This window comes from Streptomyces sp. NPDC088350 (assembly GCF_044753545.1).
Taxonomy (GTDB): domain Bacteria; phylum Actinomycetota; class Actinomycetes; order Streptomycetales; family Streptomycetaceae; genus Streptomyces.
The window spans coordinates 536,624-593,415 of record NZ_JBIVNL010000002.1 but is presented as its reverse complement, the minus strand read 5'-3'; the positions used below and the strand labels follow the sequence as shown (position 1 = coordinate 593,415).

At 70.6% G+C, this 56,792-nt stretch carries 49 protein-coding genes and 2 pseudogenes (2 of these 51 running past the window's edge); 38 read left to right on the top strand and 13 right to left on the bottom strand.

The features are described from left to right. Both ACIQBL_RS07815 and ACIQBL_RS07810 read right to left on the bottom strand, forming a co-directional pair. Positions 1–800, bottom strand: partial view of an MFS transporter gene (locus tag ACIQBL_RS07815; RefSeq protein ID WP_401938051.1) — the 5' portion only. Its footprint begins 481 nt before the window's first position; the window shows 800 of its 1,281 coding nt (coding positions 1–800); it begins with the start codon at positions 798–800; the stop codon falls past the left edge of the window. Between the two features lie 114 nt (positions 801–914). Continuing rightward, positions 915–2,195, bottom strand: coding sequence for a YhgE/Pip domain-containing protein (locus ACIQBL_RS07810; protein ID WP_401938048.1), 1,281 nt, complete (start codon positions 2,193–2,195; stop codon positions 915–917). A 124-nt stretch (positions 2,196–2,319) separates the two neighbouring features. On the opposite strand from ACIQBL_RS07810, the gene ACIQBL_RS07805 reads away from it, so the two are divergent. The 3 genes from ACIQBL_RS07805 to ACIQBL_RS07795 all read left to right on the top strand — a co-directional run bounded on the left by ACIQBL_RS07805 (position 2,320) and on the right by ACIQBL_RS07795 (position 5,177). Next, positions 2,320–2,901 (top strand): TetR-like C-terminal domain-containing protein, encoded by a 582-nt coding sequence (locus tag ACIQBL_RS07805; RefSeq protein ID WP_401938045.1) that lies wholly within the window; start codon positions 2,320–2,322, stop codon positions 2,899–2,901. 130 nt (positions 2,902–3,031) lie between these two features. Further along, positions 3,032–4,429 carry a hypothetical protein gene (locus tag ACIQBL_RS07800; RefSeq protein ID WP_401938043.1) on the top strand — a complete coding sequence of 466 codons (1,398 nt, stop codon included), beginning with the start codon at positions 3,032–3,034 and terminating at the stop codon, positions 4,427–4,429. 22 nt (positions 4,430–4,451) lie between these two features. Continuing rightward, complete coding sequence (locus ACIQBL_RS07795; protein ID WP_401938040.1) at positions 4,452–5,177, top strand: hypothetical protein; 726 nt, start codon at positions 4,452–4,454, stop codon at positions 5,175–5,177. Here the strand turns inward: ACIQBL_RS07795 and ACIQBL_RS07790 are convergent. Continuing rightward, the gene (locus tag ACIQBL_RS07790; protein WP_401938924.1) at positions 5,164–5,586 is read right to left on the bottom strand and encodes an NUDIX hydrolase; all 423 of its coding nucleotides are present in this window, start codon (positions 5,584–5,586) and stop codon (positions 5,164–5,166) included. The two genes, ACIQBL_RS07795 and ACIQBL_RS07790, sit on opposite strands and share 14 nt — an antisense overlap. Before the next feature lie 235 nt (positions 5,587–5,821). Here ACIQBL_RS07790 and ACIQBL_RS07785 point away from each other — a divergent pair, with 235 nt between their 5' ends. Next, positions 5,822–7,393 (top strand): hypothetical protein, encoded by a 1,572-nt coding sequence (locus ACIQBL_RS07785; protein WP_401938037.1) that lies wholly within the window; start codon positions 5,822–5,824, stop codon positions 7,391–7,393. On the opposite strand, the gene ACIQBL_RS07780 is transcribed toward ACIQBL_RS07785, so the two are convergent. Both ACIQBL_RS07780 and ACIQBL_RS07775 read right to left on the bottom strand, forming a co-directional pair. Continuing rightward, complete coding sequence (locus ACIQBL_RS07780; protein WP_401938035.1) at positions 7,338–9,044, bottom strand: DUF2264 domain-containing protein; 1,707 nt, start codon at positions 9,042–9,044, stop codon at positions 7,338–7,340. The genes ACIQBL_RS07785 and ACIQBL_RS07780 overlap by 56 nt on opposite strands. 78 nt (positions 9,045–9,122) lie before the next feature. Beyond that, on the bottom strand, positions 9,123–10,166 hold the full coding sequence (locus tag ACIQBL_RS07775; RefSeq protein WP_401938034.1) for a rhamnogalacturonan acetylesterase: 1,044 nt from the start codon (positions 10,164–10,166) through the stop codon (positions 9,123–9,125). A 187-nt stretch (positions 10,167–10,353) separates the two neighbouring features. Here ACIQBL_RS07775 and ACIQBL_RS07770 point away from each other — a divergent pair, with 187 nt between their 5' ends. Beyond that, entirely contained in the window at positions 10,354–12,021 is a 1,668-nt protein-coding gene (locus ACIQBL_RS07770) for a rhamnogalacturonan lyase B N-terminal domain-containing protein (protein WP_401938031.1), read from the top strand. 2 nt (positions 12,022–12,023) lie between these two features. Here the strand turns inward: ACIQBL_RS07770 and ACIQBL_RS07765 are convergent, their stop codons facing one another. Beyond that, the gene (locus tag ACIQBL_RS07765) at positions 12,024–13,436 is read right to left on the bottom strand and encodes an RICIN domain-containing protein (protein WP_401938029.1); all 1,413 of its coding nucleotides are present in this window, start codon (positions 13,434–13,436) and stop codon (positions 12,024–12,026) included. Positions 13,437–13,617: 181 nt separating this feature from the next. On the opposite strand from ACIQBL_RS07765, the gene ACIQBL_RS07760 reads away from it, so the two are divergent. Next, positions 13,618–15,720 carry an autotransporter gene (locus ACIQBL_RS07760; protein ID WP_401938026.1) on the top strand — a complete coding sequence of 701 codons (2,103 nt, stop codon included), beginning with the start codon at positions 13,618–13,620 and terminating at the stop codon, positions 15,718–15,720. A gap of 27 nt (positions 15,721–15,747) precedes the next feature. Further along, positions 15,748–16,668, top strand: a complete 921-nt coding sequence (mmuM, locus tag ACIQBL_RS07755; protein WP_401938025.1) for a homocysteine S-methyltransferase — start codon at positions 15,748–15,750, stop codon at positions 16,666–16,668. 38 nt (positions 16,669–16,706) lie between these two features. Here mmuM and ACIQBL_RS07750 read toward each other — a convergent pair whose 3' ends face one another. Both ACIQBL_RS07750 and ACIQBL_RS07745 read right to left on the bottom strand, forming a co-directional pair. Then, entirely contained in the window at positions 16,707–17,765 is a 1,059-nt protein-coding gene (locus ACIQBL_RS07750) for a LacI family DNA-binding transcriptional regulator (protein WP_401938022.1), read from the bottom strand. A gap of 178 nt (positions 17,766–17,943) precedes the next feature. Further along, entirely contained in the window at positions 17,944–19,533 is a 1,590-nt protein-coding gene (locus tag ACIQBL_RS07745; protein WP_401938019.1) for a carboxylesterase/lipase family protein, read from the bottom strand. Positions 19,534–19,766: 233 nt separating this feature from the next. On the opposite strand from ACIQBL_RS07745, the gene ACIQBL_RS07740 reads away from it, so the two are divergent. The 8 genes from ACIQBL_RS07740 (at position 19,767) to ACIQBL_RS07705 (ending at position 27,363) form a co-directional block, all read left to right on the top strand. Further along, positions 19,767–20,780: a hydroxyacid dehydrogenase gene (locus ACIQBL_RS07740; RefSeq protein WP_401938018.1), complete on the top strand. Its 1,014-nt coding sequence runs from the start codon at positions 19,767–19,769 to the stop codon at positions 20,778–20,780. 120 nt (positions 20,781–20,900) lie between these two features. Next, positions 20,901–21,992, top strand: coding sequence for a LacI family DNA-binding transcriptional regulator (locus tag ACIQBL_RS07735; protein ID WP_401938015.1), 1,092 nt, complete (start codon positions 20,901–20,903; stop codon positions 21,990–21,992). A gap of 201 nt (positions 21,993–22,193) precedes the next feature. Continuing rightward, positions 22,194–23,534, top strand: coding sequence for an ABC transporter substrate-binding protein (locus ACIQBL_RS07730; RefSeq protein WP_401938012.1), 1,341 nt, complete (start codon positions 22,194–22,196; stop codon positions 23,532–23,534). 10 nt (positions 23,535–23,544) lie between these two features. Continuing rightward, positions 23,545–24,429 carry a carbohydrate ABC transporter permease gene (locus ACIQBL_RS07725; protein ID WP_401938011.1) on the top strand — a complete coding sequence of 295 codons (885 nt, stop codon included), beginning with the start codon at positions 23,545–23,547 and terminating at the stop codon, positions 24,427–24,429. Further along, on the top strand, positions 24,429–25,334 hold the full coding sequence (locus tag ACIQBL_RS07720; protein WP_401938009.1) for a carbohydrate ABC transporter permease: 906 nt from the start codon (positions 24,429–24,431) through the stop codon (positions 25,332–25,334). The genes ACIQBL_RS07725 and ACIQBL_RS07720 overlap by 1 nt, the downstream gene beginning before the upstream one ends. Before the next feature lie 118 nt (positions 25,335–25,452). Beyond that, the gene (locus ACIQBL_RS07715) at positions 25,453–25,773 is read left to right on the top strand and encodes a hypothetical protein (RefSeq protein ID WP_401938007.1); all 321 of its coding nucleotides are present in this window, start codon (positions 25,453–25,455) and stop codon (positions 25,771–25,773) included. A gap of 62 nt (positions 25,774–25,835) precedes the next feature. Beyond that, positions 25,836–26,126 (top strand): hypothetical protein, encoded by a 291-nt coding sequence (locus tag ACIQBL_RS07710; RefSeq protein ID WP_401938005.1) that lies wholly within the window; start codon positions 25,836–25,838, stop codon positions 26,124–26,126. Between the two features lie 178 nt (positions 26,127–26,304). After that, positions 26,305–27,363 (top strand): LacI family DNA-binding transcriptional regulator, encoded by a 1,059-nt coding sequence (locus ACIQBL_RS07705; RefSeq protein ID WP_401938004.1) that lies wholly within the window; start codon positions 26,305–26,307, stop codon positions 27,361–27,363. A 259-nt stretch (positions 27,364–27,622) separates the two neighbouring features. Here the strand turns inward: ACIQBL_RS07705 and ACIQBL_RS07700 are convergent. Then, positions 27,623–28,264, bottom strand: a pseudogene (locus ACIQBL_RS07700) (ThuA domain-containing protein); the annotation flags it as partial. A gap of 221 nt (positions 28,265–28,485) precedes the next feature. Then, positions 28,486–29,121 (bottom strand): hypothetical protein, encoded by a 636-nt coding sequence (locus tag ACIQBL_RS07695; protein ID WP_401938002.1) that lies wholly within the window; start codon positions 29,119–29,121, stop codon positions 28,486–28,488. Positions 29,122–29,207: 86 nt separating this feature from the next. Between ACIQBL_RS07695 and ACIQBL_RS07690 the strand changes: the two genes are divergently transcribed. Then, positions 29,208–29,840 carry a VOC family protein gene (locus tag ACIQBL_RS07690; RefSeq protein WP_401938001.1) on the top strand — a complete coding sequence of 211 codons (633 nt, stop codon included), beginning with the start codon at positions 29,208–29,210 and terminating at the stop codon, positions 29,838–29,840. Between the two features lie 67 nt (positions 29,841–29,907). Then, positions 29,908–30,312 carry a VOC family protein gene (locus ACIQBL_RS07685; protein WP_401937998.1) on the top strand — a complete coding sequence of 135 codons (405 nt, stop codon included), beginning with the start codon at positions 29,908–29,910 and terminating at the stop codon, positions 30,310–30,312. Here ACIQBL_RS07685 and ACIQBL_RS07680 read toward each other — a convergent pair. The 3 genes and pseudogenes from ACIQBL_RS07680 to ACIQBL_RS07670 form a co-directional block, all read right to left on the bottom strand. Next, entirely contained in the window at positions 30,292–30,990 is a 699-nt protein-coding gene (locus ACIQBL_RS07680) for a helix-turn-helix domain-containing protein (RefSeq protein WP_401937996.1), read from the bottom strand. The two genes, ACIQBL_RS07685 and ACIQBL_RS07680, sit on opposite strands and share 21 nt — an antisense overlap. A 10-nt stretch (positions 30,991–31,000) precedes the next feature. After that, positions 31,001–31,818, bottom strand: a pseudogene (locus ACIQBL_RS07675) (AraC family transcriptional regulator). 98 nt (positions 31,819–31,916) lie between these two features. Further along, positions 31,917–33,089 carry a YihY/virulence factor BrkB family protein gene (locus ACIQBL_RS07670; RefSeq protein ID WP_401937994.1) on the bottom strand — a complete coding sequence of 391 codons (1,173 nt, stop codon included), beginning with the start codon at positions 33,087–33,089 and terminating at the stop codon, positions 31,917–31,919. Positions 33,090–33,627: 538 nt separating this feature from the next. On the opposite strand from ACIQBL_RS07670, the gene ACIQBL_RS07665 reads away from it, so the two are divergent. The 21 genes from ACIQBL_RS07665 to ACIQBL_RS07565 all read left to right on the top strand — a co-directional run. Next, positions 33,628–36,078 (top strand): Pls/PosA family non-ribosomal peptide synthetase, encoded by a 2,451-nt coding sequence (locus tag ACIQBL_RS07665; RefSeq protein WP_401937991.1) that lies wholly within the window; start codon positions 33,628–33,630, stop codon positions 36,076–36,078. Between the two features lie 40 nt (positions 36,079–36,118). Next, the gene (locus tag ACIQBL_RS07660) at positions 36,119–38,206 is read left to right on the top strand and encodes an amino acid adenylation domain-containing protein (protein ID WP_401937990.1); all 2,088 of its coding nucleotides are present in this window, start codon (positions 36,119–36,121) and stop codon (positions 38,204–38,206) included. 55 nt (positions 38,207–38,261) lie between these two features. Continuing rightward, positions 38,262–39,266, top strand: coding sequence for a TauD/TfdA family dioxygenase (locus ACIQBL_RS07655; protein WP_401937988.1), 1,005 nt, complete (start codon positions 38,262–38,264; stop codon positions 39,264–39,266). Beyond that, positions 39,263–40,291 (top strand): 2,3-diaminopropionate biosynthesis protein SbnB, encoded by a 1,029-nt coding sequence (sbnB, locus tag ACIQBL_RS07650; RefSeq protein ID WP_401937985.1) that lies wholly within the window; start codon positions 39,263–39,265, stop codon positions 40,289–40,291. The genes ACIQBL_RS07655 and sbnB overlap by 4 nt, the downstream gene beginning before the upstream one ends. A 33-nt stretch (positions 40,292–40,324) precedes the next feature. Next, positions 40,325–41,299: a 2,3-diaminopropionate biosynthesis protein SbnA gene (gene sbnA, locus ACIQBL_RS07645; RefSeq protein ID WP_401937982.1), complete on the top strand. Its 975-nt coding sequence runs from the start codon at positions 40,325–40,327 to the stop codon at positions 41,297–41,299. A gap of 92 nt (positions 41,300–41,391) precedes the next feature. After that, positions 41,392–43,026 carry an acyl-CoA dehydrogenase family protein gene (locus tag ACIQBL_RS07640; protein WP_401937980.1) on the top strand — a complete coding sequence of 545 codons (1,635 nt, stop codon included), beginning with the start codon at positions 41,392–41,394 and terminating at the stop codon, positions 43,024–43,026. Between the two features lie 206 nt (positions 43,027–43,232). After that, positions 43,233–44,522: a GAF domain-containing protein gene (locus ACIQBL_RS07635; RefSeq protein ID WP_401937978.1), complete on the top strand. Its 1,290-nt coding sequence runs from the start codon at positions 43,233–43,235 to the stop codon at positions 44,520–44,522. A 201-nt stretch (positions 44,523–44,723) separates the two neighbouring features. Then, a complete protein-coding gene (locus ACIQBL_RS07630) occupies positions 44,724–45,983 on the top strand; it encodes a hypothetical protein (protein WP_401937976.1) in 1,260 nt (419 codons plus the stop codon). Between the two features lie 37 nt (positions 45,984–46,020). Beyond that, positions 46,021–46,593 carry a GNAT family N-acetyltransferase gene (locus ACIQBL_RS07625; RefSeq protein ID WP_401937975.1) on the top strand — a complete coding sequence of 191 codons (573 nt, stop codon included), beginning with the start codon at positions 46,021–46,023 and terminating at the stop codon, positions 46,591–46,593. A 127-nt stretch (positions 46,594–46,720) separates the two neighbouring features. Continuing rightward, a complete protein-coding gene (locus ACIQBL_RS07620) occupies positions 46,721–46,804 on the top strand; it encodes a putative leader peptide (protein ID WP_309500612.1) in 84 nt (27 codons plus the stop codon). A gap of 128 nt (positions 46,805–46,932) precedes the next feature. Next, positions 46,933–48,630, top strand: coding sequence for a nitrite/sulfite reductase (locus tag ACIQBL_RS07615; RefSeq protein WP_401937972.1), 1,698 nt, complete (start codon positions 46,933–46,935; stop codon positions 48,628–48,630). 31 nt (positions 48,631–48,661) lie between these two features. Further along, positions 48,662–48,841, top strand: a complete 180-nt coding sequence (locus ACIQBL_RS07610; RefSeq protein ID WP_262056327.1) for a hypothetical protein — start codon at positions 48,662–48,664, stop codon at positions 48,839–48,841. Then, complete coding sequence (locus ACIQBL_RS07605) at positions 48,838–49,548, top strand: phosphoadenylyl-sulfate reductase (protein ID WP_401937971.1); 711 nt, start codon at positions 48,838–48,840, stop codon at positions 49,546–49,548. The genes ACIQBL_RS07610 and ACIQBL_RS07605 overlap by 4 nt, the downstream gene beginning before the upstream one ends. Before the next feature lie 23 nt (positions 49,549–49,571). Beyond that, entirely contained in the window at positions 49,572–50,108 is a 537-nt protein-coding gene (gene cysC, locus ACIQBL_RS07600) for an adenylyl-sulfate kinase (protein WP_043685608.1), read from the top strand. After that, positions 50,105–51,043 carry a sulfate adenylyltransferase subunit CysD gene (gene cysD / locus ACIQBL_RS07595; RefSeq protein WP_401937968.1) on the top strand — a complete coding sequence of 313 codons (939 nt, stop codon included), beginning with the start codon at positions 50,105–50,107 and terminating at the stop codon, positions 51,041–51,043. Before cysC ends, cysD begins: the two co-directional genes overlap by 4 nt. A gap of 2 nt (positions 51,044–51,045) precedes the next feature. Beyond that, a complete protein-coding gene (locus ACIQBL_RS07590; RefSeq protein WP_401937967.1) occupies positions 51,046–52,380 on the top strand; it encodes a sulfate adenylyltransferase subunit 1 in 1,335 nt (444 codons plus the stop codon). A 235-nt stretch (positions 52,381–52,615) separates the two neighbouring features. Beyond that, positions 52,616–53,725, top strand: coding sequence for an ABC transporter substrate-binding protein (locus ACIQBL_RS07585; protein WP_401937964.1), 1,110 nt, complete (start codon positions 52,616–52,618; stop codon positions 53,723–53,725). 36 nt (positions 53,726–53,761) lie between these two features. Continuing rightward, positions 53,762–54,541, top strand: coding sequence for an ABC transporter ATP-binding protein (locus ACIQBL_RS07580; protein WP_401937962.1), 780 nt, complete (start codon positions 53,762–53,764; stop codon positions 54,539–54,541). Next, positions 54,528–55,412, top strand: a complete 885-nt coding sequence (locus tag ACIQBL_RS07575; protein WP_401937959.1) for an ABC transporter permease — start codon at positions 54,528–54,530, stop codon at positions 55,410–55,412. Before ACIQBL_RS07580 ends, ACIQBL_RS07575 begins: the two co-directional genes overlap by 14 nt. Positions 55,413–55,418: 6 nt before the next feature. Continuing rightward, positions 55,419–56,162, top strand: a complete 744-nt coding sequence (locus ACIQBL_RS07570) for a sirohydrochlorin chelatase (protein ID WP_401937956.1) — start codon at positions 55,419–55,421, stop codon at positions 56,160–56,162. 104 nt (positions 56,163–56,266) lie between these two features. Further along, on the top strand, positions 56,267–56,792 hold the 5' end (the start) of the coding sequence (locus ACIQBL_RS07565) for a GTPase-associated protein 1-related protein (RefSeq protein ID WP_401937953.1). The gene runs 1,979 nt beyond the window's last position; the window shows 526 of its 2,505 coding nt (coding positions 1–526); its start codon is at positions 56,267–56,269; the stop codon falls past the right edge of the window.

Here is a 56,792-nt window from a genome sequence, read left to right as displayed (position 1 = left end):
ATCACCAGGTCGTTCAGGCCGAGGGTGAGGAAGCTGAAGCAGAAGAGGAGCGCGGTGAGGGCACGCAGTACCGGGTGCCCGCGCAGGAACGCCACCCCGGTGCGCAGGTCCTGCCACAACCCGCCCCGCTCCGCCCGTTGTTCGGCTCCGGGCCGCCCCCGGAACCGTACGAGCACCAGGCAGCCCGCCGACACCCCGAAGCTGGCCGCGTCCACGCCGACAGCGGCGGCCGGCCCGCTCCAGGCGGCCACAACTCCCGCGCCGAGCGGCCCGAGCACCCCCGCCGCGGCGGCACTGGCGTTCAACTGACCGTTGGCCTCGGTGAGTTGCCCGGTTCCGACCAGCCCGCGGACGACGGTCACATAACCGACGGAGAACAGCATCCCGACGGCCTCGCACAGCGGCAGCACCACATACAGCAGCCAGATCCGCGGCCCGAACAGCCACACCAGCGGGATCACCCCGTACAGCACCATCCGCACGAGATCGCACCGGATGAGCAGCCTGCGCCGGTCGACCCGGTCCACCACGACCCCCGCGAACACCCCCGCGACGACCGAGGCCGCCCCGCCCACGGCGGTCAGCAACCCCATCCGCGCGACCGAGCCGGTGGCTTGCAGCACCAGCAGCGGAAGAGCGATCAGGGCGAAGGAGTCACCGAGGACGGAGAGGGTCTGCGCCGTCCAGAAGACGGCGAAGTCCCGCTGCCGCCACAGAGGTCGAGTGCCGATCGCCGTCCCGCCGGAGGAACCCCGCGTCCGGCTTCCCTCGTCTTCCTCGCGCTTCGCCCCGTAGGTCATCCCGGCAACACTAGGGATTCCGGGTGCGGCCGAGAAACGAATTACCGGACCCGGTCGGCGAACAAGAGGAGCCGACCGGGTGTTGACTCTCAAGCCCTGTAGGCGAGTTGCACCTCACGTCGTCGGCTGCGGCGTCAGGCGCTTGTGGCCCTTCCGGTCGTAGTACCTGACCATCGCGAAGCCGAAGAGCAGACCGATGGCGGTACCGACCGCGATCATCGTCCACGCGCGGGTGAGGCCCGCGTCGCCGCGGGCGTCGAAGTAGAGGATCGCCCGTACGCCGTCGCTGAGTTGGCGCATGGGCTCGAAGTGGGAGAGGAAGCGGTAGAAGCCGGGGACGGCCTGGAGGGGGACGGTGGCGCCGGAGGACGGCAGGCCCAGGACGATGAACACGAACATGGAGACCAGCTGGCCGATTCCGCCGAACGCGGCGTTGATGGCCTGGACGCCGAGGCCGACGGCGAGGGCGGCGCAGTAGGAGTAGATCCACAGGAGAGGGATGTGGGTGGCGTCCATGCCGAGGATGCTGACGCTGGCGAGCAGGATCAGGGAGACGCTGAGGAGGGTGATGCCGGCCGTCATGACCATCTTCAGGAGGAGCGTCTGGGTGCGGTCGATGGGGACGGTGGGGCGGCGGGTGTGCCAGGGGCCGATCTCGTTGTCGGCGTAGCCGAGGGCCGTGTCGACGCCGTTGCTGATGACGTTGCCGCCCATGAAGCCGGCCAGGACCAGCAGCAGGGTGTAGTAGAAGGCGGTCAGACTGAGACCGCTGTTGTTGCCGATGGGGTGGCCTACCTGCGTGGCGATCCGTACCGGGTCCGCGAGGAGCAGTTTCTGGGTGGAGTCGGCCTTCGCGGATGCCGCCGTGAGCTGCTTGCCGATGGCGAGCGAAGCCTGCTGGGCCGCCGTCGTGGAGATCTTGCTCGCGAGGGAGGAGCCGAGGCTGCCCTTGCCGGGGTTGGTCAGCACGGTGATCGTGGGGCGAGCGGTGGCGTTGGTGGTCGTCAGCGCGGCGACGGAGTCCGTGAAGTCGGCGGGGATGACCAGGGCGCCGTAGACCTTGCCGTCGTCGAGTTCGTTCTGGGCCTGGGCTCTGGTGAGCTGTCGCCACCCGGCCGCGCGGCTGCTGGTGTTCGTCACGATGGCGTGGGCGATCTGGGTGCCGATGTTCTGCTGCCGGCCGGTGAGCGGTTTGCCGGTGTCGCTGTTGACGAGGGCGATGGGCAGGTCGCGCAGTTCGCGGTTGGGGTTGACGATGCCGCCCATGTAGAGGAGGGACAGCAGCAGTGCGAGCAGGCCGGTGAGAACGGTGGGAATCAGCCACAGTTTGGGGCGGCCGAGAAGTGCGGTGGCGCGGAGGCCGGTGGGGGCGGGGGTGCCGGAGTCGTCGTCCATGGTGGTCAAGTCTGGTGCCGGAGGCCGGTGGCGGCGGTACGGAAACACGCCGGACGCCCCTCTTGTTACTGGCTATTGTCCTAGGGTTTCCAGTTACCGCAGGTCAGAGGAGAGGTGGCGCACTGTGGCCCGTGCGGGACTCACCGCCGACCGTGTCGTGGCGGCAGCCGCCGACCTCGCCGACGAGGTCGGCTTCGAGAACGTCAGCCTGTCCGCCCTGGCGCGCGGCTTCGGCGTGAAGGACGCGAGCCTGTACTCGCACGTCAAGAACCTCCAGGACCTGCGCACCCGCGTCGCGTTCCTCGCGGGCGGCGAGCTGGTCGACCGGATCGCCGTCGCGGTCGCCGACCGCACGGGCCGGCAAGCGCTGGGCGCCTTCGCCGACGCGTACCGTGCCTACGCCCTGGAGCACCCGGGCCGGTACGCGGCCACCCAGATCCGCGTCGACCAGACCCTCGTCGCCGGCTCCCCCGCCCTGCGGCGCACCGCCGAGATCACCTATGGCCTGCTGCGCGGCTACGGCCTGGAGGAACCCGATCTCACCGACGCCGTACGCCTGTTGCGCAGTACGTTCCACGGCTACTGCGCCCTGGAGTCCACCGGCGGCTTCGGCGCGCCGCGTGACGTGCGGCGGTCCTGGGAGCGGGCCGTCGACGCGCTCCATGTGGCGCTGACGCACTGGCCGCGTGCGGGGGAACCGGTGTGACGGAGACGGCGGTTCCGGTCCGCGCCCCAGGCGCACCGCTGACCACTTAGACTGGAAGCTTCGCGAACGTCACGTGCCACCCCGGGGGAGGGAGCGCGCCTTGTCTCAACAGCAGCTGGGACGTGGTCCCTTGAGAGCACCGGGATCGCCCGGTCCGACGCCGCCCGACGGGGGTCCGCCGACCCGGTTCGTGGGCTGGCTGGGCCGGTTCGGGTGTGTGGCCGCCGGATACGCGGTGTTCCAGTTCCTGTTCGAGGTACTGCCCGACTCGCTCGACGGCGCGCCCGCCAAGTATCTGATCTCCGGACTGAGCGGCCTCGCCACGGCCGGCGTGACCTGGCTGGCGGCGGCCCTGCTCCGCGCCCGGACGGCCGCACCCGCACCGCTCACCGCACCCGCTCCCCCGCCACCGGGCGTCCCCGGCCCGCTGCCTCAGGTGTTCACCTCGGCCTACGACACGCTCGCCGCCCAGGTCGCCGTGGTCGACGACCCGGTGCGCGGCCGTCTCGTCGGCTGGCCGCACTCCCTCCAGGAGCTGGACGGCCCGGTCCGGCCGACCTCGCTGGCCACGGCGTACGGGCTGCACATCGTGCTGGACCTGGGCGTCCCGGACGGCCGGCTGCACACCGGCGACCTCATCGACACACTGTGGCGGCTACGGCTGCAGGGCGGCGGCTGGTCGGCCCGTTCGCAGGGGTCGGTGGCCCGTCCGGAGGTCACCGCCGTGATCCTGGGCGCGCTGGCGCGGGCGGGTGCGTCACGGGAGCGGCTGGCGGACGAGGTGGCGCGCTGCGAGGCCGGCTTCGCCCCCGAACTCGACGGTACGGGGCGGGCGTTGACGCATGTCGTCACCACCGTGATGCGGGGGCTGCTGCGCGCGGCACCGGACGCGCCGACGCTTCCCGTGCTGCGGGAGGCCCTGGTCGACGGGGCGCTCTCCGACCCGCAGCGCCAGCACCGCCGCTGCTGGAGCCACCGGCTCTCCCCGCTGCCCTGGGCCGCGCACCCCGCCCAGCCCTCCGCGCTGCACACCGCGCAGGCGGTGGTCGCCCTGGACCGGGCGGCCCGTGTCCTGGGCGAGGGGCCCGTGGAGCGGTCGACGCGCGAGGACGGGGTGCGCTGGCTGCTGGCCTGCCCGGCGTCGGCGCACGAGAGCTGCGTCGACCTGGCGAACCTGCGGGAGGAGGTGCGCCGCCGCCACCCGGACGACTCCTCGCACCACGAGGTGCTCAACGTCCGGCACTTCACCGCGAGTTGGATCGTGCGCGCGCTGCTCACCCCGGGCGCCCAGGAGATCGCCCGCCAGGACGGCCTGGAGGAGGCCTGGCGGGAGCGGCTGAACGGGGCGGCTGCCGCGGTGTGGGCGGCGCAGACCGACGGCATCTGGTCCTGGAACCGGGACGGGTCCGCGTTCACGACGACCGAGGAAATGCGCCAGCCGATCTGGATGACCTATCAAGGGCTTTCGGCGCTGCGCGCACATGCCGTATGGATGTATCAGCCGGATACGCGAACGCGGCTGCTGTGAGCCGTGGTTGGGGAGTGAGCGCATGGGTGGTCGGCAGGTCCTGGCGGCGCGGCGGCTGCTGACCGAGGCGCTGGACGGTGAACTGTCCGACCACGAGACGGTGACCGCGGCCCGTGCCGTCGTCGCCGAACTCGGCTCTCCCGAGCGCCTGTTGGAGCTGGTGGCCGAACTCGCGTCCGGCGAGGGCGATCCCGAGGGCTGCGCCCGGCTGTCGTACCGTCATGTCCTGGGTTTCGACAAGCTGTTGCTGATCGACGGCGGCCCGCGTCACATGCTGCGCGCCCATGTGTGGCATCCGGGCGCGAAGTCGGTCGGCGAGGAGGACATCCACAACCACCGTTCCCCGCTCGCCTCTTATGTGGTCCGGGGCCGGCTCGCCATGGAGTTGTACGAGGCAGGGGGCGACGGCGGGATCACGGCGGACCGGTACCAGGAGTCCCTGGCCGAGCGCAGCGCCGACTGGCGGTTGCGGCCGACGGGGCCCGCGCGGCTGCGGCTGACGCACGTGGGGCAGTACGCGGCGGGCAGCGCCTACGCCCTGCCCGCGCACACCCTGCACCGGGCCTGGTGCGACACGGACGTACCGACGGTGACGCTGTTCCTGGAGACGGGTGCCGGCCGGCGGCGCCACACCGATGTGTTCACGGCGGCGGGCCCGCATCCGGGAGCGGTGGCGAAGGTGCCGCTCGACGTACGGGACTATCTGGGCGCGCTGAACGGCCTGGCGGAGACGCTCAGAAGTTCGTGAGGGCCTGGCGTACGACGTCCAGGTTGTACGCGTCGATGTCGATGCCCGCGTCGGCCAGCTCGGACGGTGGCAGCCAGCGGTACGCCTGGTCGGGCTCGGGCAGGGTGACGTCCCGGGTCAGCGGCCTGACCAGGAAGTTGTCCTGCCAGTTCTTGATCTCGCGGCCCCGGTACTCACTCACGAAGGACGACTCGCCGATCTTGCGGACGATCTCGCCGAGGAGCCCGGTCTCTTCCTTCAGCTCCCGCAGCGCACCGTCCTCGGGCGACTCGTCCGGCTCCAGCTTCCCGCACGGAACGCCCCACACGCGCGGCAGGAACCTCTCGGTCGCGCTGCGCCGCACCAGGAGCACACGCCCGTCGTCGTCCATCACGACGGCAGCCGCCAGTCGCTTCTCGCCGGGGTCCATGGTCATGGTTCCTCGGTCCCTCGCCGGTGATGAGTCCAAAGGGTCTGATACCCAGGAAAGCATCCAACGTACCAAAGCATCCAACGTACCAAGGATCGGCCGCCCCGGCTGTGGAACCGGTCTCACCTCCGAACGCTCCGAGCCCTCCGAACCCTCCGGACGCCTCCGGAACGCGTCGGAAACATTGCGGCCGACACCACGGCAACCTCCCGCGCCCGAGTGGCGACTTGGGGACATGACCAACGCAAGACGCACCACGACGCACCGCCGCCGCTCCCGCCGCCGCATCGCCCGCAAGCCGCTCGCGGGCTCGCTCGCCGCCGCGGCCCTGCTGGGCGGCGCGTGGTACGCGACCGCGGCGACGAGCAGCGGCGGCGACTCGACCGCGGCGAAGACATCCACGTCCGCCTCGGCGTCCGCCGGCGCCTCCGCCTCCTCGGAGGCCGCCGCCGACGGCTCCACGTCCGCCTCCGGTACGGCGACCGCGTCCGCCTCGGCGAAGACCGCGCCCCAGGCCGTCGCGAAGACCTCGACGGCCGCCAAGGCCGCGACCGGCACGCTCTCCCCGACCAGCACCACGGTGACGCTCGCCGCCAAGTTCCCCTATCTGACGGCCGGTTACAACAACACCCGCGAGTGGACCCGGACGTCCACGGCCGTGGCCCCCAACGGCACCCTGCGCGTGGCCTGGCCCGCGGCCGACGGCGTCCATGTCACCCCGCTCACCGCCGCCGGAACCCGCTCGGGCGCCGACACGGTCGTCAAGGGTGCCAAGGAGGTCGGCGGTCTGGTCGCGCACAACGACGGGTTCGCGCTGCTCACCCGGGTGGCCGACACCAACAAGTGGAAGGAGACGGCCGCCGCGATCATCCGCTACACCAACGGCCATCAGACCTTCCGCACCAAGCTCACCGGCACCGCCTCGAACGACACCTCCCCCGGTCTCGACGGCCAACTCACCTGGAACGGCGCCAAGTACGGCGCGTACTTCGTCGTGCACGGCGCGGGCGGCTTCGCGGACGGCCACTTCGGCGACAAGTTGACGTACATCAGCGCCAAGGGCGCCAAGCTGAGCGGTGGTTGGAGCTGGGGCTGCAGCCACAACGAGGGCATCGCGCTGCACGCGGAGACGACCGGCGCGTTCACCTCGCTGTGCTTCGACGACTGGCGCTCGGGCCTGTTCGTCTCCACCGGGATCGGCGCCCCGGACGTCGCACCGGTCGTGCAGCGCGAGCAGTGCTGGGCGGGGTACTGCGGTGGTACCTTCCCCGGCCGCACCGGTGACCTGGTGAAGTCGGCGGGCGGACGGTACGCCACCGCCTTCGCCTCCCGCGGCGCCGCCTCGGCCAAGAAGAACCCCGCCGACTCCAGCGGACGCGGCTGGACGGTCACCCCGAGGACGAGCACGCACCAGGTCGCCGTCGCCTTCATGGCCAACCGCAACTCCGGCCCCGGCAAGGCGGTTTACCTCACGAGCGCGGCCGGCACCGAGAACGTCGACGTGCACATCGCGCCCTACGGCAAGGACCGCCTCCTGGTCTCCTGGGAGTCCCTGAAGGGTGCCAAGTGCGACGCCGGCACCTGCACCGGCACCTTCACGGGCACCCACCTGAGGCTCATCGACTGGAACGGCAAGTTCCAGAGTGCGGACAAGATCGTGAGCGCCCGGATCAGCGGCGACATGGCGGTCTCGAAGAACGGCACGCTGACCTGGGCGTACGCGCCGGTCACGCCGACTTACGCGAGCCCGCTCAACGGGGCGTCGCCGACCGCCACGAGCCTCCGGATCGCCCGGCTGACTCCGTGAACCGGTAGTCCATCCGCTTGCCGCCGGCCCAGCGAACGGAGACGCCGTGATCCCCGTCGACCTCCACGGACACCAGTTCCGCGAGGGGACGGGGGTCCGGCTCCGCCGTGAGCCGGGCGAGTACGACGAACAGGGTGGGCCCGTCCCCGACGACACCCTCACCGTCCAACAGACCGTGCAGGGAGAGGAGTTCGGCGGTGGTCGACTCCCCTGCCCGCCACCCCGTGACCCGAACCGGCGTACCGGCAGCCGCGCCCACCACCAGATGGGCCCGCACCTCCACCGCCCCCTGGGCCATCACCACACTGGTCACCCGGGCGCCGGAAGCCGCCGTGTGCCGGGAGGCCACCCAGCCGTCCCCGATCCCCACCGGCACGATGTCCGTACGGCTCGGATCGCCGCCGACGCTCACGCTGTTGTCGTACGACGCCGAGGGCACCGTAGCCGTGGAGTAGGCGAGGCGCGTGTAGTACGGGTCGTAGCGGACGTCCTCGCTGCCGTGGTTGTGGAGGCGGACCAGGCCGTCCGAACTGGTCGACTGCAGAAGCCAGTTGGCCGGGGTGACCGGCGTGACCGCGTCCGCTCGTTCCGCCGGGCCCGGTTCCTCCTGCGCCGTCCACACCTCGTGGTCCGGCGGGAGCAGCAGGCCCAGGAAACCCTTGGCGGCCCAGTACGGGGACGCGGGGCCCGAATAGCCTTGCAGGACAGCCTCGTCGGGGCCGTGCCAGCCGAGGGTCAGCAGGCCGTGGTCGTCGACCGCGCCCCGGTCGAGGAAATAGCGGAGCGCCCCGGAGGCCAGCCGTCGTGTCTCCCCCGGCGACAGCGGCGTACGGCCCGTCAGCGCGCCGAGCCACAGCGGGGCCGTCGTCGCGAACCGGTAGGTGAGGGAGCGGCCCTGGTGCATCGGGGCGCCGTCCGCGCCGAACAGGCGGGCGTAGTCGGCGAGATGGCGTTCCAGGCGGGCGCCGTAGCGGGCGAGGAGCCGGGGGTCGTCGGCGAGCCAGGCGTGCAGGACCGGGTAGAGGTGCATCGCCCAGCCGTTGTAGTAGTCGAACTTGCGGCCGTCGCCGTCGGTGTACCAGCCGTCGCCGACGTACCAGTCCTCGATGCGCGACAGGCCCCGGTCGACGGCCTTGCGGGAGGCGTCGGGCTCGTGGCCGATCTCCTGGAGGAAGCCGCCCACGGTGACCGGGAACAACTCCCAGTTGCAGGGCCAGGGTTCGGCGGTGAGGGCGTCGGCGAGCCAGGCCGCCGCGCGTTGCCGTACGGGCTCGTCGAGGCGGTCCCAGAGCAGGGGGCGGGTCAGGCGCAGGGCGAGGGCGATCGAGGCCGCCTCGACGAGGGGCTGACCGCGGTCCTCGATGCGGGGCCAGGCGCCCGCGACGCCCGCGGCGAGTCCGTCGGCGTAGCGCTCCAGCGCGGTCTCGTCGCGGCGGAAGGCGGCCAGCAGCAGGGTGCGGGCGTAGCCCTCCAGGCCGTCGGAGAGCCTGCCGGACCAGCTGGTGTGCGTGCCGGGGAGGTGGTAGAGCGCGCGGTCCCCGGTCGCGTACGGCTCGACCGCCGCGAGGAGGGTGTCGGCGGCCGTCTCCCAGTGGGCGCGGGTGTAACCGGTGCGGGGGCTCAACGCGCGGTCGTCGGCGGGCAGTTGCATCGGCTCACTCTCACGGGCGGCGGGTGGAGCCTGGGGCGCCCCGGTTCCGGTCGGGACGCCCCAGGGGTCTTTCGGGTCTCATTCCACCCGTACCCGGTCCTCCGGCACCAGATGCCGGGCGACGAGTGCGTCGCGGACCAGGCCCGCGTACACCGTGGCACCGTGCGCGGAAGTGTGCGTGTTGTCCTTCTTCTCGTTGTACAGATAGATCGCCTTGGAGCCTTCCACCCCGAGCGACTCCACCAGCGCCTTGGTCTGCGCCGTGAGATCGATCAGCGTTACCCCCTCGGCGGCGGCGACCGAGCGGACGACTCCTGGCAGATCCACGCCGAGTCCGTTCACCAGCAGCGCGGTGTTGTTGTTCAGTGTGCCGTCGGCATTGAACCAGCGTCGGACGATCGGTGTCACGAGGACGGGACGACCGCCCTTCTCACGGATACCCGCCACGAGGGTTTCCAGGTTCGCGCGATAGGTCGCCTCGTCGGTCGTCTTGTCGTTGTGGGCGAGTTGGACGAGGACGAGGTCGCCGGGGTGGATCAGTGGCTGAACGGTCCCCCAGAGCAGGGGATTCTGCAGGTAGGTGACCGTACTCTCCCCGGAATCGGCGTAGTTGGCGACGGACACGCCCTTGCGCAGGAACTGCGGGAGCTGTTGGCCCCAGCCGGAGTACGGGTCGCCCGGTTGGTCGCAGACCGTGGAGTCGCCGATCAGGATGATCTGGTGGGGATGCCGGGCCGGCGTGACCCTGATGCCGGCGAGCGCGGGGGCCGTGCCGCCGAGGGTGAGGTCGAGGCCGGGGGTGCCGTCGGGGCCGGTGGGTTCGCCCTCGGGGGTGCGGACGTTGACGGTGAAGCTGCGGATCACGGTCTGCCCGGCGGCGGTGGCCGTCTCGGGGAGCAGGGAGCGCCGGGTCTCGCCGGTGACGGCGGTGCTCGCGGCCGACTCGCCGCCGAGGCGGACGGTCACGTCGTAGGTGCCGGGCGGGACGTCGAAGTGGCAGGCGGTCGCGGTGCAGTTCTCGATGCCGAGCGGGGGTGTGCGGTCGTGGGCCTGTGCGGGTGCGGCCGACAGGGCGGTGCTCAGTGTCACCGCGGCCAGCAGGGCGATGTTGAAACGTCTCATTCGCGGCTCCTCCGTCCGACGACAAGGCCTGGCGGTGGACCGTACCGCTATGGACAAGCGCTTTCTAGACCTGCGTCAGATTTCACGTCATCGCCAACTCCGTGGCTGCGAAAGCCCTTTCGCGAAATCGATTCAACTGTCACCCTCCAAAGCACCCGCACCCCCACCTCCCGAAGGAGGCACCCCCATGTCCGGTTCCATGAACAGACCGGTCCGCCGCCGCACCTTCGTCCTCGGCACGGCGGCCGTAGCCGGTACGGCGGCGCTCGCGGAGACAGCCTCGGCCGCGAGTTTCGGTTACACCGACGACGGCTCGAACTACGTCGTCGACACCGGCGCGAGCCTCGTCTTCAAGGTCAGCAAGACGAACGGCGACCTGACCTCGCTGGCCTACAAGGGCACCGAGTACCAGGGCTACGGCGGCAAGAACTCGCACGTCGAGTCAGGACTCGGCACCTCCACCGTGACGATCGCGCAGTCCGGTACGACGATCCTGGTCTCCGTCGCGTACGGCACCCTGAAGCACTACTACGCGGCCCGCAGCGGCGAGAACAACGTCTACCTGTGGACCAACAAGGCCGACGACTCCGTCAGCGCGACCCGCTACATCGTGCGCGTCAAGGCCGGTCTGTTCCTCAACGACGAGCCGGATTCCTACACTTACGCGCCGACGACCATCGAGTCCGCCGACGTCTTCGAGAAGTCGGACGGCCAGACCCGCTCCAAGCACTACTCGAAGAACCGGGTCGTCGACTACGACTACGTCGGCTGGACCACCGGCAGCGTCGGCCTGTGGGTCGTGCGCAGCAACCACGAGAAGGCGTCCGGCGGCCCGTTCTACCGCTCCCTGCTGCGCCACCAGAGCGCGGACGGCGGCGGGTTGTACGAGATCCTGTACTACGGCGAGAACCAGACGGAGGCCCAACGCTTCGGTCTCCAGGGCCCGTACGTCCTCGCGCTCACCGACGGCGGCGCGCCCTCCTCCTCGCTCTACCACGCCAACCTCACCACCGCGTGGGCCGATTCGCTCGGTATCTCGGGCTATACGGCGGCGAGTTCGCGGGGCCGGGTCGCCGGCGTCGGGATCACTGGGCGCGACACGGCCTACGCGTACACGGTCGGGCTCGCCAACTCGGCCGCGCAGTACTGGGGTTCGGCGCGGGCCTCGGACGGGTACTTCTCTATCACCGGGATCCTGCCGGGGACGTACACACTGACCGTCTTCAAGGGCGAACTCGCCGTCTACACCGGGTCGGTGGCGGTCGCCGCGGGCGGCACGACGACGCTGAACAGCATCGCGATCCCCTCCTCGAACGACCCGTCCAACGCGAGCGCGATCTGGCGGATCGGCGACTGGGACGGCACACCGGGCGGGTTCAAGAACGCGGACCTGATGACGTACGCGCATCCGTCGGACGTACGGGCCGCGTCCTGGACCGGCAACGTCGTCGTCGGCAGCGGGACGGAGACCTCGGCGTTCCCCTGCTATCTGTGGAAGGACGTCAACAGCGGCATCATCGTGTACTTCAAGCTGACGGCGGCTCAGCTCGCCGCCGCGCACACCCTGCGCATCGGGGTGACGACGGCCTACGCGAACGGCCGGCCGCAGGTCGTCGTCAACGACACCTGGACCTCGGCCGTTCCCTCGCCGCCCACCCAGCCGAGCACCCGGTCGCTGACCGTGGGCTCGTACCGGGGCAACAACAACACGTTCACCTACAGCGTGCCCGCGTCCGCCTGGCTGACGGACGCGAGCGCGTACAACACGCTGAAGATCTATGTGGCGAGCGGCTCGGGGACGACGTCCTTCCTGAGCGCGGGCACGGCGATCGACGCGATCGATCTCCTGACGTGACGTCAGGTCCCGCGCGTCCACTGCTGGTTGGTGCCTCCGTTGCAGGTGTACGTGATGATCGCGGCGGAGTTGGCGGTGGACGCGCCGGACACGTCGAGGCACTCGCCGCTCGTCCTGGCCTTGACGAGGACGTAACTGCCGGACGTGGTCAGGCTCCACTGCTGGGCGGTGGCGCCGGTGCAGTCCTCCTGGGTGACGTTGGTGGAGTTCTCCTGGAGGCACAACGAGCTGCCCCGGCCCATGAGTTCGTAGTAGCCGGTGCCGAGGTCCTTGAACCACCACTTCTGGTTGGTGCCGCTGTTGCAGGTGTACTGGCTGATCGCGATGCCCTGCCACAGCGACTGGTTGGGTACGTCCGCGCACTTGGCGCTGTTCCTGGCGACGAGCGTGTTGTACGTCGCGCTCGTCCCGGTGATGGTGCCGGCGGCCGTGTCGATCGACACCTCCGGGTACCAGGACGCCATGGACATCGAGGTGGTGGTCGGGAAGGTCAACGGCAGCCAGACGTAACGGGAGTCGTTGACGGTGCCGCCGAAGGAGTTGCCCCAGCGGTCGCCCATGTAGAGGTACGAGGTGCCCGAAGTCCCCGTGACCGGGAGGACGTACGCGGTCTGCGAGTTGTACGTGGTCGAGTCGCCGACGTTGGTGAAGGCCGTCCACGGGCCGGTGACGCTGGTGGCGGTGGCGTACTGCTGCTGGTTGGCGCTCCAGCCGGTGGCGCCCGAAGTCAGCATGAAGTAGACGCCGTTGCGCTTGAACAGGGCCGGCGCCTCGCGGTGTCCGCCCACCCACGGGTTGGCGACCAGGCTGTCGATGCCGGTGTAGTCGGCGGTGAGCTTGTAGATGTGCAGGTCGTAGTTCTCGTTGGCGGCGGACACCATGTAGGCGGTGCCGTCGGTGTCGACGAAGGTGGTGATGTCCCGGGACATGTTGTCGCCGAGCGGCTGGAAACTGCCCTGGTAGGTGTAACTGCCGTCCACGGTCGAGGAGACGGCGACGGCGGCCTTGGCCTCGCTGTAGTCGACGCCGTTCTCCTTGTGCATCCACATCACGAACTGCCCGGTGGACGCGTTGTAGATGACCTTCGGCCGCTCGATGTAGGCGGTGCCCAGCTCGGAGGCGCTGGACTGGGTCAGGACGTGGTTGCGGAACTCCCAGTTCTTCAGGTCGGTGGAGCGGTAGGCGTCCACGTACTTGAAGGTGTTGTCGGAGTTGCGGTCCTCGCCGAACCAGTAGTAGTAGCTGCCGACCTTGATCACCCCGCCGCCGTGCGCGTGCACGGCGTTGCCCGAAGTGTCCGTGAACTGCGTGCCGTTGGTGATGGTCTGCGCCGCCGCCTGGGCCGGTCCCGCGGTCACCAGTGCCGCGGCGAGCACACAGCACAGGGTGACGAGGATTGCGTACACACGTCTCATCTGACGCCTCTCGGAGGGGGGAGAGCGAGAAACAGTGGGTCGTTCGGGATTTCGTACGGCATCTGTCATCACGAACGCCGAAAAGGTAAGGGTGTGTTACGGGAAGGTCAACGGGTCGCGCGCGACAAAGATGGACGCGAGATTTCTGTTATCGCCGCCGACGACGCGCGTCTCCAGTGACGTGCGCAGCCATACCCACAAGACAGCAGCCGCCGTAGGCGCCCTCGCGACCGTCGCCTTCCTGGTCACGGCGCCTCCCGCCTCCGCCGCCGGTACCCGTGACGCGACCGCCGACGTCCTCGCGAACCGGGACGTCACGCTCACCGGCGACACGGTGGTCACCGTGCCGTCCGGGACGACGACGTACGACGGGGTGTTCCGCGGCGAGGGCACGCTGACCGTGCGCGGCGGCGGCACGCTGATCCTCACCAAGGACAGCGACTTCACGCTCCCGGCGGCCCGGCAGCGGCAGAAGGTGACCACTCAGGGCGGCAACCACCCGTACACCACCGTCAGCGACCCGGACCCGCCCGCGATCACGGTCGACCGCGGCGCGACTCTCCAGTACGGCACGGGTGGTGGCACCGGCCTCATCGGCCACTTTCCCTACGCCACACCCGGCTACCAGCTCAACGAGTTGAACGTCCGCGTCGACGGCACCCTGCGCCTCTCCCTGACCCGCACCTTCAACATCGGCACCATCAGCGGCTCGGGCCTGGTCACCCAGCCCCGGAACATGTGGGGCACCCTCGACCTGGCCGGAACCCACCCTTTTTCAGGGGTCATCGACAACGGCACCGGCATGGCAGTCGGCCGCCCCGAATACCCGGTGGCGCTGCCCAACGCCCGCGCGATCCTCAACCAGGGCTCCTGGATCATCGACACCCCGCTGTACCAGACGATCACCCTGCGCCAGGACTTCTACCAGCGCGCGTACGGCAGCGACGTCAACGTCCACTCCCGGCCGGGCAGCAAGGTCGTCCTCACGGGCCAGTACAGCTACAGCGACCAGGGCGGGGACACCGACCCGTCGCTCAGCGACCCCGGCCTCAACTGGCGTGCGATCCCCCACCAGTTGAACAAGCGCGGCACCAACATCGAGGGCGCGGACGTCCAGTGGGGCGACGGCACCACCCACCGCATCTTCATGCCGGGCACCAAGGACACCGTCTACATCAACCTCCATGTGGCGAGCGGTGTCCGGTCCAGGCTGACCTTCGACTACGACGGTCCGGTCACCCTGGGCGCGCCGATCGGCGGCGGCCGGTACCACGACACGCTGGCCGCGCCCGGTGCCGGGGACATCGTCGTCGCGGGGACGCGCGGCAACGACGTGACCTTCGCGGCGCCGCAGTACTACGACGGGTCGACGACCGTGGAGAAGGGGGCGGTGCTGCGACTGGGGTCCGGGCAGCCGGGCGGCGACGGCGGGCTGCTGACCGGCACGGAGGGGCGGCGGATCGTCGACGACGGGACCCTTGTGCTGCGAAATGTGACACTCGGCGTCCAACTGTCACATCTCGGGGGCCAGGGGTCCCTCGTCCAGTCCGGCGCCGCGACGACGACACTGACGGGCACCGCGGTCACGTACACGGGGACGACGACGGTCTCGAAGGGCACGCTGGCGCTCCGGTCGGGGGCGACTCTCGTCCACAGCAGGGCGATCCGGCTCACTTCGGCGGGTGCGCGGCTGGACGCGGGGACGACGGGCCTGCGTGTGGCGACCGACCTAACCGGTGTGGGCACGGTGAAGGGTTCGGTGACGAACGACAGCGTGGTGACGACCGGTCTCACCGTGACCGGGAACTACACGCAGAGCGCGAAGGGCGGGCTGGTCCTGGGCGCCAAGCCGTTGAAGGTGGCGGGCAAGGTCGGCCTGGCGGGCGACCTTGACCTCTCGGCCGCCGGGGCGCACCCGGCGCGGACCGTCACGATCCTCGACCACACGGGGCAGGACTCAACGACGGGCGCGTTCAAGGGACTTCGCGAGGGCGCCAAGCTCAGGCTCTCCGACACGACGTACCGCATCAGCTACCGGGGCGGCGACGGCAACGACGTCGTCCTGACCGCCGTCACCGCGAGCGGCCACTCCCCCACCGCCCACCCGAAGTCGCCGGCGGGCACGACGGTCACCGAGGCCCGCACGGCGAACACCGCCCGCAGCGACGGTTTCGGCTGGTGGCCCTACGCGCTCGGACTCGGCCTCCTGGGCGGCCTGCTGGTCCCGGCGAGCAAGCGCACGCGGGGCGGCGGCAGGCGCGGGGGCGGGAGGCACGCGGCGTAATGCGGCCACATCGACTAGCGTCATCGCATGACCAGCACCAACCTCGCCGACGCCCTCGCCACCGGCACACTCGTCCTCGACGGCGGCCTGTCCAACCAGCTCGGGGCGGCCGGGCACGACCTGAGCGACGAGCTGTGGTCGGCACGGCTGCTCGCGGACCGGCCCGAGGCGATCACCGAGGCGCACCTCGCGTACTTCGAGGCGGGCGCCAATATCGCGATCACCTCCAGCTACCAGGCCACCTTCGAGGGCTTCGCGAAGCGCGGCATCAGCCGTGAGCGGGGGGCCGAACTGCTCACCCTGAGCGTCGAGTTGGCGCGTGAGGCGGCCCGGCAGGCCCTCGCCGAGGGGGTCACGGGCCCGCTGTGGGTGGCCGCGTCGGTCGGACCGTACGGGGCGATGCTCGCGGACGGTTCCGAGTACCGGGGGCGGTACGGCCTGACGGTCGGGGAACTGGAACGCTTCCACCGGCCCCGCGTCGAGGTGCTGGCCGCCGCCCGGCCCGACGTCCTGGCCCTGGAGACGGTTCCCGACTCCGACGAGGCGGACGCGCTGCTGCGGGCGGTGCGCGGTCTCGGCGTGCCCGCCTGGCTGTCGTACTCGATCGCCGGCGACCGCACCCGCGCCGGGCAGCCGCTGGAGGAGGCGTTCGCCCTGGCCGCCGACGCGGACGAGATCATCGCGGTCGGCGTCAACTGCTGCGCGCCCGAGGACGTCGACGCCGCCGTCGGGACCGCGGCCCGCGTCACCGGCAAGCCGGTCGTCGTCTACCCCAACAGCGGCGAGACCTGGGACGCCGGAGCCCGCGCCTGGACGGGCCGTTCCACCTTCACCGCCGAGCAGGTCGAGGGCTGGCGGGCCTCCGGCGCACGGCTGATCGGCGGCTGCTGCCGGGTGGGGCCGGAGGCGATCGCGTCGATCACGCGGACGCTGACGGCGACCTCCTGACCCGGCCCTGCCCCCGGCCACCGCTCACGGCACCGGCGTCAGGATGGAGCCACAGCCGCGATCGAGTCCCGCACCACCACGTGCGTACCCAGCAGCAGATGCTCGTCCGGGGACTCCGGTGTGCGGCCCAGCGCGGTGCGTACGGCGAGGCGGCCCAGCTCCTCGTAGGGGACGTGGACCGTGGTCAGGGCGGGGTACAGGTCGCGGGCGAACGGGATGTCGTCGTAACCGCCGAGCGAGACGTCGCCGGGGACGTCCAGACCCGCCTCGTGCAGCGCGGTGAGCGCGCCCGCCGCGACCATGTCGGTGGCGGCGACCACGGCCGTGAACTCCAGTCTCCGGCTCAGGGCGAGGCGCATCAGCCGGTGGCCGGAGTCGCGGGTGAAGTCGCCGTGGAGCAGGAGTTCCGGGTCGGGTTCGAGACCCCGGGCGCGGTGCGCGGCGAGGTAACCGCGTTCACGGCCCTGCGCGGTCCCGTGGTCCGGCCTGCCGCCGAGGAACAGGACGCGCCGGTGACCCTGGGCCAGGACGTGCGCGACGAGGGCGTAGGCGCCGCCCTCGTTGTCGTACTCGATGACCGTGACCGGTGCGCCCGGGCCGAGCGGCGGGCGCCCGCAGAGCACGAGCCGCGAGCCGGCCGCCGCCAGTGAGTCGGCGATACGGCGGGTGCGGTCGCGGTATTCGGGGGTGTCGGCGGTGCCGCCGACCAGGATCACGGCGGCGGTGCGCTGGGCGCGCATGGTCTCGATGAAGTCGAGTTCGCGCTGGACGTCGCCCTCCGTGCTGCACACCAGGCAGAGATGGCCGAGCCGGGTCGCCTCGCGCTCCACGCCGTGCGCCATCAGCGCGAACGACGGTCCCGTGATGTCCTCCAGGACGAAGGCGAGGGTCGGCGTCCCGACGCCCGCCACGGCCTTGGCGCGCGCGTCGGCCACGTAGTCCAGTTCGCGTACGGCCCGCAGCACGCGCGTGCGGGTCGCCGTGCTCACCGGGTACTCCCCGCCGAGCACCCGCGACACCGTGGACGCGGACACCCCGGCACGGGCCGCCACGTCCCGGATGGTGCTCCCGTTCGCGTCCTGGCTCTTCCTGGTCATGTACCGCCCCGCCCCTCCCCGGCCTGTGGCAACACTCCAGCAACCGGTTCCCTGCGCGGAGACTAGCAGCGGGTGAGGGCGGGGAGGAGGGGCACGCATCGGCCAATTCGCCTACGTCAGCGGGGAGATGGGCGATCTCCGCCGTCGGGCAACCGGTTTCTGTCCCGTACCCGTACTCTCACGACGACCGCCGCGCATCCCCCGTCCGCCGCAACCGCCGTACGACCGACCGCAGTTCGGTGGTGTTCCGCGCGGGCGGGCCCTCGGTCGGCGCCGTCGCCGCTTCCCTGGCTTCCCTGGCCTCGGTGTCCGCCGCCCACAGGGCGAACTCGGGGTCGCGCGGCCCGTTCGCGACGTAGGGCGCGCCCTCTCCGAAGATCCGCACCGGGTGCGAGTCGTCCCAGGCCCGCCAGCCCGGGTCGCCGTCCACGGCGAACCGCACCCAGGCCCCGTGCATGGCGTCGGCGAGTTCCTGGGGTGCGCCCTCGCCCGCGAGCTTGGCGGCCTCGGGGACGTCGCCCGTGTCGAAGACGAAGCCGAGTTCCAGGGCGTGGCAGGAGCCGAGACCGGGGAGGTTGGAGGGCCAGGCGAACTCGTAGAGGTAGGAGCTGCCGGGGCGGGCGTCGGCGAGGCGATGCAGCGGGTAGCGCAGCAGGTGGTCGGTGACCAGCTGGCCGACGGTCTCGGCGGTGCCTGCGCCGGGGTGCAGGGCGCGGTAGCCGCGCGGGACCTCGACTCCGCAGTGGCAGCGGGCCATCGCGCCGGCCAGGGCGACCGCGCCGAGCCGGTCGACACGCTCGTGCAGGCCGCCGGGGACCAGCCACAGCCGGTACTCGTCGCGGGTCCAGCCCAGCAACAGGTCTACGTCCCGGGCCACTTGACCGTCGACGAGTGCCTCCAGCGGGTCGCGGGGCACCAGTTCGCCGTCGATGACGATCCCGAACGAGGGGCCGCCGAGCACGGGGCTGCTGAGTCGGCCCACGTCGGCCTGGGTGCGCAGCAGCAGTTCGCGGTCGACGGCGGCGAAGGCCTCGGCGGTGGCGGGGATCTTCAGCCGGGTCGCCATCCGGCGCACCATCCGCCGTACCTTGTCCCGGTCGAACGCCTCCGGTGGTCCGCTCTGCAGTACGGCCCGGCGCACCAGCCCCTGGGCCTGCGGGGCGGCGAGCAGCGCGCCGCTGCTGATCGCGCCGGCGGACTGGCCGAAGAGGGTGATCCGATCGGGGTCGCCGCCGAACTCCGCGATCGACTCGTGCACCCAGCGCAGCGCGGCGAGCTGGTCGCGCAGGCCGGGGTTGGCGGGGGCGTCCGGGAAGAGGCCGTAACCCTCCACGCCCAGGCGGTAGTTGACCGAGACGAAGACGACGCCGTCACGGGCGAAGGCGTGTCCGTCGTAGACGGGGACGGCCGACGAGCCCCGGGTGAGCGCGCCGCCGTGCAGCCAGACCAGCACAGGGAGCCGGGCGCCCGGACCGGGCTCGGGGGTCCACACGTTGAGGTTGAGGCAGTCGTCGCCGGGCACGACGGGGTCGGAGAGCAGTCTGGCGAAGGCCTCGGAGTACGGCGGTTTCGGCGCGGTCGGGCCGAAGGCGAGCGCGTCGCGCACTCCGGTCCAGGGCTCGGGCGGGACGGGCGGGCGGAACCGGTGGGCGCCGAACGGGGGCGCCGCGTAGGGGATGCCCCGGAAGACGGCGATCCCGTCCTCGTACCGGCCGCGTACCGCCCCGTACGGGGTGCCCACCACCGGGTTCGTCTGCTCTGCCGTCATCTGCCCACCAGCTCCTCACCGCGCTCGTGAACCATGCTCATCAGAGCATCACATCGCGGCCGGCTATTCCGGCGGACTAACGCGGCTGGACGGGTCACGCGAGCTTTCCGATCGCCGTGCCCGCTCTCACCGATTGACCCCCGCTCCCGAGCAGATCTACGGTAGAAGACGTTTTCAGAAAACGTTTCCCACCTCATGCCCATGTCGTCCTCACGCCGCACTACTGGAGGGTCATGCCCAGCGCCCAGCCGCCGAGGGCCGTGTTCGCCATGGATCCGGTGCACCTGCCCCTGCTCTTCCCCCCGCCCCTGATGGCACGGCTCCGGCAGACCGCCGAGATCGACCCGGGGCTCGTCGTACGGGACTTCGCCGACCCCGGGGCCGCCGGGGCGCTGGCCGGGGCCGAGGTCCTGATCACCGGCTGGGGCTGCCCGCACCTGGACGCCGGCGCCCTGGCGGCGGCACCCCGGCTGCGCACCGTGCTGCACGCGGCGGGCTCGGTCCGTTCGCTGGTCGGCGCCGCTCTGTGGGAACGCGGGGTAACCGTCTCCAGCGCGGTCACCGGCAACGCGCTGCCGGTCGCCGAGTACACCCTCGCGATGATCCTGCTCGCCGGGAAGGACACCTTCGCCCAGCGGGAACGCTTCCGGCACGCGCACGCGTACCCGACGCCCGCCGAGACCGCGCCGATCGGCAACCTCGGCCGCCGCGTCGGCGTCATCGGCGCCTCCCGGGTGGGCCGCCGCCTGCTGGAACTCCTGCGGCCGTTCGACTTCGAGGTCCTGCTGCACGACCCCTACGTCAGCGTCACCGAGGCCGTCACGCTGGGTGCCGAACTCCTGCCGCTGGACGACCTGTTGAGCCGCAGCGACATCGTGAGTCTGCACGCCCCCGACATCCCCGGGACGCAGCGCATGCTGGACCGCGGGCGGCTCGCCCTCGTCCGGGACGGCGGGGTGCTGATCAACACCTCGCGCGGTGCGCTGATCGACCACGACGCCCTCACCGACGAGCTGCTGTCCGGCCGGCTGACCGCGATCCTGGACGTCACCGAACCCGAGCCGCTGCCTCCCTCGTCCCCCCTGTACAAGCTGCCGAACGTCTTCCTCACCCCGCACATCGCGGGCTCCCTCGGCAACGAGCTGGCGCGGCTCGGCGGCATCGTCGTCGACGAGCTGGAGCGCCTGGCCGCGGGCCTACCGCCGGCCCACGAGGTACGGCACGCGGACCTGGCCCGTGTCGCCTGACCGGCGCCGTCCACAGGCCGTCCTGCCCGGGACGACCATGGGATACGGTTTCCGGACCGGCGCCGGAGCAGGCGCTCGCGCGCCCGGCAGGAACGCGGTCACGGTGAAGGAGTCGCTACGGTGAGTCAGCGCAGGGCGTCGGGCGACGCCGGCCGGGCGACGATCCGGGACGTGGCGGAGCGCGCCGGGGTCTCCGTGGCGAGCGTCTCGCGCGTGCTGTCCGGCAACTACCCGGTGTCGGAGGAGCTGCGCCGCCGGGTGATGAAGGTGGTCGGCGACCTGGACTACGTCACCAACGCGCACGCCCGCTCCCTGGCCGGCGGCGGCACCCCGACCGTGGCCATCCTCATCAACAACATCACCGGCGCGGCGTTCGCCCACGTGGCCAAGGGAGTTGAGGGCGCGGCCACCCTGCGCGGCTGGCTCTCCCTGGTCGGCACCACCGGCGACGACCCGGAGCGCGAGCTGGCGCTGGTCAACCTCATGCGCCAACAGGGCGTCGCCGCCGTGGTGTTGCTCGGCGGCGCGTACGACGTCGACGAGTACCAGCTGCGCATGGCCCGTTTCGCCCGCTCCCTGAACGCGGCCGGCTCGCACCTCGTCCTCGTCGGCCGCCCGCCGCTGGAGGGCGACGTCCCGGCGACGACGGTCGACTACGACAACGAGGGCGGCGCCTACGCCATGGCCAGCCACCTCCTCTCGGCCGGCCACCGCCGCGTCCTGGTCCTGCCCGGACACGCCGAACTCACCACGGCCCAGGGCAGGTTGAGGGGTGGGCAACGGGCCTTCGAGGCGTACGGCGTGCCGTTCGACCCGGGGATGGTGCGGCACGGTCCGTACGACTACGAGCACGGCTACGAGGCGGTCGAGGGCACCCTGAAGGAGGGCGTGGACTTCACCGCGGTACTCGCGGGGACCGACGTGGTCGCCGCGGGCGCCATGCAGGCACTGCGCGCGGCGGGCCTACGGGTGCCCGAGGACGTGTCGATCGTCGGCTACGACGACATCCCGCTGGCCTCCCAGCTCACCCCCCAACTGACCACCGTGCACGTCCCGTACGAGGAGATGGGCCGGGTCGCGCTGCGCGCGGTCGCGGACCGGCGCGAGGGCGGCGGCGCGGGCCGGCGCCGGGGAAGCGACGGCGACCACCTGGTCCTGGGCACGCATGTCGTCGTACGGAACTCGGTACGGCCGCCTGCCCGGCGGGACTAGCGCAGCACTCCTGCGGCGCTGGCACGGCACACGGAACCAGGGCGTTACGTAACCGGTTTCTCCACTAATCCCCTGGCCGGAACAGGTCTGTCCAGGGCGATCGAAACAACTTGCTGCACACCTCTTGCTCCGAACGGACCGTCCTGCCTACCTTCCCAGCAACCGGTTTCTACCTCTTCTCTTGCGAAGGAACACGGTCTGATGAACTCCACCAGCCCCCGGAGAAGGTTCGCCCGTGCAGCCGTCGCGGGCCTCGCACTGACTGGTCTGCTCTCCGCCTGCGGCGGATCCGGTTCGGGAGACAAGGCGTCTTCCGGGCCTTCCGGTCCGGTCACCCTCCCCTTCTGGGGCTGGGCCAACGGTCAGGACGCGGTCGTGAAGGCGTTCAACGCCGCTCACAAGGACATCAAGCTCAAGTACACCAAGGTCACCGACCAGTTGACGATGCAGAAGCAGCTGACCAACGCGGTCAAGGCCGGCAACGCGCCCTGCCTGGTGCAGAACACGGCGGAGTACGTGACCACCTGGGTCTCGCAGGGCGCGCTCGCCGACATCTCGCGGTACGTCTCGGCCGACAGGGACAGGTTCAACGCGGGCGTGTGGGCCAGTGCGCAGGTGCAGGGCAAGTCCTATGGTGTGCCGACGAGTTCGGCCCCGGCGTTCACGATCTACCGCACGGACGTCTTCCAGAAGTACCACCTCAAGGCGCCCACCACCTGGGACGAGTTCATCGCCGCGGGCAAGGTCCTGAAGAAGCACGGCGTCAAGATCACCAACTACGCCGGTGAGGACCCGAGCACCCTGGAGGTCCTGTCCATGCAGGCCGGGGCGCACTGGTACGCCATCGACGGCAACTCCTGGAAGGTGGACTTCCAGGACGCGGGCAGCCTCAAGGCGGCCCAGGTGATCCAGGAGATCATCGACAACGACCTCGACTCCAAGCTCTCCTTCGCCGATTACGCGGCCGTGCAGCGCAACTACGACAGCGGCGGCACCGCGACCCGGCAGATCTCCACCTGGCAGATGGCGGGCATGGTGCAGAACTTCACCAAGTCCGACGGCAAGTGGGCGCTGTCGCCCTGGCCGACCTATCCGGGCGAGGCCGCCAAGACGCCCGCCGGGACCAACCAGAGCGGTGGCGTCACCCTGGTGACTCAGCAGTGCACGCATCAACAGCAGGCGGCCGAGGCCGCGTTGTGGATGTCGACCGACACCGGTGCGGTGAAGACGATGGCGAGCCCGACCACCGGAAACGGTGTGATGCCGGCGCTGGCCGACAGCGACGCGTATGTCGCCGAGGCGATCTCCGACAAGCTGCTCGGCACGGACTACGAGCCCGCGAAGAAGGTCGTCACCGACAGCCTGAACACCGTCACCTCGGACTGGGTGTTCGGCCCGGACTGGACCGCGATGTTCACCGAGTTGCAGACGGGCTGGGCGAAGGTGATGAGCAAGGAGCAGAAGGTCACCGATCTGCTGGCACACATGCAGGAGTGGACGGTCAAGGACCTGAAGTCCCGCGGTATCAGCGTCAAGGGCTGAGGCAGCGCCGATGATCCGTTCCCAGCGCTGGAAGGGTGCCGCGTTCACGGTGCCCTTCCAACTCGGTTTCGTGTTCCTGTACTTGATACCGATCGGGTACGCCGTCCACGAGTCCCTGTTCGTGGAGCACCAGTCCGGGCTCGGCCTCGGCGGCTCGACGCAGAAGTTCTCCGGCCTGGACAACTACCGACAGGGCCTGACCGACCCGGCGTTCATGAACTCGGTCCTGCGCGTGGTGCTGTTCGCCTGCGTGCAGATCCCGGTGATGCTGCTCGTCAGCCTGCTGCTGGCACTGTTCCTGGACGCGCTGTCCTCGAAGGCGGCGGGCCGCTTTCGGATCCTGCTCCTGGTGCCGTACATGATCCCCGGGGTGGTCGCGGCCATCGTGTGGATCAACCTGTACAGCCCGGACGTCGGCCCGTTGACCCCGCTGGGCAAGGTGTTCGGACTCTCCTGGAACTTCTTCGCGCCCTCGATGGTCTGGCCGTCCATCGGCAACCTGCTGACCTGGCACGGCATCGGCTACAACATGGTGATCATCTACGCGGCACTCCAGGGCGTGCCCCGCGACCTCTTCGAGGCGGCCCGGCTGGACGGCGCCTCCGAGTTCCAGATCGCGCTGAGCGTCAAAATCCCTTACGTACGCGGGGCATTGGTGCTGACCGGGATGCTCTCGATCATCCAGATGCTGCAGATCTTCAACGAGCCGGCCCTCTTCCGGAACGTCACCCCGCAGACGGTGGACGACAGCTTCACCCCGATCATGGTGATCTACAACCAGGCGTTCAACGCGGGCAACTACCACTACGCGGCGGCTCTTTCGGTCCTCCTCGCCCTCGTCCTCGGCCTCGCCTCCTTCCTGTTCTACCGGCTCACCGCGAAGGAGGCCGACTGATGACCGTCGTCGAAGAACGCCGGAAGGCACAGCAGATCCGCCGCCTGAACAAGCCCGATCCGAGGGCCCGTTCACGCGGCGGCCAGCGCTTCCTGCTCGTCGGTCTGGTCCTGGCCGGCGCCTACAGCCTGTTCCCGGTGTGGTGGCTGCTCGTCGCCGCGACCAAGAACCGCACAGGGCTCTACCAGAGCAACGGCCTGTGGTTCTCCGGCATGCACCTGTGGGAGAACCTGCGGCAGGTCTTCACCTACGAGAACGGCATCTTCCTGCGCTGGACCGCCAACTCGTTCCTCTACGCGGGCGTCGGCTCCCTCGGCGGCACGCTCATCGCGCTCGCGACGGGCTATGGCCTGGCGCGCTTCGCATTCCCGGGCCGGGGCGCGGTGTTCGCGTGCGTGGTGGGCTCGTTCCTGATCCCGATCGCGCTGCTCACCCTGCCGCTGTACCTGATGTTCTCGAAGATCGGCCTGGTGGACACCCCCTGGGCGATGCTGATCCCCTGTCTGATCAACCCGTTCAGCGTCTACCTCGCCAAGGTGTACACCGAGGCCACGGTCCCCTTCGAACTCCTGGAGGCCGCCCGCCTCGACGGCGCGGGCGAGCTGCGGATCTTCTTCAGCATCGTGCTGCGGATGATGACGACGGGCGGCGCCACGGTCTTCCTCCTCGCGTTCGTGAACACCTGGAACGCCTTCTTCCTCCCGCTGACCGTCCTGCGCGGCGAGAAGAACTGGACCCTCACCATCGGCCTCTACAACTGGACCGGAAAACGCCTGGAGTCGGGCGTCGACCTCACCGGCCTGGTCCTGACCGGCGCGCTGCTGTCCATCGTTACGATGGCCGTGATGATGGTCGCGATGCGCCGCTACTGGCGCACCGGGGTCACCCTGGGAGCCCTCAAGTGACCTTGCTGCACAACCCTGTTGTCCGCGGCTTCGCCCCCGACCCGTCCCTGGTCGGGGGCGGCGACCGGTACTACGTGGCGACCAGTTCCTTCGAGGGCACGGGGGTTGGCACCCGGCGGTGGAGGTCGACGTACCGACGCGACCCGCCGCCCGACCCGACCACGTCGCAAAGGACGACGGTCCGTTGGGCTGGCCGTGGAGCAGTCCGCGTGCGTACCCGGACCCGTCCTGGGCCGATACGACCACCCGCCCCGGCTGGATCCGGCTGCGCGGGCGGCACGGGCCGGAGTCGCGGTGGACGCACAGTCTGCTGGCCCAGCGGATGAGGGAGCATCGGGCGGAGGCCGAAGTCACGGTCGAGGCAAGGCCGTTGACGTTCACGCAGGCGGCGGGGCTGGTGCTCTGGTACGGCGCCGAGGCGTATCCGACCTGCACCTGACGTGGGCGGAGCCCGAGGGTGAGGGGCAGCGGGGGCAGCAGTGGCGGGGCGGTGGCCGTACGGTGCTCAGCCTGGTGGAGCGGGACGAGGACGCCACCCGTCAGGTGGCCGTCGTAGGGGCTGATGTCCGTGCTCCGGTGACGGTGGAGGGGGCCGACGCACGGTTCTGGTGGCTGCGGGCGGGAGTTCGGACGCCGGTCGGGCCGGTGCTGGACTTCAGCCGGCTCTCGGACGACTACGGGGCGCGGCCGCGGTTCACCGGTGCGATGGCGGGCATCCACGCGTGGGATCCGGTCGACGCGGGGTTCAGTGCCGACTTCACCCGCTTCCGCCTCGACCGCGTGCCCGGCTGATCTGTTCGGGGTTTCGAAAGGCCGGGTCGGCGTCATCCGGTGAATTCCCTGGTCTTCCCGCCGTGTTGACGCGCACCTATCGTAGGAAGCGCTTTCTGGACGGTGGGTGGTCGGCCGTGGAAGCAGCGCTGGTCGAGACTTTCGATGGCCCTCGGGCGGGCTGGAGAGGCGGTACCCGATGGTCCGTACGGGGAGCGCGAGCATGACGGCGGGGCCGACGCTGGCGGTCGTGGCGCGGGAGGCGGGGGTGTCCGTGCCGACGGCGTCCAAGGTGGTCAACGGCCGGGAGGACGTGGCACCGGAGACGCGGCGGCGGGTGACGGAGGCGCTGGAGCGGCTCGGTTATGTGCGCAGGCCGCGGTTCGACGCGGGGAAGGCGCCGGGGCTTGTCGATCTGGTCGTGCACTCGTTGGAGAGTTCCTGGTCGGGGGCGGTGCTGCACGGGGTGGAGGAGGCGGCGTACGAGGCCGGTCTCGAGGTGGTGGTGTCGGCCGGGCTGACCCGGACACGGGCGGACCGGCCCGAGCGCGGCTGGCTGGACAAGCTGGTGGGCCGGGGTTCGTCCGGAGTCCTGTTCAGTCTGGCCGAGTTGACGCCGTCGCAGTACTCCTGGCTCGACCAGCACCGCATCCCGTTCGTGATGATCGACCCCGTGCACGAGCCGCCGCCGGGCGTGGTGTCGGTCGGCGCGGCCAACTGGCACGGCGGGGTGACGGCGACCGAGCACCTGCTGTCCCTGGGCCACGAACGCATCGCCGTGATCGCCGGCCACCGGCACAAGATGTGCAGCAGCGCGCGCGTCGCCGGCTACCGCTCCGCGCTCGCCTCCGCCGGGGTACCCGTGCGCCCCGACTACCTCCGCCACGGCGGCTTCGACCAGGCCATGGCCCGCACCCGTATGCGTGAACTCCTCGACCTGCCCGAGCCGCCCACGGCGGTCTTCGTCTGCTCCGACCGGATGGCGTTGGGCGTCTACGAGGCCCTGGCCGAAAGGAGGTTGAGCGTCCCGGACGACATGAGCGTGGTCGGCTTCGACGACCTCCCGGAGGCGCGCTGGGTCACCCCCGCCCTGACCACTGTCCGGCAGCCTCTGTCGGAGATGGCCGCCACCGCGCTCCGCCTGCTGGTCCGCATGATGAGCGGTGACCGCCCGGAGAGCACGCGGACGGAGCTGTCCACACGGCTGGTGGAACGGGGTAGTACGGGGGCGCTCCGATCCGGTCGTCCGCCTGTCTGAGGGTTCACGGAGACAAGGAAGGGCAGATCCTCGAAAGCGACGCGGCCTCCCACTTCAGCACATGGAGCTTGCGGCCGGGCCGGTGCAGCCATTCCTCGCGGCCCGCTCACGGGAGCGGGCGGTGCCGCAGCGCGTTCGCGGACGGATCGCCGGTGAACGGGATCGACCGCGCGGACGCGCTTCGGCTCTGCGGACCGCTCACCACCGGCGGCGTCCCCGCGCTCCGGGAACTCCCCTGGAGCACCCTCTGGCCCGACCCCGCAGCCCAGTTGAGCCCGCCCAGCAGATGCGCGCGGAAATCCGGGTCCTCGTAGGCCTCCGCGGCATGACCGAGTGCTGTGTAGAAGACCCGGCCCTCCCCCTTCTCGTGGCACCACGCCAGAGGGTGGTCGGCGCCCATCCGGCCGCCCTCGTAGGAGGATTCGTCGGCGGATACGAGGACGTGGGTCGAACTCCGCGGGCTGGTGCGGAAGTCGTACCACTCGTCCGTGAACCGCCATACGGCGGGCAGGTGTCGGGTGGCCGGGTGAGTACGGTCCTCGATGAGCGCCTTGCCGGGCTGGTAGGCGGGGTGTTGTGCGAAGCGGGCGCCGAGGAGGTCGCCGTAGTACGGCCAGTCGTACTCCGTGCAGGCCGCCGCGTGGACTCCGGCGAAGCCGCCGCCCGACTCGACGTAGGCGGCGAGGTGTTGGCGGCCCGTCGAGGTCAGGACCTCGCCGCTGGTGGAGAGGAAGACGACGGCCGCGTAGTCGTCCAGGGGGCGTTCGAAGGCCGCCGGGTCCTCGGTGGCATCCACCTCGAAGGGACCGAGGGTGCGTACGGCGGTCACCGCGGCCGGGATGGAGTCGTGACGGTAGGCGGTGGTGCGGGTGCAGACGAGGAGTCGGGGTGCGGCAGCCATACGAGGGAGCCTAGTTCGCGTCGGCGTACGGCAGCCGTGCGACGGAGCCTGGTTCGCATCCGCGTGCAGCAGCCGTGCGACGGAGCCTGGTTCGCATCCGCGTGCAGCAGCCGTGCGACGGAACCTGGTTCGCATCCGCGTACGGCAGCCGTGCGACGAAGCCTCGTTCGCATCCGCGTACGGCAGCCGTGCGACGAAACCTGGTTCGCGTCCGCGTGCGCTCAACCACCCGTCCCCACCTCGTTGTTGGGCGCCCCGTCCCCGTTCGGGGGCAGATCGCCGCGCTTCACGGGGGCGGTGGCCGCGCGGGCGGGCGGGAGGATGACGGTGAGTTCGCTTGCGTAGGGGCGACGGACCGACCGGGCCGCCGTGCGCAGGACCGCGCGGGTCACCGTGCCGCGCGCGGCGCCGACGTGCACGAGATGGCCCTTCTCCGCCATCACGTACTCGGCGTCTCCTCCGCCCGTGCGGTACCAGGCGTTCCCGTCGCGTACGCAGGTCATGTGCTCGCTGAACGGCGCCCGCGTCGCGCAGTTCGCGTCGGTCAGCGTGCCCGGCTCCACCCGCAGGTTGATCACCGCACCGCTCTTCAGCGAGGTGTACGAGACGGAGAGACCGACGTCCGACGCGCCGACCGACTGCTGGGCGAGGGTGAATCCGGGAGGGTCGATGACGTAGACGAGGTCGGGGTCGAGGCCCAACGCCTTTGCGCGGGACGCGATTTCGGCGGCTGCGGCGGGGGAGGTCGAGGCTTCGGGGGTTCCGGTGCCCGCGCCGCCCGCCTTCTCCGTACCGCAGCCCGCGAGCAGTGCAGGAAGCAGTAACAGCAGCGGCAGGGCGCGCAGGGTACGGATCATGCGCCCATCCTGCCGTACAGGTGTTCCACAGTTGAGGGACTTTCCCCCCTCCTGCGGTGCGGTCCCGCCGCGTAGCCTAGGTGGGGATGAATGCCATTCCCGTACTCCTCGACCACCTCGTCCTCGCGACCCCCGATCTGGCGGCGACGGTCGCCGACTTCACCGCGCGCACGGGCATCGCACCGGTCGCGGGCGGAGCCCATGTCGGGCTGGGTACCCGCAACTTCCTTGTGTCGCTGGGTGGTTCGCGTTACCTGGAGATCATCGGCCCGGACCCGGAGCAGTCCGAGCCGTCCGGTCCCCGCCCCTTCGGTGTCGACGGGCCGGCCGTCGCCAGGACGGTGACCTGGGCGGTCAGCCCGCCCGATCTGGACGCGGCGGTCGCGGCGGCCCGCGCCCAGGGGTACGACCCCGGGCCCGTGCGGGCGATGAGCCGGCGTCGGCCCGACGGCACCCTGCTGGAGTGGCGGCTCACCGACGGGGACACGGCGCATCCCTCCGGCCTGGTGCCGTTCCTCATCGACTGGAGTTCCTCGCCCCACCCGACCACCTCGGGCCTGCCCGTCGCACCCCTGCTGGAGCTGACGGCGACCGCACCGGCCCCGGACGAGATCCGCCCGCTGCTGTCGGCGGTCGGCGCGGAGTTGCCGCTGGCCGTGGGCCCGGTGCGCCTCTCCTTCACGCTGGAAACGCCTCGCGGACCGGTGACCTTCCACTGACGAAGGCAGGCGGAAGGTGTCCGATTCCTTCAAGACCACCCTTCCGGCCCCCGCCTACGGTGGCCCCATGACTCCACGATTCGACGCGATCGGCCTGGTCGTCTCCGACATGGCCGCCTCTGTCGCCTTCTACCGTCGGCTCGGGTTCGGTTTCCCCGAGGGTGCCGAGACGCAGCCGCACACCGAGGCCCAACTGCCTGGCGGGCTGCGCCTGTTGCTGGACACGGAGGACACCGTCCGTTCGTTCCATCCTGGTTGGCAACCGCCTCGCGGCAGCGGTCGCGCCTCGCTCGCCCTGCTCTGCGACGCCCCCGCCGAAGTCGACCGGGTCTACGAGGAGTTGACCGGCGCCGGGCACCACGGCGAGCTCAAGCCCTGGGACGCCTTCTGGGGGCAGCGGTACGCCGTCGTGCACGATCCCGACGGCAACGGCGTCGACCTGTTCGCCCCGCTAGCCGGACCGACCCAGTAGTTCCCCCAGCGGCATCCCCGCCAACTCCTTGACGTCCCGGGCGAGATGGGCCTGGTCCGCGTAACCGGACCGGGCCGCCGTCTCCGCGAACGGCACTCCGTCGCGGGCCAGTACGAGGGCCCGCTGGAGGCGCAGCACCCGGGCCAGGGTCTTGGGGCCGTAGCCGAAGGCGGCGAGAGAGCGGCGGTGCAACTGGCGTGCGCCCAGGCCGAGTTCGTCGGCGGTGGCGGCGACGGGGCGGCCGGTGCCGAGGGCCGCGACGAGGTGTCGTAGCAGCGGATCGGGTGGGGGTGTGTCCGCCGCGCGTTCCAGTGCCGCTTCCTCCAGGGCCGTCACGGAGTCGGGGGACGTGTCGATGCGGGCCGACAGCTGTCGTACCGTCGCGGTCGGCCAGAGGTCGGTGAGGTCGACTCGGCGGTCGCGGAGTTCGTGTGCGGGGACGCCCAGGAACGTGGGTGCGGTGCCGGGGAAGAAGCGGATGCCGGCCCAGTGCGCGGGCGCGCCCTCGGGGACGTACGCGCGGGTGTCGGGGCCCGCGACCAGCAGGCGGCCCTCGTTCCAGAGGAGGTCCATGCAGCCGTCGGGCAGGACGGGCCGGACGGGGCCGGCCGTGGGGTCCTCGACGGTCCGGCTCCAGACCACCGCGCCCGGCAGTCGCGACGCCCTCTCCACGTACACAGGCGAAAGGCTACGCCGACCGCGTCCGGTGCTCCTGCGGGCTCACGCCGTAGACCCGTTTGAACGCGCTGGACAGGGCGAACGCGCTGCCGTAGCCGATCTGTCCCGCTATCGCCCCGATGGTGTCCTCCGTGTCGCGGAGGCGGTCCGCCGCGAGGGCGAGGCGCCAGGCCGTGAGGTACGACATCGGGCGTTCGCCGACGAGGTCGGTGAAGGGGCGGGCCAGGGCCGCGCGGGAGACGCCCGCCTTCGCGGCGAGGGAGGCGACCGTCCAGGGGTGGGCCGGGTCGTCCTGGAGGAGGCGCAGGACCCTGCCCACGACGGGGTCCGCCGGCGCGCGGGACCAGGCCGGGGCCTCCGCCTCCGGGCGGGCGAACCAGGCCCGGACGCGGCGATGACCAACAGGTCGAGGAGACGGTCCAGGACGACCTCCTGAGCGGGTTCGTCGCGGACGATTTCCTCCATGAGGAGCGGGGTGAGCGGGCACTCCCACACCTCGGACGGGAGGGAGAGCAGCGGCGGGAGGGCGTCCAGCAGGCGGCCGTTGATCTCGCCGCGCATGAGGTAGGTGCCGATGAGCATCACCGCGGAGCCGTCGAGGCGGTCGCCCCAGGTGCGTACGCCGAGGTCCATGGAGCCCTTGAGCGGAGTGCCGTCGGGGTGGTGGCACTCGCCACCGGGCAGGATCAGGGCCTGTGGGGCCGTGTCCGGGGCGTCCGAGCAGGTGTACGGGTGCGGGCCGCGCGCGACGGCGAGGTCGCCGGCCCGCAGCCGTATCCGCTCCCCCGTCTCCGGGGCGATCCGGGCGTCGCCGCGGACCATGAGCATGACCGGCCGGTTCGTAGTCTGCGGGTCTGTCGTGGCTGGTCGCGCCCGCGCGGCGGAGCCGCACATCGATACAGCCCCGCGCCCCTTTCAGGGGCGCTTCACTTGTCCGGTGATTGAGGGTGCCCGGTTCCCTTGTGGGTGCTCTTCACGTGCGTGCGCAACCGGGACGTCACGTCCTCCGGGGGCAGGAAGCGGGACCAGCGTTCCGGGAACTCGGAGGGCATGTCGCCGTCTTCGGGGTCGTCGAAGTCCTCGTCGTCCTCGCCGGCGTGGGAGCGGGCCGCGGCCATCCGGGCGACGTACTCGGCGGCCTGCTCCTCCTGCCGGCGTTCGTTGGCGGCGCGGGCGGCGGCGGTCGCGGCGGCGGGCCAGACGCGGTCGATGGCCGCGTTGACGGCGGCGCCGACGAGCACGGCGAACGCGGAGACGCCGATCCACAGCAGGACGGCGACGGGCGCGGCGAGGGAGCCGTAGATGGTGGGGCCCTCGACCGTGCCGGTGAGGTAGATGCGCAGCAGGTAGCTGCCGAGCACCCACATGGCGAGGGCGACCAGGGCGCCGGGCACGTCCTCGATCCACGGGGAGCGGACGGGGACGGACACGTGGTAGAGCGTCGTCAGGAAGACGACGGACAGGACGATGACAACCGGCCAGTACAGCACCTGTACGACCGTCGCCGACCACGGCACCACGTTCACCACGGCGTCCGGGCCCGCGACCATCAGGGGCAGCGCGACCGAGCCGATCAGCAGGGCCGCGATGAACAGGGCGAAGGACACCATCCGGGTCTTGACGATGCCGCGGACGCCGTCGAGGCCGTACATGACGGTGATGGTGTCGATGAAGACGTTGACCGCGCGGGAGCCCGACCACAGGGCGAACAGGAAGCCGATGGAGATGACGTCGGGCCGGCCGCCCTTCATCACGTCGTGCAGGATCGGCTGGGCGATCTCGTGCACGCCCTTGTCGGACAGGACGGTGCGGGACGCCTCCAGGATGTTGTTCTCCAGGCCGGCGATGCTGTCGGCGCCGGTCCAGCTGTCGACGTAGCCGAGCAGGCCGATGAGGCTCAGCAGGAGCGGCGGCACGGACAGCAGCGTGAAGAACGCGGCCTCGGCCGCGAGGCCCAGGATGCGGTACTCCATGCAGGAGTTGACGGTGTCCTTGACCAGCAGCCAGGCGGTCCTGCGCTTGGAGACGTTCCGGTAGAGGGCACGCGCCCGGTGGAACCGGCTGGAGGGCCGCTCGGGGGTTTCACTTGCTGACTGCACGCCCTAAAGGTATCCGGCGCGCCGGGATCCACTCATCCCCCGGGGGCGTCGGCCGGGCGGCACACCCTGTGGCCAGTCGTGTCCTGTCGTGTCATGCCCGCGCTGGCCGAAACTCGTCGTCCCTGAAATCGAATTCGCATGCGAAATTTTAATGGTTCTTTCGGACAGTCTCCCGGTGAGGACCGTGGCGGTCAATTTCCGTTGACCAATCCATCACCCGGCGCAGACGAAAAAGCGCCATTGACCGAAACGGACTTGACCCGTTCCAGAATGTCCAGAAATAATCCGGACTGCATTCGTTGCGCACGTTGGGACGACGTCAGCGCACACGACTCGGGGGAAACAAATGGCCCATGACCGGGGCCTCGTCCATATGGCAACTCTGTACACAATGCGGAACTCCATTCTCACGAATTCCCATTCACCCCACCCGTTTCGCGTGCCTTTCAATTCCCCCCTGCCGTGAACAACGGGCGCGACTCCGCCGTATTCGTCTTTGGTAATCCAAAGACAGTGATCAGCACCAAGGAGCCACGTGGTGGGAGAACCCGGCACCGTCACCGAGACCGTTCTCGCAGAGGTCCTGGCCGGTGTCGTACGCAAGGAAGTCGTACCGCTCGACAGTCACTTCTTCGATGATCTCGGCGCCAACTCGCTGGTGATGGCACACTTCTGCGCCCGGGTCAGGAAGCGGGACGACCTGCCGTCGGTGTCGATGCGGGACGTCTACGGCTATCCGACGATCCGCAGTCTGGCGGCGGCGCTCGCCGAAACACCCGCACCTTCCGCACCGGTCGAGGCAACGGCCCCGCCGGCCGGCAGTACGGCCCGTTATCTGCTGTGCGGAACACTTCAGTTCCTCGTTTTCACGGTGTACTGCGTGCTGGCCGGGCTGGTCACGGGCCGCGGCTACGAATGGATTTCCAGTGGTGCCGGAGTGGCGCAGGTATATCTGCGGTCCGCGATATTCGGCGGCGCCGTGTTCATCGGTGTGTGCACGGTGCCGGTGGTGGCCAAGTGGGTGCTCGTCGGCCGTTGGAAGGAGACCGAATTCCCCGTCTGGGGCCTCGCCTACGTCCGGTTCTGGACGGTCAAGGCGCTGCTGCACGCCAACCCGATGATCCTGTTCGCCGGCAACCCGGTCTACGTCCTCTACCTGCGCGCCCTCGGCGCCCGGATCGGCAAGGGCGTCACGATCCTGTCCCACTCCGTCCCGGTCTGCACCGACCTGCTGACCGTCGGTGCCGGAACGGTCATCCGCAAGGACTCCTTCTTCCTCTGCTACCAGGCACACGCCGGCCGCATCCGCACCGGCCGCGTCACGCTCGGCGGCGAGGTCTACGTCGGCGAGAAGACGGTCCTCGACATCGGCACCGTCATGGGCGACGGGTCCCAACTCGGCCACTCCTCCGCCCTGTACGACGGCGCGCACGTCCCGGCGGGCGAGCGCGTGCACGGCTCCCCGGCCCAGCGCACGGACGTCGACTACGTCCGCGTCCCGGCGGCGGACTGCTCCGCGCCCCGCCGCTTCGGCTACGGCCTGGTCGCCGTCCTGCAGATGCTGCTGGTCTACGTCCCGCTCGCGATCGGCGGCACCTACCTGATGCTGACCGTGGTCCCGGCCCTCGACCGCCTGCTCGACCCGAACACCAAGGACCTCGGCTCGGCCGGTTTCTACGGCGAGGCGCTGGGCCTGTCGCTCGTGGCGTTCGTGGGCTTCGTCGTCCTCGGCTTCGCCGCCGTGTCACTGCTGCCCAGGCTGCTCCGTCCACTGCTGCGCCCGGACCGGGTGTATCCGCTGTACGGCTTCCACTACTCGGTGCAGCGCGCGGTGGCCCGCATGACCAACCTGAAGTTCTTCAAGTGGCTGTGCGGGGACAGCTCGTACATCGTCGGCTATCTGAAGGCCCTCGGCTACGACCTCGGCGAGGTGGAGCAGACCGGCTCCAACTTCGGTACGGAGGTGCAGCACGAGACGCCGTATCTGGCCAGCGTGGGAAGCGGCACGATGGTCGCGGACGGGCTGTCGATCGTCAACGCGGACTTCTCCAGTACGTCGTTCCGTCTCTCGCGCGCCTCGATCGGGCCGCGCAACTTCCTGGGCAACAACATCGCCTACCCCTCGGGCGGCCGTACCGGCGACAACTGTCTGCTCGCCACGAAGGTGATGGTGCCGCTCGACGGCGAACTCCGGGAGGGCGTGGGCCTGTTGGGCTCGCCCTGCTTCGAGATCCCGCGCTCGGTGGAACGCGACAGCCGCTTCGACCACCTGCGCGAGGGCGAGGAACTGAAGCGCCGGCTGGCCGCGAAGAACCGCTCCAACCTGCGCTCGATGGGCCTGTACCTGTTCGTGCGCTGGCTGCACTGGTTCGTGCTCACCGTGCTCGGCTTCGCCGCGGTCGACCTGTACGGGGGCGAGGGCGTCGGCGGGGGGCTGCTGATCGGCGCGTCCCTGATGCTCGGGCTCGGATTCACCGCCGGGTACTACGTGCTGGTGGAGCGTCTGGTCGGCGGATTCCGGCCGCTGGAGCCGAAGTTGTGCTCGATCTACGACCCGTACTTCTGGTGGCACGAGCGGCTGTGGAAGGTCCCGGACCACTACATCCAGGTGTTCAACGGGACGCCGTTCAAGAACCTCATCTGGCGGCTGCTGGGCGTCCGCATGGGGCGGCGGGTCTTCGACGACGGCGCCTACATCACCGAGCGCACACTGACCGCGATCGGCGACGACTGCACGCTGTCGGCGCACACCAAGGTGCAGTCGCACTCACAGGAGGACGGCACCTTCAAGTCCGAACAGATCACCATCGGCGCGGGCTGCACCCTCGGGGTGGGGGCGCTCGTCCACTACGGCGTGTCGATGGGCGACGGGGCCGTACTGGCCGCCGACTCCTTCCTGATGAAGGGCGAGGAGATGCCGGCGCTGGCGCGGTGGGGCGGGAATCCGGCGGTGGCGCCACGGCGCGCCGGACAGCACATGACTCCCTGACGGCTCGTGCCGCAGGGGGAAGGAAACAGGGGGAAGAACGATGGAGATCATTCCGCGGTGGACGCTCGCTCCGGTGCCCGGTGTGGCGGAGTACGAAGTGTCCCTGCCCGAGGGGCTGTTGATCGGGCCCGCCGAACTGAAAACCGCCCACGCCAGGGTCCTGGCCGCACTCTCCGGCGAACCCGCCGAGGAGGACCCGGCGTTGCGGGTGAGTGTCACCGGCCGCACGCTGCGGCTGCGGTACCGCACCGACGTCCTGGACGCCGGGGCCGCCGCCCGTATCGCCGGCTATCACGTCACCGTCCTCACCGACCCGAGGCGGACGAGCCTGCTGTCCGAGGCCGAAGTCCGCTTCCAGCTGGAGGAGTTGGCGGGCCCGCACCGCGAACTGCCGGACCGGCGGGTGCACGAGCTGTTCGAGGAGCGGGTGTCGCTGCACCCGGACGCGGTCGCCGCCGTGCAGGGCGACCGGCAGTGGACGTACCGGGAGCTCAACTCCCGGGCGAACCAGCTGAGTCGGGCACTGCTCTCGCGCGGACTGACGCGTGAAGGTGTCGTCGCCGTGGTGCTGGAGCGGAACCTGGACTGGATGGCCGCCGTGCTCGCCGTGCTCAAGGCGGGCGGGGTGTATCTGCCCGTCGAGCCGCACTTCCCGGCCGACCGGGTGGCGAGGGTGCTCGACCGCGCCGGGTGCGCGCTGGTCCTGACCGAGCGCGGCAGTGACGGCGCGCTGGACCCGTCGTCCGACCGCACGCTCCATGTCGACGAGGCGTACGCCGAGGGGCATGCGGACGGTGACCTCGGGATCGCGGTCCAGCCCGGTCAACTCGCCTACATCTACTTCACGTCCGGCTCCACCGGTGAGCCCAAGGGCGCGATGTGCGAGCACGCGGGTTTCCTCAACCACGTGTTCGCCAAGCTCGACGACCTGGGGATCGGGGCCGGGCAGGTGGTCGCGCAGACCGCGCCCCAGTGCTTCGACATCTCCCTGTGGCAGCTGGTCTGCGCGCCGCTCGTGGGCGGGCGGACGCTGCTGGTGGAACAGGACGTGATCCTGGACGTGCCGCGGTTCGTCGACACGATCGAGGCGGGGCGCGTCAATGTGCTCCAGGTCGTGCCGTCGTATCTGGAGGCCGTCCTTGCCGAGTTGGAGCGGCAACCGCGTCAACTCCCTGACCTGCGCTGCGTGTCGGTCACCGGGGAGGCCGTGAAGAAGGAGTTGGTGGAGCGCTGGTTCGCGGCGCGGCCCGGGGTGCGGCTCGTCAACGCCTATGGCCTGACGGAGACTTCGGACGACACCAACCACGAGGTGATGGACCGGGCGCCGGACGGGCCCCGGGTCCCGCTCGGGCACCCTGTCGGCAATGTGCGGGTGTACGTCGTCGACGAGGACCTGGTGCCCGTGCCGCTGGGGGCGCCCGGCGAGATCGTGTTCTCCGGTGTGTGCGTCGGCCGGGGGTACGTCAACGACCCCGAGCGCACGAGGGCCGCGTTCACCGAGGACCCGTACCGGCCCGGTGAGCGGCTGTACCGCAGCGGTGACCACGGGCGTTGGCGGCCGGACGGGAAGCTGGAGTTCCTGGGGCGCCGGGACAGCCAGGTGAAGATCCGCGGCTTCCGTATCGAGATCGGCGAGATCGAGAACGCGCTGCTGCGGGTGACCGGGGTGCGGGACGGCGCGGTGGTCGTCGTCCGCGGGACGCAGCTGGTGGCGTTCTGCACGGGTGCACAACCTGTCGAGGCCGCCGTCGTGCGGGCGCGGCTCGCCGAGTCGCTGCCCGCGTACATGGTGCCGTCGGTCGTGCACTGGCGGGCGTCGCTGCCGCTGACGGCCAACGGGAAGACCGACCGCCGGACGCTCACCGCGCTCGCCGGTGACCTGGACGCGGTCGGCGACGGGCCCGACACACCCGCCGAGCGGCGGCTGGCGGCGGCCTGGGCGGTGGTGCTTGGCATCCCGGCCGACCGGATCGGCCGCCAGGACCACTTCTTCGACCGCGGCGGCACCTCGCTGGCCGCGGTGAAGCTCGCGGTCGCCCTCGACCGGGCGATCAGCCTCAAGGACGTCACCCGTCACCCGGTCCTCGCGGACCTGGCCGGACTGCTGGACCCGCCGGTCTCCTCCTGAGCCCAGCCGCACCCCCGGTCGAACGCTCAACAGCACCACCGAAAGGAACACCGAGATGTCGCTGTCATCCGCGACCCTTCTCCACTCCGTCGCCCTGAGCCCGGACGGTCCGCCGCTGCTGCACGCCGATGTCGGCGCCGACCCGGTCGGCTGGGCCGCCCGGCACCGTGCGGCGCTGCGTGCCGTCGTCGCCGAACACGGCTGCGTCCTGGTCCGCGGTCTCGGCCTCGCCGACCCGGCAGGCGCCGAGGCCGTCTTCCGGCGGCTCACCGACTCCCTGATGGCCGACCGGGAGCCCTTCGCGCCCCGCCGTACGTACGCGGAGGGCGTGTACTCCGCCACCAAGTGGCCGACCGACCAACAGATGTGCCAGCACCACGAGTTGAGCTATGCCCTGGAGTTCCCCGGGCTGCTGCTCTTCGCCTGCCTCGACGCGCCGACGCGGGGCGGCGCGACCCCGGTCGCCGACGCCGAGGCCGTACTGACGTCGCTGCCCGCGCCGCTGGTGGAGCGGTTCGAGCGGGAGGGCTGGCAGTTGACGCGGACGTACCACGAGGAGATCGGGGCGTCGGTCGCCGAGGCCTTCGGCACCGAGGACCGTTCCGTCGTGGAGCGCTACTGCCGCGCCCAGGACATCGAGTTCGCCTGGCAGCCCGACGGTTCACTGCGCACCCGGCAGCACCGCGCGGCCGTGCTCCGGCACCCCGTCACGGGCCGGCGCTGCTGGTTCAACCAGATCGCGTTCCTGAACGAGTGGACGATGGAGCCCGAGGTGCGCGAGTACCTGATCGACGTCTACGGCGCCGACGCGCTGCCCTTCAACACCCGCTTCGGCAACGGCGATCCGGTCGGCGCCGAGGTCGTGGCGGCCATCAACGCGGCCTACGAGGAGCACGTCAAACGCGAGCCGTGGCACTCGGGGGACCTGCTGCTGGTGGACAACATCCGTACCGCGCACGGCAGGGAGCCGTTCGAGGGGCCGCGCGAGGTGCTCGCGGGGCTCGGCGATCCGGTGCGGCCGGCGGACCTCGCCCCGTCGGCCGGGGGGAGGGCGGCATGAGCGTCGGCACACCGTCGTTCGCGGTCATCAGCGGCGAACAGGTCCAACAGGCCCTGACCGGGCGGGAGTCGGAGATCGGCGCCCTCGTGGAGGCCACCTACCGGCTGCACGGCGCGGGCGAGTCGGTGAACCCGCCGTCGTACTTCCTGCGCTTCCCGGACCGCCCGTCGTCCCGCATCATCGCGCTGCCCGCCTCACTGGGCGGTCCGTCGCGGGTGGACGGCCTGAAGTGGATCTCCAGTTTCCCGGGGAACACCGGGTCGGGGCTGCCCCGGGCCTCGGCGGTGCTGATCCTCAACGACCCCGACACCGGCTATCCGTACGCCTGCCTGGAGAGTTCGGTGATCAGCGCCACCCGTACGGCGAGTTCGGCGGCCCTCGCGGCCGACAGGCTCAGCAAGGGGCGGGCACGGCCACCGCGGGTCGGGTTCGTGGGGACGGGCCTGATCGCCCGCTACATCCACACCCATCTCCGCGCCACCGGCTGGGAGTTCGAGGAGACGGGCGTGCACGACCTGTCCGCGGACAGCGCCGAGGGGTTCCGGAGCTATCTGGAGCGGTCCGGGACGCCGGGGCGGGTCACGGTGCACGACAAGATCGAAGGCCTGGTCCGCTCCAGTGACCTGCTGGTCTTCGCGACGATCGCCGGCTCGCCCCATGTGCACGATCCGGCCTGGTTCGACCACCATCCGCTGGTCCTGCACGTGTCGTTGCGGGATCTCGACCCGGCGATCGTGCTCGCGTCGGCGAACTTCGTGGACGACGTCGAGCACTGCCTGAAGGCCGACACCTCGCCGCATCTGGCCGAACAGGCCACCGGGGGGCGGGAGTTCATCGACGGCACGCTGGACGACGTACTGACCGGGCGGGTGAGCGTGCCGACGGACCGGACGGTGGTGTTCTCGCCCTTCGGCCTGGGGGTGCTCGACCTCGCGGTCGGCAGGTTCGTCCACGACGAAGTGGTGCGACGGGGCGAACTCCGCGTCGTCGACGGGTTCTTCCACGAGCTGCGCCGGTACGGCTGACGGCGATCGTGGCGCACCAATTGGGGGGAAAGCATGGCTGTCATCTCTGATCCGGCGGAGTTCAACGAGGACGACCTCTACGTCGACCTGCGGGCCGCGCTGGAGCTGCCGCTCTATCTGAAGTGTGAGGGGTTCAACTTCGCCGGTTCGATCAAGCTGAAGGCCGCCACCGAGATGGTGAACGCGGCCGAGCGGGCCGGTGCCCTGCGGCCCGGCTCGGTGCTGGTCGAGTCGTCGTCCGGCAACCTCGGGGTGGCGCTGAGCGTGCTCGCGGCGAGCCGCGGTTACGGGTTCCTCTGCATCACCGACAGACGCTGCAACGTGCCGACGGTGCAGCTGATGGAGGCGCTCGGCAGCCGGGTCCACGTCATCGACCAGCCGGACCCGCACGGCGGGTTCCTGGGCGCCCGGATCAGGTACGTGCGGGCGCTGTGCGCCTCCGACGAGCGGTACGTGTGGCTCAACCAGTACACCAACCAGGGGAATTGGCGGGCGCACTACCGCACCACGGCACCCGCCATCGCCCGCCGGTTCCCGCAGCTGGACGTCCTGTTCGTCGGGGCCGGCACCACCGGGACGCTGATGGGCTGCGCACGCTGGTTCTGGGAGTGGCGGCGCCGGGTGCGGATCGTCGCCGTGGACGCCGCCGGCTCGGTCACCTTCGGCGGGGAGGCCCGGCCCCGGATGATCCCGGGGCTCGGCACCAGCGTGGCGCCGGCCTTCCTCGACGCGTCGTACATCGACGACGTCGTCCAGGTCGAGGAGGAGGACACCGTGCGGACCTGCCGCCGGCTGGCCGCGCGGGGCTTCCTGTTCGGCGGGTCCACCGGCACGGTCGTCAGCGGTGCCGGACAGTGGCTCGCGCGGAACGGACGGCACGGCACCACGGCCGTGGCGATCGCTCCCGACCTGGGCGAACGCTATCTCGACACCGTCTACCGCACGGGCTGGCTGGAGGAGGAGGCACCCGGACCCGAGATGCTGGCGGCCATGTCCCGCTCGGCCTGACGTCAGCGGCGGCGGCTGTGCCAGGGTGGAGATCCACCGCACCGCAGGGTGGAGATGCGGACCACCGCCGTCCCCACGGGTAGGTTCCAGCCATGGCACGCACCACCCACACCGTGACGAACCAGACTCCCCCGCTGGTGGGATACGACGTCTTCACCGCCGACCGCGTCCTGACGGCGGCGGTCGAGCGCCACACGGCGCCCGGACTGCTGGCCGAGGTCCGGGACGACCTCTCCGCGCTGGGCCGCGCCGCCGGCTCGGCCCAGGTGCAGGAGTGGGGTGCGCAGGCCAACAACAACCCCCCGGGCCTGCGCACCCACGACCGCTACGGCCACCGCATCGACGAGGTCGAGTTCCATCCGGCCTGGCACCGGCTCCTCGGCAAGGGCGTGGCGGCCGGGCTGACCGCCGCCTGGAACCGCCCCGCCGGACATGTACGCCGGGCCGCCGGGCTGCTGGTGTGGACCCAGGCCGAGGCGGGCAACGTCTGCCCGCTGTCGATGACCCACGCGGCGGTGCCCGCCCTGCGCGCCGACCCCGCGCTCGCCGCCGAGTGGGAACCCCGGCTCACCTCCACTGTCTACGACCGTGAACTGCGGCCCGCCCACCTCAAGGCCGGGGTGGTCTTCGGGATGGGCATGACGGAGAAGCAGGGCGGCAGCGACGTCCGCGCGAACACGACGGCGGCGCGCCCGCTCGCCGAGGACGGGACGTACGGGCTGACCGGCCACAAGTGGTTCTGCTCGGCGCCCATGTCCGACGGTTTCCTCGTGCTGGCGCGGGCGCCGGGCGGGCTGACCTGTTTCCTGGTGCCCCGGGTGCTGGCGGACGGCACCCGCAACGTGTTCCTCCTCCAGCGGCTCAAGGACAAGCTGGGCAACCGGTCGAACGCCTCCGCCGAGGTCGAGTTCGACGGGACCTGGGCGCGCCGGGTCGGGGACGAGGGCGACGGGGTGCGCACCATCATCGGGATGGTCGCGGCGACCCGGCTCGACTGTGTGCTCGGCTCGGCCGGTCTGATGCGGCAGGCCGTCGTCCAGGCCGTCCACCACGCGACCCACCGCGAGGTGTTCGGCGGCAAGCTGTTCGACAAGCCGCTGATGCGCAACGTCCTGGCCGATCTCGCCCTGGAGTCGGAGGCGGCCACCACACTCGGACTGAGACTCGCGGCGGCCTACGACGACGGTGGCGAACAGGAGCTGGCGTTCCTGCGGTTGGCGGTTCCGGCCGCCAAGTACTGGGTGACCAAGCGCTGTTCGCCGGTCGCGGTCGAGGCGGCGGAGTGCCTGGGCGGCAATGGATACGTGGAGGAGTCCGGACTGCCGCGCCTGGTAAGGGAGTCGCCGCTCAACTCGGTCTGGGAGGGCGCGGGCAACATCCAGGCCCTCGACGTGCTGCGGGCGCTGCGGCGCGAGCCGCAGGCACTCGACGCGTTCCTGATCGAGGTCGGCCGGGTGCGCGGCGCCGATCACCGGCTGGACGGGGCCATGAAGAACCTGCTCGTCGAACTCGCCGACCTGGAGGGCGTCGAGGGCCGCGCCCGGCGCCTGGCCGAGCGGATGGCGCTCGTCCTTCAGGGTGCGCTCCTCGTACGGCACGCGCCACCGGAGGTCGCCGACGCGTTCTGCGCCTCCCGGCTGGGCGGCGACTGGGGCGCGGCCTTCGGCACCCTGCCGCCCACCCTGGACCTCGCGTCGATCGCGGAACGCGCCAGGCCGACGGCCTGAACCACGCCGTCACATCGCGAGGGTGGTGCTGCGCCGACACGGCACCACCCTCGCAGCGTGGGACAAGTTTCAGACACCGTTCGGCTGTTCACCAGGGTTGCAGAGGGTTGCAACTTGGCGGCTTCTGTGTCCGGACTGTCTCCCTCCGTCACCGGAGGGCGGCACTATGAGACCAACAGTCGATACGGGACCGGAGAGAAGGACCCATGGCGAAGCCGTCGGCCGGCGTGACACAGCGCACCACCGTCGACGCTGCGCGGACGGCACGGATGCTGAGCGACGCCCGGCACGCCACGCTCTCCGGACAGCGCGCCCGCACCCCGCCGCGCCCGGTGATCGAGGAGTCCTGGGAGCGCGCGCTACGCGGCGGGACCCACCCCGACCACGATCTGCGGACCGGCCTGCTCTCCCGCGAGGAGGTCGAACGGCGGCGCGGCACCAGCCCGTTGCGGCACGTCCTGCCGGTGCTGCGGGAGGGCCTGGTGTCGGTCGCGGACGCCGCGCACCACATCGTGCTGGTCGCCGACGACGAGGGCCGGGCGCTGTGGCGCGAGGGCAGCGCCGCCGTGCTGCGCAAGGCCGACGAGGTCGGCATCGAGGTCGGCACCGACTGGCGCGAGGACGTGATCGGCCCCAACGGCGTGGGCACCCCGGCGGTCCTGCGGCGGCCCGTGCAGGTCTTCGCCGGCGAGCATCTCTCGCGCGCGCTGGCCGCGTTCACCTGCGCGGGCGCTCCGATCACCGACCCCAGGGACGGCCGCCTGATCGGGGTCGTCGATGTCAGCGGCCCGCTGGAGACCATGCATCCGGCCACCCTCGCCTGGGTCGACTCGGTGGCCAAACTCGCCGAGGCCCGGCTGCGCGAACTGCATCTGACCTCGCTGGAGCGGCTGCGCGCGGTGGCGGCGCCGATCCTGCCCCGGCTCGGCGGCCAGGCCCTGGTGGTGGACCGGGACGGCTGGACGGCCGCGGTCACCGGAATGCCGTACGTGAAGCGGATCGCGCTGCCCAAATCGCCGTCGGCGGGCCGTCGTTGGCTGCCCTCGCTCGGGCTGTGCTCGCTGGAGCCGCTGGCCGGGGGCTGGTTGGTCCGCCTCGCCGACGAGCCGGGGCCGCGCACCGCCACCCGGATCGTCCTCGACCTCGCCCTGCCGCGCCGCTGGTCGGTGACGGTGTCCGGCAGCGCGGGCTCCTGGACCCACGAACTGAGCCCCCGGCACGCCGAGTTGCTCTACCTCCTGGCCCTGCACCGCACCGGCCGCAGCGCCTCGGGCCTGGCGGAGGACATGTTCGGCGACCCGTGCCGCACGGTGACGGTACGGGCCGAGATGTCGCGGGTACGGCGTTATCTCGGGGCGTTCCTGGAGCACCGGCCGTACCGCTTCTGCGAGGACGCGGAGGTCGAGGTGCTGCTGCCGGTCGACCCGCGCGAGTTGCTGCCGCACTCCACGGCACCCGGGGTGACCAGGGGGCGGACGTCGGTCCAGGTGCCGTAGAAGACGCTGGTGAGGGGGACGGGACGCCGTATCGGACAGGTGGCGCAAAAGACACGTCCGGCAGCATCTTCCGCATATTTGCAGGGTCTTACCCATGGGGCGGCCAGGACTGCCGTAGCATCCCCCTACGGGCCACCCCACCTGCTCCCTGGTCAACGCACGGATCACCAGGCGCAGTTGGCTCGCCTCGGGAGGACACTTATGGGTGCACGTGGGCGACACCGCCGGCGCAAGCGGGGCAGGGCGCTGCGCGCCGTGCTGACCGGGGCCGCGCTCGGCCTCACCGCCGCCGCGACGATGATCAGTGCCTCGCAGGCGACCGTTGGTTCCGATCCCGGAGGGCTGAAGCCGCTCACCTCGGCTTCCGATCTGGGGCAGTTGGGGCTGCGGGAGACTCTGGAACCTCAGCAGTCGCTGGACCGGCTCGCCTCGGCGATGGGGCGTCCGGTGGGCGTCGACACCGTCCTGAAGAGCGCCGACCACACCCTGCGCGACGCCGCCGACTGCACGACGGACGAGAAGGCGGTGCTGCCCGTCGAACCGGTGGCCACGCGCGCGTACTGCTGGGACAGCGGCGACGCGGCCGACCCGGCGTGGACGCCCCGCTCGGTGACCACCTCGGGCGACGCCGACCAGGACGGCTGGTGGGGCTCGAACCGGGTGATCCTCTCCGGCTGGACCGCGCACACCCGTGGCCTGGCCAGGGTCGCCTTCGTGAACGCCGCCGACCCCGCCCGCCTCACCTACACCTGGGCCCTCCTCGCCGTACCGACGGACGGCGGACGCGACTACCGCGGGCTCGTCTCGAACATCTCCGGCATGGTCTGGTATGAGGACAAACTCCTGGTCACCACCACGAGCGGGACGCGCGACGCCCTGTACGTGTACGACATGAACCGCATCCAGCGCACCACCGTGACGGCCGCCGCGGTCGGCCGGGTGCGGGACGGCTGGTCGGCGGCCGGGTATCAGTACGTGCTGCCGGCGGTCGGGTCGTACCGGCTGACCGGTGGCGGCTCGGCCGTACGGCCCGTGGGGCTCTCCCTGGACCGCGGCTCGGTGCCGGACAGTCTGGTCGCGAGCGGGGCGAAGCGCCTGTGGCGCTATCCCTTCAGCCGGGATCCCGCGCGGCCGGGGCTGCTCGCCACCGACTCGGCGGGGCGCGCCGTGCCCGAGGAGGCCTACGCCACGAAGGTCAGCGGCACGGAAGGCGTGCTCGCGAACGGGTCCGCCTGGTACCTGGGCGGCGCTGCCGGGCCGGAGAGCGGGCGGGGCGCGATGTGGCGCCAGGACACGAGGGACGCGCAGGCCACCGAGTGCGGGGCCGACGAGACACAGCGGTGCTGGAGCGCGCGGAGCGGATCCCTCTCGTACTGGCAGGAGACCGGCGAGGTCTGGTCGGTGTCCGGGCGGATGCTGTTCGCGCTCCCGCTGGCCTCGATCGACCGGTCCCTGGACTGATCGACAGATCCCTCGGCCGGATGATTCCCTGACGGGCATGACGAACATCCCCGTGACCACCTGGTCCCTGGAGCAGACCGACCCGCGCGACCTCCTCCCGGCCATCGCGCCGGACGGGGACGTGCGGATCGCCCGCTCCGAGGTGCCCTCCCCCGAGTTCAGCCGCTTTCTGTACGCCTCCGTGGGCGGGGACATCCTCTGGATAGACCGGCTCGGCTGGACGTTCGCGCAGTGGCAGGAGCACCTGGACCGGCCGGGCGTGGAGACCTGGGTCGTGTACGACCGGGGCACGCCCGCCGGGTACGTGGAACTGGAGCCGCAGGACGACGGCGTCGTCGAGATCGTCTACTTCGGCCTGATCCCCGCCTTCCGCGGTCGCCGCCTCGGCGGCCACCTCCTCTCCTACGGCGCCGCCCGCGCCTGGGACCTCGCGGACCGCTGGCCGGGACTGGCGCCCACGAAGCGGGTCTGGCTGCATACCTGCAGCCTGGACGGTGTGCACGCGATGGACAACTACCAGCGCCGGGGCTTCAAGCTCTTCGACACCAAGGTCGAGGAGGTGACGGTGGTGGCCACGCCGGGACCGTGGCCCGGGGCCTACCCGGTCTGACCTGCGCCGACAAGACGTCGTGCGCGCCTTGTGACCGACGACACCCTCGTCTCGCATGTCGAGACCAGGGTGTCCGCATGGCGGACGAAGCTGGACTGTGTCCAGAATGCCATGACACGCTTCCGTCATGTCCGGAACTGGAATTGCCTTGGTGAGTCGGCGGCACGTCGACCTCGGCCGCATGTCCAGCGCCATCTGTCCGGCGGGCTAGTCGAGCCGCAGCACCGCCGGTTTCCCCGTATCTGCCTCATACTGCGCAAAGATGCGCGCGTATGCCCGCATGCGCCCGTACGCGCAGGTCAGAGCCGATCACCCGCCTGTCCCGGAGGACGTAGAACCATGGCCGCCACGCCTGAGAACCCTGCTGCCGCAGCGCCCCGCCGCAAGGTGAGCCGTCACCGCGGTGAGGGTCAGTGGGCAGCCGGGCACTTCACGCCGCTCAACGGCAACGAGCAGTTCAAGAAGGACGACGACGGTCTCAATGTGCGGACACGCATTGAGACGATCTACTCCAAGCGCGGCTTCGACTCGATCGACCCGAACGACCTGCGCGGCCGTATGCGCTGGTGGGGGCTGTACACCCAGCGCAAGCCCGGGATCGACGGCGGCAAGACCGCGATCCTGGAGCCGGAGGAGCTGGACGACAAGTACTTCATGCTGCGCGTCCGGATCGACGGCGGCCGGCTGACCACGGACCAGCTGCGGGTCATCGGCGAGATCTCGCAGGAGTTCGCGCGCGGCACGGCCGACCTCACCGACCGGCAGAACGTGCAGTACCACTGGATCCGCATCGAGGACGTGCCCGAGATCTGGAACCGCCTGGAGGCGGTCGGTCTCTCCACCACCGAGGCCTGCGGCGACACGCCCCGCGTGATCCTCGGCTCGCCCGTCGCCGGCATCGCCGAGGACGAGATCATCGACGGCACTCCGGCGATCGACGAGATCCACCGCCGGATCATCGGCAACAAGGACTTCTCGAACCTGCCCCGCAAGTTCAAGTCCGCGATCTCCGGCTCGCCGCTCCTGGACGTGGCGCACGAGATCAACGACATCGCCTTCGTCGGCGTGCACCACCCCGAGCACGGCCCCGGCTTCGACGTCTGGGTCGGCGGCGGCCTCTCCACCAACCCGAAGATCGGCCAACGCCTCGGCGCCTGGGTCCCGTTGGACGAGGTCCCGGACGTCTACGAGGGCGTCATCTCGATCTTCCGCGACCACGGCTACCGGCGGCTGCGCACCCGCGCCCGCCTCAAGTTCCTGGTCGCCGACTGGGGCGTCGAGAAGTTCCGCCAGATCCTCGAGGGCGACTACCTGAAGCGCAAGCTCGTCGACGGCCCGGCCCCCGACCAGCCGGTCGCCCGCTGGCGCGACCACGTCGGCGTCCACCGCCAGCAGGACGGCCTGTTCTACGTCGGTTTCGCCCCGCGCGTCGGCCGCGTCGACGGCACCACGCTCACGAAGATCGCCGAGCTGGCCCAGGCGCACGGCTCGGGCCGACTGCGTACGACGGTCGAGCAGAAGATGATCGTGCTCGATGTGGAGGAAGGGCGGATCGAGTCCCTTGTGGAGGGCCTGGAGGCGCTGGGTCTCACCGCCAAGCCGTCCCCCTTCCGGCGCGGCACGATGGCCTGCACCGGTATCGAGTACTGCAAGCTCGCGATCGTCGAGACCAAGCAGCGCGGCATCACGCTCATCGACGAACTGGAGCGCCGCATCCCGGAGTTCGACGAGCCGATCACCATCAACATCAACGGCTGCCCGAACGCCTGCGCCCGTATCCAGGTCGCGGACATCGGTCTCAAGGGCCAGTTGGTCCTCGACGACCAGGGCGAGCAGGTCGAGGGCTTCCAGGTGCACCTCGGCGGCGCCCTCGGTCTGGAGGCCGGCTTCGGCCGCAAGGTCCGTGGCCTGAAGGTCACTTCGGAGGAACTGCCCGACTACGTCGAGCGGGTCCTCACCCGGTTCCAGCAGGAGCGCGAGGACGGCGAGCGGTTCGCCGCCTGGGCCACGCGCGCCAGCGAGGAGTCCCTGTCGTGAGCGGCAGCGAACGACAGCGAACGGAGGGGTCATGAGCGAGCGGGCCGCCCCCTTCTACTGCCCCTACTGCGGCGACGAGGACCTGCGTCCCAACGAGCAGGGCCACGGCGCGTGGGAATGCGCGGCATGCAATCGGGCCTTTCAGCTGAAGTTCCTCGGGCTCCTCGCCCGGGGTCTCCAGCAGACCGACGCAGGGGGAGACACGATATGACGACGACTCAGAAAGCGCGCCCCACCGACGACTTGAAAGCCCTCGCCGAGCAGGCGGGCCGCGACCTGGAGGACGCCTCCGCGCTGGAGATCCTCCAGTGGGCGGTGCAGACCTTCGGCAAGCAGTTCTGCGCGACCTCCTCGATGGAGGACGCGGTGGTGGCCCACCTCGCGTCCCGCGCCATGCCCGGCGTCGACGTGGTGTTCCTCGACACCGGCTACCACTTCCCGGAGACCATCGGCACCCGCGACGCGGTCGAGGCCGTGATGGACGTCAACGTCATCACGCTCACCCCGCGCCAGTCGGTCGCCGAGCAGGACGCCGAGTACGGTCCGCAACTGCACGACCGCGACCCGGACTTGTGCTGCAAGCTGCGCAAGGTGCAGCCCCTGGAGCAGGGCCTGACCAAGTACGCGGCCTGGGCGACCGGACTGCGCCGCGACGAGTCCCCGACCCGGGCGAACACCCCGGTCGTCGGCTGGGACGAGAGGCGCCGGAAGGTCAAGGTCTCCCCCATCGCCCGCTGGACCCAGGACGACGTGGACGCCTACGTGGCCGAACACGGCGTACTGACCAACCCGTTGCTGATGGACGGCTACGCGTCCGTCGGCTGCGCGCCCTGCACCCGCCGGGTGCTGGAGGGCGAGGACGCCCGCGCCGGCCGCTGGGCGGGGCGCGGGAAGACCGAGTGCGGGCTGCACGAATGACCACCACCGACAAGGAGTTGCACGTGACGACCGGAGCCACCGTCTGGCTCACGGGTCTGCCGAGTGCCGGCAAGACCACCATCGCGTACGAGCTGGCAGGCCGGCTGCGCGAGGAGGGCCACCTCGTCGAGGTGCTCGACGGCGACGAGATCCGCGAGTTCATCTCGGCGGGCCTCGGCTTCAGCCGCGAGGACCGGCACACCAACGTGCAGCGCATCGGCTTCCTCGCCGAACTGCTCGCCCGCAACGGCGTCAAGGCGCTCGTCCCGGTCATCGCGCCGTACACCGACAGCCGCGAGGCCGTCCGCAAGCGGCACCAGGAGAGCGGCGCCGCCTACATCGAGGTGCATGTGGCGACCCCGGTCGACGTGTGCTCCGTACGCGATGTGAAGGGTCTCTACGCCAAGCAGGCCGCCGGTGAACTGACCGGGCTCACCGGGGTCGACGACCCGTACGAGGAGCCCGAGTCGCCGGACCTGCGGATCGAGTCGCAGCACCAGACCGTGCAGGAGTCGGCGGCGGCACTCCACGCGCTGCTCACCGAGAGGGGACTGGCATGACCGCGACGGTTGCCAAGGCCGAGGACGGTACGGACACGCCGTACGCCCTCTCGCACCTGGACGCTCTGGAGTCCGAGGCGGTGCACATCTTCCGTGAGGTGGCGGGTGAGTTCGAGCGGCCGGTGATCCTGTTCTCCGGCGGCAAGGACTCCATCGTCATGCTGCACCTGGCGCTGAAGGCGTTCGCGCCCGCGCCGGTGCCGTTCTCGCTGCTGCATGTGGACACCGGACACAACTTCCCCGAGGTCCTTGAGTACCGGGACCACACGGTCGCAAAGCATGGGCTGCGCCTCCATGTGGCCTCCGTACAGGACTACATCGACCGCGGTGTGCTGCGCGAACGTCCCGACGGGACGCGCAACCCGCTCCAGACGCTGCCGTTGACGGAGAAGATCCAGTCCGAGCGCTTTGACGCCGTGTTCGGCGGCGGGCGCAGGGACGAGGAGAAGGCGCGGGCGAAGGAGCGGGTGTTCAGCCTGCGCGACGAGTTCTCGCAGTGGGACCCGCGTCGCCAGCGCCCGGAACTGTGGAATCTGTACAACGGCCGGCACGCGCCCGGCGAGCACGTCCGCGTGTTCCCGCTGTCCAACTGGACCGAGCTGGACGTCTGGCAGTACATCGCCCGCGAGGGCATCGAACTCCCCGACATCTACTTCGCGCACGAGCGTGAGGTGTTCAACCGGGGCGGCATGTGGCTGACCGCCGGTGAGTGGGGCGGGCCGAAGGCGGAGGAGACCGTCGAGAAGCGGCTCGTCCGGTACCGGACCGTCGGTGACATGTCCTGCACCGGTGCCGTCGACTCCGACGCGGTGACCCTGGAGCAGGTCATCACCGAGATCGCCGCGTCCCGGCTGACCGAGCGGGGCGCGACGCGTGCCGACGACAAGATGTCCGAGGCCGCGATGGAAGACCGCAAGCGCGAGGGGTACTTCTAACCATGAGCACCATCACGACCGAGGAGCTCTCGGCCACCACGCTGCTGCGGTTCGCCACGGCGGGCTCCGTCGACGACGGCAAGTCCACGCTCGTAGGACGACTGTTGCACGACTCGAAGTCGGTCCTCACCGACCAACTCGAAGCCGTGCAGCGGGTGTCGGCCGACCGCGGCCAGGACGGTCCCGACCTCGCGCTGCTCACCGACGGCCTGCGCGCCGAGCGCGAGCAGGGCATCACCATCGATGTGGCGTACCGCTACTTCGCCACGCCCCGGCGCCGGTTCATCCTCGCCGACACGCCCGGTCACGTGCAGTACACCCGCAACATGGTGACGGGTGCCTCCACGGCCGAGCTGACGGTGATCCTCGTCGACGCCCGCAACGGTGTCGTCGAGCAGACCCGGCGCCACGCGGCGATCGCCGCGCTGCTGCGCGTCCCGCACGTGGTGCTCGCGGTCAACAAGATGGACCTCGTCGAGTACAAGGAGTCCGTGTTCGCCGCGATCGCCGAGGAGTTCACGGCGTACGCGAGCGAACTGGGCGTCCCGGAGATCACCACGATCCCGATCTCGGCGCTGGCCGGCGACAACGTGGTGGACCCGTCCGCGCACATGGACTGGTACGGCGGCCCGACCTTCCTGGAGCACCTGGAGTCGGTGCCGGTCGCCCACGACCTGAGCCACTGCCACGCGCGGCTGCCCGTGCAGTACGTGATCCGGCCGCAGAGCGCGGACCTGCCGGACTACCGGGGGTACGCGGGTCAGATCGCGGCCGGTACGTTCCGTGTGGGCGAGGCCGTGACGGTGCTGCCGTCCGGGCGGGCCACGAAGATCTCCGGTATCGACCTGCTCGGCAAGCCGGTCCGGACGGCGTGGACCACGCAGTCGGTGACCCTCCTGCTGGAGGACGACATCGACATCTCGCGCGGCGACCTCATCGTGCCCAGCAAGGACGCCCCGGCGACCACGCAGGACATCGAGGCGACGGTCTGCCATGTCGCCGACCAGCCGCTGACCGTGGGCCACCGGGTGCTCCTCAAGCACGGCACCCGCACGGTGAAGGCGATCGTCAAGGACATCCCGTCCCGTCTCACGCTCGACGACCTGTCCCTGCACCCGCATCCGGGACAGCTCGTCGCCAACGACATCGGCCGGGTGAAGATCCGCACCGCGGAGCCGCTGCCGGTGGACTCGTACGCGGACTCGCGCCGTACGGGCTCGTTCATCCTGATCGACCCGGCGGACGGCACCACGCTGACCGCCGGCATGGTCGGCGAGTCGTTCGCCGCGCCGGAGCCGGTCAAGGACGCGTCCGACGACGACGGTTGGGACTTCTGACATGACGTCCAGGGACTTCTACTCCACGTTCGCGAAGGAGGGCGGCCGCGTCGGCAGCGGCGCCCTCGGCAGCGGGCAGGGCGGAGTGGCGCGATGTGCGGGCTGACGTACGCGCACCGCTTGCGCGCCCCGTCCCCCCACCCGCCGTCCCGGACGCGACGAAAACGAAGACCTGCCGACCTCCCGGCCACGACCTGAGACCGTGACCGCCGGGCCAACGAGAGGAACACCTCCCGTGCCTGCCAACCGCTCCACCTTCCTGCGCCGCGGCATAGCCGTGGTCGCCGCGCTCCCCCTGCTCACCCTTGCCGCCTGCAGCTACGGTTCCACGGCCGAGAAGGACAGCTCCGCAAAGGTCGCTGCCGGGTCCAAGAAGATCGACGGTCTCGACACCGTCAAGATCGGTTACTTCGGCAACCTGACCCACGCCACCGCGCTGGTCGGCAACCAGAAGGGCTTCTTCCAGAAGGAGCTCGGCGCCACCAAGGCGAAGTACTCGGTCTTCAACGCCGGACCGTCCGAGATCGAAGCCCTGAACGCCGGTTCCATCGACATCGGCTGGATCGGCCCGTCCCCGGCCATCAACGGCTACACCAAGTCCAAGGGCACCGACCTGCGCATCATCGGCGGTTCGGCGTCGGGTGGCGTGAAGCTGGTCGTCAATCCGAAGAAGATCAAGTCCCTGGCGGACGTCAAGGGCAAGAAGATCGCGACGCCTCAGCTGGGCAACACGCAGGACGTGGCGTTCCTCAACTGGGTCGCGGACCAGGGCTGGAAGGTCGACGCGCAGAGCGGCAAGGGCGACGTCTCGGTCATCCGCACCGACAACAAGATCACCCCCGACGCCTACAAGTCAGGCTCCATCGACGGCGCCTGGGTGCCGGAGCCGACCGCGTCCAAGCTGGTCGCCGAGGGCGCCAAGGTGCTGCTGGACGAGTCGTCTCTGTGGCCCGACAAGAAGTTCGTGATCACGAACATCATCGTGTCGCAGAAGTTCCTGAAGGCGCACCCGAAGGTCGTCGAGGCCGTACTGAAGGGCTCGGTCGAGACCAACAAGTGGATCAACGCCAACTCGGACGCGGCGAAGGCGGCGGCGAACAAGCAGTTGGCGATCGACTCGGGCAAGCCACTGCCGGCCAATGTCATCGACCCGGCCTGGAAGTCGATCCAGTTCATCGACGATCCGCTGGCCTCCACGTTGAACACCGAGGCGCAGCACGCGGTCAAGGCCGGTCTGCTGGAGAACCCGAAGCTGGACAGCATCTACGACCTGACGCTCCTGAACAAGGTGCTCAAGGCCGAGGGCGACAGCACGGTCAGTGACGCCGGTCTCGGCGTCAAGTAAGCCCGGATCCCGATGACTTCCCAGGAGGTGACGACCATGTCCACGACTCTCGCCAAAGCCGAGGAGTCGGTCGAGCACGCGGCCCGCCTTGCGCACGTCTCGAAGTCCTTCGCGGGACCGGGCGGGCAGCAGCTCGTCCTGGACGACATCACTCTCGATGTCGCTCCGGGCGAGTTCGTCACCCTCCTGGGGGCCTCGGGCTGTGGCAAGTCCACGCTGTTGAACCTGGTGGCGGGGTTGGACAAGCCCACCGCGGGTTCCATCACCACAGAGGGGCGACCCGCCCTGATGTTCCAGGAGCACGCGCTCTTCCCGTGGCTGACCGCGGGCAAGAACATCGAACTCGCCCTGAAACTCAGGGGAGTTCCGAAGGTCGACCGGCGCGGCAAGACCGAGGAGCTGCTCGAACTCGTCCGGCTGAAAGGTGCATACGCCAAACGCGTGCACGAATTGTCGGGCGGAATGCGGCAGCGGGTCGCCATGGCACGCGCGCTCGCCCAGGAGAGCCGCATCCTGCTGATGGACGAGCCGTTCGCGGCCCTGGACGCCATCACGCGGGACGTCCTGCACGACGAACTGACCCGCATCTGGGGCGAGACGGGGCTCTCCGTCCTGTTCGTCACGCACAACGTGCGCGAGGCGGTACGGCTCGCCCAGCGGGTGATCCTGCTGTCCTCCCGGCCCGGCCGGATCGCCCGCGAGTGGACGGTCGACATCCCGCAGCCGCGCCGCATCGAGGACGCCCCCGTGGCGGAACTGTCCGTCGAAATCACAGACGTACTGCGTGGGGAGATCCGCCGCCATGGCCAGCACTGACACCACACCGGCGCAGGACAGCGGGAGCGTCGAAGCGGGTCTCGACGCCCTGGAGACCACGGCCGCCGGTCGCCCGTCCTTCCGCCAGACCTTCGTCAACAAGATCCTGCCGCCGCTCATCGCCATCGCCGTGGTGTTGGTGATCTGGCAAGGGCTGATCACTTTCAACATCGTCACCGATCCGACGAAGCTGCCCTCTCCCGCCGACGTCTGGGGCGAAGCGAAGGACGCCTGGCTCCAGGGGACCCTGCTCGGCTACATCTGGACCAGTGTCTCCCGCGGCCTGCTGGGCTTCCTGTTCGCACTGATCATCGGTACACCGCTCGGCCTGCTGGTGGCACGGGTGAAGTTCGTGCGCGCGGCGATCGGTCCGGTCCTTTCCGGCCTCCAGTCGCTGCCGTCGGTCGCCTGGGTCCCGCCTGCCGTGATCTGGCTGGGCCTGGACAGTTCGCTGATGTACGCGGTGATCCTGTTGGGCGCCGTCCCATCGATCGCCAACGGTCTCGTGTCGGGCGTCGATCAGGTGCCCCCGTTGTTCCTCCGCGCCGGACGCACTCTGGGGGCCACCGGCCTGCGCGGTACCTGGCACATCGTGCTGCCGGCCGCGTTGCCCGGCTATGTAGCGGGCCTGAAGCAGGGGTGGGCGTTCTCGTGGCGCTCGCTGATGGCCGCCGAGATCATCGCCTACTCCCCGGACATGGGAGTGGGCCTGGGCCAACTACTGGAGATCGCCCGCTCGAACAGCAGCATGGCGCAGGTCTTCCTCGCCATCCTTCTCATCCTGTTCGTCGGTATCGCCATCGACCTGCTGATCTTCAGCCCCATGGAGCGGTGGGTCCTGCGCAGCCGCGGTCTCCTGGTGAAGAGCTGAAGCCTCATGCGTCACAGGCCTGTTCTCCTCGTCATCGCCCACGGCAGCCGCGACCCGCGGCATGCGGCGACGGTCCATGCCCTGGTACGCCGGGTACGGTCGCTACGGCCCTGGCTGCGCGTGGAGACCGGCTTCCTGGACTTCAACATCCCTTCCGTGCAAGACGTCTTGGAGTCACTGGCGGCGGAGGGAGTGCGTGACGTCGTGGCCCTCCCGCTGCTGTTGACCCGAGCGTTCCACGCGAAGGCGGACATCCCCGCGGTCCTCGACGACGCACCCCCGCAGCTGCGGATCAGGCAGGCGGAGGTGCTCGGACCGTCGCCGCTGTTGTTGCGGGCCCTCGAACGGCGTTTGTACGAGGCCGGGTTGACGCCTGCCGACAAGGCATCGACCGGGGTCGTACTGGCCTCGGCCGGGTCCACCGACCCGGAGGCGATCGCGGTCATCGCCGACATCGCGCGGGATTGGTGGCACACCGGCTGGTGCGCCGTGCGACCCGCGTTCGCCTCGGCGTCCCTGCCCCGGACCGAGGACGCTGTCCGTGAACTGCGGGCCCTGGGCTGCGAACGCGTCGCCGTCGCACCGTATGTCCTGGCCCCCGGCTTCCTCCCCGACCGCATCGCGCGAGGCGCCGCGGCGGCTGACGTGCTCGCCGAAGTGCTGGGCCCGGCACCGGAGGTGGCGCGGGTACTGCTGGAGCGCTACGACACGGCGGTCCGGGCGCCGGCGCTCGCGGCCGTCGGCGCGTAACGCCTTCACGGTTCCCACCTGCCCGGTTTCCCGGAAAGGGGTCTCCCCCGGCCCCCGGATCTGCTGGGATGGTTCCTCTGAGGGCTAGTGGGGAGCAAGTACACGTGGCGCGTCGGGAGTTCGGGCATCGTGAAGGGCCGGCTCCGGCCCAGCTGCACTACACTTCGGCGCCGTCCGGCTCCGACGGTTCCGGCTCCCGGTTCACGGTGGTCGGCGCGGAGGTGCCGCAGGGGGTACTGCGGGAGGTCGAGCGGCTCATCGCGTACGAGCCGCCGTGCGACAGCCCGGAGCGGGCCGAAGCCGAGCAGCTCAAGGGCTTCCCGATCGCCTTCGGCTTCAGCGAACTCGCCGACGGCGGGCGGCTGTTGAGCCGTTCCGTGTGCACCGGCACGGACTGGGCCGGGGGCCCGGTCGCCTTCCACGCGCACGCCTTCCTGTTGCCGGCCGGGACCCGGTTGCCGGACGGGGTCCTGCCCATCTCCACGTGGGAGTCCCCGCGTTGGGCGGACTCGGCTCCCCCGGACGGCAGGCCCGAACCCGTCGACCGGGTCGAACCCTCGGGGCTGCTGCGCAAGGAGGCGCTGGTCGCGTTCGCGGTGTCCCGGGCCGGGTGGCTCGCCCCGTTCTTCG

Excerpts from the sequence above, each read along its gene's own strand:
- ACIQBL_RS07780 (WP_401938035.1), bottom strand. The coding sequence starts at position 9,044 with ATGCAACTGCCCGCCGACGACCGCGCGTTGAGCCCCCGCACCGGTTAC.
- ACIQBL_RS07790 (WP_401938924.1), bottom strand. The coding sequence starts at position 5,586 with ATGGACCCCGGCGAGAAGCGACTGGCGGCTGCCGTCGTGATGGACGAC.
- ACIQBL_RS07745 (WP_401938019.1), bottom strand. The coding sequence starts at position 19,533 with ATGACGGCAGAGCAGACGAACCCGGTGGTGGGCACCCCGTACGGGGCG.
- ACIQBL_RS07590 (WP_401937967.1), top strand. The coding sequence starts at position 51,046 with ATGAGCACCATCACGACCGAGGAGCTCTCGGCCACCACGCTGCTGCGG.
- ACIQBL_RS07615 (WP_401937972.1), top strand. The coding sequence starts at position 46,933 with ATGGCCGCCACGCCTGAGAACCCTGCTGCCGCAGCGCCCCGCCGCAAG.
- ACIQBL_RS07620 (WP_309500612.1), top strand. The coding sequence starts at position 46,721 with ATGTCCGGAACTGGAATTGCCTTGGTGAGTCGGCGGCACGTCGACCTC.
- ACIQBL_RS07685 (WP_401937998.1), top strand. The coding sequence starts at position 29,908 with ATGACTCCACGATTCGACGCGATCGGCCTGGTCGTCTCCGACATGGCC.
- sbnA (WP_401937982.1), top strand. The coding sequence starts at position 40,325 with ATGGCTGTCATCTCTGATCCGGCGGAGTTCAACGAGGACGACCTCTAC.
- ACIQBL_RS07765 (WP_401938029.1), bottom strand. The coding sequence starts at position 13,436 with ATGAGACGTGTGTACGCAATCCTCGTCACCCTGTGCTGTGTGCTCGCC.
- ACIQBL_RS07740 (WP_401938018.1), top strand. The coding sequence starts at position 19,767 with ATGCCCAGCGCCCAGCCGCCGAGGGCCGTGTTCGCCATGGATCCGGTG.
- ACIQBL_RS07725 (WP_401938011.1), top strand. The coding sequence starts at position 23,545 with ATGATCCGTTCCCAGCGCTGGAAGGGTGCCGCGTTCACGGTGCCCTTC.
- ACIQBL_RS07610 (WP_262056327.1), top strand. The coding sequence starts at position 48,662 with ATGAGCGAGCGGGCCGCCCCCTTCTACTGCCCCTACTGCGGCGACGAG.
- ACIQBL_RS07720 (WP_401938009.1), top strand. The coding sequence starts at position 24,429 with ATGACCGTCGTCGAAGAACGCCGGAAGGCACAGCAGATCCGCCGCCTG.
- ACIQBL_RS07750 (WP_401938022.1), bottom strand. The coding sequence starts at position 17,765 with ATGACCAGGAAGAGCCAGGACGCGAACGGGAGCACCATCCGGGACGTG.
- ACIQBL_RS07660 (WP_401937990.1), top strand. The coding sequence starts at position 36,119 with ATGGAGATCATTCCGCGGTGGACGCTCGCTCCGGTGCCCGGTGTGGCG.
- ACIQBL_RS07580 (WP_401937962.1), top strand. The coding sequence starts at position 53,762 with ATGTCCACGACTCTCGCCAAAGCCGAGGAGTCGGTCGAGCACGCGGCC.
- ACIQBL_RS07630 (WP_401937976.1), top strand. The coding sequence starts at position 44,724 with ATGGGTGCACGTGGGCGACACCGCCGGCGCAAGCGGGGCAGGGCGCTG.
- ACIQBL_RS07690 (WP_401938001.1), top strand. The coding sequence starts at position 29,208 with ATGAATGCCATTCCCGTACTCCTCGACCACCTCGTCCTCGCGACCCCC.
- ACIQBL_RS07795 (WP_401938040.1), top strand. The coding sequence starts at position 4,452 with ATGGGTGGTCGGCAGGTCCTGGCGGCGCGGCGGCTGCTGACCGAGGCG.
- ACIQBL_RS07625 (WP_401937975.1), top strand. The coding sequence starts at position 46,021 with ATGACGAACATCCCCGTGACCACCTGGTCCCTGGAGCAGACCGACCCG.
- ACIQBL_RS07570 (WP_401937956.1), top strand. The coding sequence starts at position 55,419 with ATGCGTCACAGGCCTGTTCTCCTCGTCATCGCCCACGGCAGCCGCGAC.
- sbnB (WP_401937985.1), top strand. The coding sequence starts at position 39,263 with ATGAGCGTCGGCACACCGTCGTTCGCGGTCATCAGCGGCGAACAGGTC.
- mmuM (WP_401938025.1), top strand. The coding sequence starts at position 15,748 with ATGACCAGCACCAACCTCGCCGACGCCCTCGCCACCGGCACACTCGTC.
- ACIQBL_RS07575 (WP_401937959.1), top strand. The coding sequence starts at position 54,528 with ATGGCCAGCACTGACACCACACCGGCGCAGGACAGCGGGAGCGTCGAA.
- ACIQBL_RS07605 (WP_401937971.1), top strand. The coding sequence starts at position 48,838 with ATGACGACGACTCAGAAAGCGCGCCCCACCGACGACTTGAAAGCCCTC.
- ACIQBL_RS07730 (WP_401938012.1), top strand. The coding sequence starts at position 22,194 with ATGAACTCCACCAGCCCCCGGAGAAGGTTCGCCCGTGCAGCCGTCGCG.
- ACIQBL_RS07705 (WP_401938004.1), top strand. The coding sequence starts at position 26,305 with ATGGTCCGTACGGGGAGCGCGAGCATGACGGCGGGGCCGACGCTGGCG.
- ACIQBL_RS07655 (WP_401937988.1), top strand. The coding sequence starts at position 38,262 with ATGTCGCTGTCATCCGCGACCCTTCTCCACTCCGTCGCCCTGAGCCCG.
- ACIQBL_RS07775 (WP_401938034.1), bottom strand. The coding sequence starts at position 10,166 with ATGAGACGTTTCAACATCGCCCTGCTGGCCGCGGTGACACTGAGCACC.
- ACIQBL_RS07810 (WP_401938048.1), bottom strand. The coding sequence starts at position 2,195 with ATGGACGACGACTCCGGCACCCCCGCCCCCACCGGCCTCCGCGCCACC.
- cysD (WP_401937968.1), top strand. The coding sequence starts at position 50,105 with ATGACCGCGACGGTTGCCAAGGCCGAGGACGGTACGGACACGCCGTAC.
- ACIQBL_RS07640 (WP_401937980.1), top strand. The coding sequence starts at position 41,392 with ATGGCACGCACCACCCACACCGTGACGAACCAGACTCCCCCGCTGGTG.
- ACIQBL_RS07770 (WP_401938031.1), top strand. The coding sequence starts at position 10,354 with ATGTCCGGTTCCATGAACAGACCGGTCCGCCGCCGCACCTTCGTCCTC.
- ACIQBL_RS07695 (WP_401938002.1), bottom strand. The coding sequence starts at position 29,121 with ATGATCCGTACCCTGCGCGCCCTGCCGCTGCTGTTACTGCTTCCTGCA.
- ACIQBL_RS07785 (WP_401938037.1), top strand. The coding sequence starts at position 5,822 with ATGACCAACGCAAGACGCACCACGACGCACCGCCGCCGCTCCCGCCGC.
- ACIQBL_RS07635 (WP_401937978.1), top strand. The coding sequence starts at position 43,233 with ATGGCGAAGCCGTCGGCCGGCGTGACACAGCGCACCACCGTCGACGCT.